This is a genomic window from Methylorubrum sp. POS3, assembly GCF_043352485.1.
Classification (GTDB): Bacteria; Pseudomonadota; Alphaproteobacteria; order Rhizobiales; family Beijerinckiaceae; genus Methylobacterium; species Methylobacterium suomiense.
In genome coordinates this window covers 1,061,118-1,118,788 of the sequence record NZ_JAPRBT010000001.1, presented here as the reverse complement: position 1 = coordinate 1,118,788, position 57,671 = coordinate 1,061,118, and the positions used below count along the sequence as shown (strand labels likewise).

Below are 57,671 nucleotides of genomic sequence, written 5' to 3'. Positions count from 1 at the left end.
CCGGCACGATGCCGAAGACGCGCCCGCGCAGGGCCGTCTCCAGGCCATGCCCGGTGATGAGCCGCAGGGGCTCCAGCGCCACCAGCTTCTGCCACGCCTTGACGGCCAGCACGCCCGGCGCCACCGGGCCGAACAGGGCCACCCCGATCGGCCGGGCGAGGAAAGGCAGCAGCGGCGCGATCGCCAGCAGGCCCGCGGCGGCGAAAGCCGTGACCTTCACGCCGAGCGACAGGCGCCAGTTGGTGAGGGCGAAGGCGAGCGCCCCGATGGCGAGGGCGAAGAGCGGCATCGAACCCGGCGCCGTCAGCAATGCGCCCGCGACCAGCACCGCCACCACCAGGGATTCGGTGTCGCGGCGGCGCGAACGCAGCCACGCCACCGCGGGCCAAGCCAGCAGGGCGAGCAGCACGCCCCCCCGCTCCAGGGCGCTGTCGCCGTTCGGATTGCCCTTGAGCATGGCGTCGCCGACGAGGCCGATCAGGATGGCGACGATCGAGGCCGTGCCGACGCCGAGCGGCAGGAGGTAGAGATTGGCCGAGCGCATCCGGTCGGGAAGCGCCAGATAGGCCAGCAGCGTCATCACGATGGTGGCGATCAGATTGCCGAAACGCTCGCTCGCCGGCCCCGGGAACGGCGTCCAGATCAGGGTGAGGCCGCACCAGAACACCACCAGCAGCCCGGCCAGGAACGAGGGCGCGGTGAGCAGCCGCCGCAGGGACGGCTGGACCGCGCGCTGGCGCCGATCGATGGCGCTCGCGGTGATGAGCAGAACCACGGCGATGGGGGCGAGCACCACGGTGGCGCGCCGCGACACCTGCGCGGCCACCGGCAGGGCGACGAAGAGGCCGAAGAAGCCCATGCGACGCAGAAGAGCCGCCGCGTCGAGGGCGGGATCCACGGTCGTGTTGGGTGAGCGCGCCATGCGTGGGGACCGGGTCCGGCGAAGACGCGCAGCGCGCTCGCCCTGACCCTACCTAGTGCAGCCACGGTTGGGCGGCTGTAGACGTCGTGCAACACACCCGCAGGGAGCCCCCGCGGTGTTCCCGCTCAGACCGGCGTGGTTTCCACCCGTCGGCGGCGGCTGCGACGCGCCATGTGACGGCCGAAATCGGCGGTGACGCGCCAGCCGGCCCAGGCGGCGAAGAAGCCCAGGAGACCGGCCACGATACCGTCGGCGGTGGTCGGCACGGCGGGCCGGTAATCGCCATAGGCGGCCCGCGCGATGCCCAGATCGGGATCGCGCGCGATGACGAAGAGGCGGCCGAGCGGGCTCTGGGCCGAGTCGAGCGCCTGCTTCTGTGCCTCCAGCGTCTTCAACCGCTCGATATCCGCCCGCGCCGCCTCGCCCCGCCGGGCCGCGAAGGCATCGGGGTTCGCGCGCAACCGATCCAGGGCCGCCTCGCGGCTGCTGCCGGTCGCCTGCGCATCGGCATCGAGGGCGGCGATGGAGCGGCGCAGTTCATCGAGGGCCCCGCCGAGGCGCTGGGTGTATTGCTGGGCGAATTCCGGTCCCTGCGCGGCCAGGATCGCGGCGAGCAGGCCGAAGGCGAGGCCGAGGGTACGGACGACGCGGAACACGGGCTCATCTCCTCGGGTCGCGCGTCGATCGACGCATTCCGGCAGTTAGGGCGCACGCCCCCTGCGGGGAGAGCGGGCCGCTCAGCCGCCCGCCGATTCCGGCGTCGCGATCGCGGCGGCGACCGCCGCCTCGTCGATCGCATCCATCGCCCCCGCGACCTTCACGGCGCGGGTCGGTTGACCCGGCGTCAGGATCAGGATCACCGTCTCGAAGCCGGGGCAAGCCGGATCGGCGCAGACGATCTCGCTGACGGTCATCGCCGTGTCCGGGCCGAAGCCGCCGGCCACGCGCGCCCAGCCCTCGACCCGCCGCCGGACCGAGGCGTCGGGCCGCGGACGCCGCCCTCCGAACAGAGCCATGCCGGGTCAAGCCGGGAGGGTCAGCACGCCGGCCTGCCCATCGGCGCAGCCGATGGCGAGGCGCCGACCGGCCGCGTCCCAGGCCAGGGCCGAGACCCCGCCACCCTTCGTGGCCGGACGAACCAGCAGTTCGGCGGCGTCGGTGAATCGCACGAGCAGCACGCAGCCATCCTCGTAGCCGATGGCGAGCACGGGCGATTTCGGGTGGAACGCCACCTGCGAGACCCGGGCCGGACGCACGCCGCATTCCCGCGGGGCCTTGCCGGTCGGCCCCTCCTTGGAGTCGAAGGGCCAGACGATGGCGGCCTCGGCCCCGCTGGTGGCAAGCCATTTCCCGTCCGACGACCAGGACAGCGAGCGGATCTTGGCGGGGTAGCCCGACATCCGCATATGGCCGCGATCGGGCTGGAGGCGCCAGCCGTGCAGGGCGTTCTCCTGCATGGTCGAGACCACGAAGCGGCCGTCCAGCGACCATGTCACGTCGAGATGCGAGCCCTTCCACTCGATGAATTCCGCCGGCGTCTCGAGATTGGGGTACCAGAGGCTGACGCCGTTGTAGTGGGCGACGGCGAGGCGGTAGCCCTTGGGGGCGAAGGCGAGGCCCCGCGCCGTCGAGGGCGCGGTGAAGGTCTTCTCGCGGCCCTTGGCGTCGCGGGCGACGACGGCGCGCCCGCTGGCGAAGGCGATCGCCCCGTCCGGATGGAGCGCCAGGGCGTCGACCCATCCCTTGACCCGTGCCAGCTCTTCCGCGGTGCCCTTCGCATCGGTGGCGACCACGCGTCCATCGTCGCCGCCGCTCACGAGCCGCCGGGCCTCGCCGAGCGCCGACAGGATCGCCCCGTCCGGGTGGGCGGCCACGGCCTCGACCGCGCCGTCGCGCACCAGCAGCACCCGTCCGTCGCCGAGGGCGAGGGCGAGCACCTCGCCGAGCCAGCGCGCGGCGGTGACGTGGGCGTCCGCCGCGATCGGCGCGACGTGCTCGGTGAGCGAGGGGGCGGAGACACTCATCCGGACCAACCTTCCTTCTAGAATCGTGACGGGGCTTGGCCGGAGCCGGGCCGAGCCGAGAGAACGACGAGACAGGCGCCGAGACAGAGCCCCCCGGCCACGCAGGCCGGAATCGCCAGCGCCGCGGCGCCGAGATGCGCGTGGGTGAGCGTACCGGCAACCGCCCCGATGAGCAGAGCGATCCAGACCGCGGCGTCGCCGAACCAGCCCATGCGCGGGGCGCGGCCGGCGAGTGCCAGGGCCGCCTTCTGCCCGAACGAGAACAGGGCGCCCGTGATGAAGGTGGTGCCGGCGCGAAACCCCTGCACATGGGCGAGCACGGCGTTCTGGCCGCCCATGGCAAGCGCCAGGAACAGCGAGGCGGTCCCGATATGGACGTCCTCGATCGCGGTGGCGAGGGCCGCGGTGACCGCGACGGTCTCGAAGGCTAGCACCGCGGGCGTGACCCAGCGGGTAGGTGTGAGCGCCGCCAGCGCCCCGCCGGTCACGGCGCCGGTCAGGAAGGCGACGATCAGCACGGCGGGCAGCACGGCATGGAACAGGTCGCCGCGACCGAGGGCGACCGCGAACTGCGTCGTGTTTCCGCTCATGAACGATGTGTAGAACCCGCCCAGCCGGATGAAGCCCAGCGCGTCGATGAAGCCGGCGAGCATCGTCAGCACGACGCCGAAGCCGAGTTGCCAGCGGCGTGTCACGATTCGAACACGGCTCCGACGGCCGCCCCGTCAAGGTTAACCAACTGGTTACCAATTGCGCGCAAATCGAAGCAATCACGGTGAACGCGGGCCTCCACGGCCCCGTTGGTCCGGCGATCCGCAAGCTCGGCCGTTGCCCGAGCCCGGGTGAGTTGGAGTCCTGCCATGATCCCCTTCGCGTGCACCGCCGCCGCCCTGGCCCCGTCGTTCCCGTTCGCCCCCAGCGCCGGCGCCGGCACGATCCTGGTCGTCGAGGACGAGGCCTTCGTCTGCGAACTCGCCGCCGAGGCCCTGCTCGACGAGGGCTACCGGGTGCTGACCGCCGCCGATGCCGACGAAGCCGAGGCGATTCTGTCGAGCGAGCAGGTGGATCTGCTCTTCACCGATATCGATCTCGCCCGCAACACGAACGGGATCGCCCTGGCTCACCGCGCCCGCCGCTCCCTGCCGCGCCTGCCGGTGGTCTATACTTCGGGCGGACGCGACGGCCTGTCGCCGACCGAGGCCGTCTCCCGCTCCGTGTTCGTGCCCAAGCCCTACCGCACCGCGCAGATCGTGGCCGTGACCAACGACCTGCTGCGCAGCCGCGGCTGACGATCTCTCCTCCGAGCCAACGAGCCCTCCCATGCGCCGCCCCCTCGCCTGCGCCCTCTTCCTGCTCGCACTGACTCCCTCGGCGCAGGCCGCCTGCGCCGTCGAGGATGCCGGGCTGGAGCCGGCCATCGCCGCCAAGAAGGAATTGCAGGAGGCCAAGAACGCCCAGGTGGTGCGTGATCTGCGCACCCTGCGCGACGCCGCCATCGTGCTCGAGTCCTACGGCTTCCCCAAAGAATGCAAGGAACTCGTCGGCATTCTCAAGGAGCTGACCGCCAATCCCGACGGCACGATCAAGCGCAGCAGCGACACCGACGAGGAAAAGGCGGAGGAAATTCAGGAATCCCGCGAGCCCAAGGCCGGTCCGAAGGATCCGCGGGCGCGGTAGGTCCCGCTCAGACGAGGTTGCTGGGGAAGTCGCCCCCGCGGCGGACGATCCCGACCGTCACGCCGCCGTGCCGGGCGATGGCTGCGGCGACCGTCTCCGGCGAGGTCGGTGCCCCCTCGCTCTCGCTGACGACGACGCCGCTCAACGTCACGCCATGCGCCCGCAGCGTCTCGACCGCGGTCAGCGCGTGGCTGATCGCGCCGAGATAGCTTCCCGAGACGAGAAGCGCGGGCAGGTCCAGCGCCTTCAGCCAGTCGAGCCCGGTCGCCGCATCCGTCACCGGGCTCATCACCCCGCCAACGCCCTCGATCAGAACGGTCTTATCGGCCTCCGTCTCACCCAGCCGTGCCCGGCACCAGCCGACGAGGTCGTCGAGGGCGAGGCTGCGCCCCTCGCGCGCCGCGGCGAGATCGGGGGCGAGCGGGGCGGCGAAGCGCCAGGGCGAGCAGGCGTCGACCGCAACGGGGGTGATCGCGATGTCCTGCGCGGCGAGCAGCCGACCAGTGTCGCTCTCGGCGAAGGTGGGGTCGTGCAGGGGAGGCACACCGCTGGCGAGCGGCTTCAGGGCGCGGACGCGGCGCCCTTTCGCGCGGAGTGACCGGACGAGGGCGGCGGTGACGTAGGTTTTTCCAATTTCCGTGCCGGCGCCGGCGATGAACAGGGCGGGCGGAAGCGGCATGGCGGCTCGGGAGGACCTTGACTGACGATCGTCCTACCCCCCCCTCATCCTGAGGTGTCGCGAAGCGGCCTCGAAGGAGGGCTCCAGTTCGCGCTACGATTTCTGGAGCCCTCCTTCGAGGCCTCCGCTTCGCTTCGGCACCTCAGGATGAGGGGATGGGTAGGAGCATGGATGGAGACGGCGGCGCGCCGCTCCACTCCCCAAAATCACTTCTCGACGAAGGCCTTCTCGATCACGTAATGGGCCGCCTCGCCGTGATTGCCTTCCTCGTAGCCGAGGCCGGTCAGCATCTCGCGGGTGTCCTTGATCATCTCCGGCGAGCCGCACAGCATGAAGCGGTCGTTCTCGATCGACATCGGCGGCAGGCCGATATCCTCGAACAGCTTGCCCGAGGTCATCAGGTCGGTGATGCGGCCACGATTGCGGAACGGCTCGCGGGTGACCGTCGGGTAGTAGATCAGCTGATTCGAGATCATCTCGCCGAGGAACTCGTGGTTCGGCAGGGTCTCGGTGATGGTCTCGCCATAGGCCAGTTCCTGCACCTGACGGCAGCCATGGACCAGCACGACCTTCTCGAAGCGCTCGTAGGTCTCCGGGTCCTTGATGATCGACATGAACGGGGCCAGCCCCGTGCCGGTGCCGAGCAGATAGAGGTGCTTGCCGGGCAGGAGATTGTCGAGGACCAGCGTACCGGTCGGCTTCTTGCCGACCATGATCGGGTCGCCGATCTTCAAATGCTGGAGCTTGCTGGTGAGCGGGCCGTTCGGCACCTTGATCGAGAAGAACTCCAGCTCCTCCTCGTAATTGGCCGAGGCCACCGAATAGGCCCGCAGGAGCGGGCGCCCCTCGACCTCGATGCCGATCATCGTGAATTCGCCGTTGCGAAAGCGGAACGAGGGATCGCGGGTGGTGCGGAAGGAAAAGAGGGTGTCGGTCCAATGGTGGACGGAGAGGACGCGCTCCTCGTAGTACTTGCTCATCGGCCGCGGGCTTCCCGAATCTTCAGCGTCGAACGCGGGGTCATCTCGCAGTTGCAGCATCCCCGTCAAGACGCAGGGATGCCACAGACACGGGATTATGCCTTTGTCTGGAACTGTTCTTGAAACGACGCCCGCCTGCCCTCGGCAGGGCGCATCGCACTACGATCCGGTGGTCATGGCGAATGACGTCGAGGGCTCGGCTCCACGCGTACGTCCCATAAGACAATCGGCGCTCTATGAAAGCCCCAATGGGCCTCGACGGCCTTACCGGAAACTCGGATTGTCCGCCCCAATCTACCGAGACCAATTTCTTTCGGGGTGGCATGAAGCTGGACCTCCGTGATTCCAGAGACGTCACCTTCCAGATCATTGGTGCGTCCCTTGTCTGCCACCATGCAGATGGGTTCCGGTAGCACGAGCATCAGTAGATCGAGAGGACGGTCACCATCAGCAATGCTCTCATAGTTGGGTGGCCCTATGATTGTCCGCTTGATCAGACGACCCGATAAACTGATACGACCCTCATACGACAGGCAGATTGCTGGCTTGCCAACTGCACGCGTTTTGCCAACCTCTTCCGCCGCGTCACTCGCGTTCGGGGGGGCGATCACCCCCACGAAAAAAAGGAGTACTGCTGATCGTCTGCCCCACATGATGCCTACATTTGCATACGTTCTTTGTTTGCAATTTTCCACGCATACAATCAGCAGTCAACAAGACGACCGGCCCGTTTAAAGCGGCTTCAATCCCGCCTCGATCTCGGCCCGGCGCGGCTCCAGGAAAGGTGGAAGGGCGAGGCGCTCGCCAAGCGTCTCCATCGGCTCGTCAGTGGCGAAGCCGGGGCCGTCGGTGGCGATCTCGAACAGGATGCCGTTGGGCTCGCGGAAGTAGAGGCTGCGGAAATAGTAGCGGTCCACCGGGCCGCTGGACGGGACCCGGCGCTGCCGGAGCCGATCGGCCCAGGCATCGTAATCCGCATCCGGCACCCGGAAGGCGACATGGTGGACGCAGCCGGCGCCCTGACGGGCGGGCGCTGCGGTATCCTGCAGGAGATGGACCTCCGCCGCCGGGCCGCCCGGCCCGGTCTCGAACACCGTCACCTGCCCTTCGGGCAGTTCGAAGGTGCGGGACCGGCGAAAGCCCATGATCTCGGTCAGCACCGCCGCCGTGCGCTCGGGTTGGGCCACGGCAAGACGGATCGGGCCGAGTCCGCGGATCTGGTGGGCGGCCGGAACCGGGCTTGCCTCCCAGGGATGGGCCTCGCCCGCGCCGCCGTCGTCGATCAGGCTGAGGCGCTGCCCCTCACCATCCTCGAAATCGAGGGTGAGGCGCCCGTCGCGCATCACCGCCGGATGGTGATCCACCCCCTGGCGCCCGAAATGTTCGCGCCACCAATCGAGCGTCCCATCCCCCGAGACGCGGAAGGCGGTGCGCGCGACGCTGTTGGTGCCGCGACGCTCGGGCGGCGCCGGCCAGTCGAAGAAGGTGAGGTCGGAGCCCGGCGAGGCGCGCCCGTCGGCATAGAACAGGTGGTAGGCCGAGACGTCGTCCTGATTGACCGTCTTCTTGACGAGCCTCAGGCCCAACACCCGCGTGTAGAAGGCGAGGTTGTCGGCCGCCTGCGCCGTGACGGCGGTGACGTGGTGGAGTCCGGTGAGTTGCATCGCGTGCCTCGCGGGGAAAGCCGGGAGGCCTCCAGATAGGCAATCGGGCCGGGAGCCCAAGGCATCACCCGTCCTGAACGTGAAACGAAAAGGCCGGCACCGCGTCCCCGCGTGCCGGCCCTAGACGTCCGAAAGCGTGCCGCCTTACATCCCCGTCGGCCGCCCGGCGGCCACCACCAGCATCTTGCCGTCGCCGAGGGTGCGGGCGCCGGCGCGGCGAATATCCGCCTGGGTCACGCTCGCCACGAGGTCGTTGCGGCGGGCGATATAGTCCATGCCGAGCCCCTCGAAGGCGATCTGCACGAGTTGGCCGGCGATCTTGGTCGAGGTGTCGAAGCCCAGGGCGTAGGACCCGGTGAGGTAATCCTTGGCCTTCTGCAGTTCCTCGTCGGAGGGACCGTCGGTGATGAGACGGGAAATCTCGTCGCCGATCACGTCGAGGGCCTCGGTCACCCGCTCGTTCTTGGTCGCGGTGTAGCCCCAGGTCATCGCGACCGCCCGATGCGAGGTCAGCGAGGTGCCGACCGTGTAGGCGAGCCCGCGCTTCTCGCGCACTTCCTGGAACAGACGGGAGGTGAAGGCGCCGCCACCCAGGATGTGATTCAGCACGTAGGCCGGGATGAAGTCCGGATCGCGCCACGCGATGCCCGGCAGGCCGAAGCGGATCACCGATTGCGGCACGTCGAGATCGACGACGATGCGCCGGTCGAGTGCGTGGATGCGGGTCGGCGGCACCGGCTTGAGCGGCCCGGCCTCCGGCAATCCGCCGAAGGCGCGCGCGACCATGGCCGCGATGCCGTCCGCGTCGAAGGCACCGACGGCGGCGACCTTCAGCCCGCCGCGGCCGATCAGGGCCCGGTGCATCGCCACGAGATCGTCGCGGGTGATGGCCGAGACGCTCTCGATCGTTCCCGAGGACGGGCGGCTGTAGGGATGGCCCGGAAAGGCTTCACGGAAGTACCGGCGGGAGGCCATCACGCCGGGGTCGTTCTGCTGATAGCGCAGGCTCGCGATCATCTGCGCCCGCACCCGCTCGATGGCCGGGGCATCGAAACGCGGCTCGGCGAGGGCCATCGCCAGGAGGCGGATCGCCTCGTCGGCATGGGTCAGCAGGGTCTTGAGCGAGCCGCCGATCGAGTCGGGCCCGGTGTGGAAGCTCAGTTCGATCGCCCGGGCCGCGAGCGCTTCCTGGAAGGCGTCGGAATCGAGGTCGCCCGCGCCCTCGTCGAGCAGGCGCCCGAGCATCTGCGCGGTGCCGGACTTGCCCTCCGGATCCTGCGCCGCCCCGCCTTCGAAGGTGAAGGACAGGGCGATCATCGGCACCACGGGCGAGGCGACGTGCCATGCCTCGATGCCGGGGGCGGCCGCCACCGGCAGCGCCTGGGTCGGCGAGGTCGCGGCGCGGGTGCCAGTCTCGGCGAGGTTCATCGGTACGTCCTTGATTCAATATCGAGGGGCGCCACGCTCAGGGCGCCGAGAAAGGGGCGGAGGGCTGCGTCAGGCCAGGGTGACCTCGGGGTCGCGGGCCTTGGTGAGGTAGCCGGTCACCGAGCGGGCGGGCACGAGGTAACGGGCGGCCACCGCCACGAGGCGGTCGCGGGTCACCGCCTCGATGTCGGTCGGCCAGCGACGCACCTCCTCGACGGTCTCGCCGATGGCGAGGGCCGAGCCGTAGATGCGGGCGAGCGAGGATTGCGAATCCGACGAATAGACCGTCTCGGCCACGAGCCGGATCTTGGCCCGCTCGATCGCCTCCGGGTCGAGGGCCTCGGCCGCGCGGCGCAGCACGCGGTCGACATGCTCCTCCAAGGCCTCGAGACTCACGCCCTCGGCGGGCACCGCGTAGACGGCGAAGCGCGTGTCATCCATCGCCGAGCCCATGTACCAAGCGCCCGCATTCACCGCGACGCCGAGTTCGAGCACCAGCTGGCGGTAGAGGAACGAGGTCGCGCCGCCGCCGATCACCTCGGCGAGCAGCTCGAGGGCATGGCCCTCGCCGTCGCGGGCGGTCATGCAGGAGGGGGTGAGGTAGAGCCGCTGCAGGGTCGGCTGCTCGACCTTCGGGTCGGCGACGGCGAGGCGCCGCATCGCCCGCGGCTCCGGCTCGCGCGGACGGTGGCGGATCGGGCGCGCGCCCTGCGGCGTCACCCTGCCGTAGGTGTCCTCGGCGAGGCGCCGGACCTCGTCGGGCGTCACGTCGCCCGCGACGACGAGGATCGCGTTCTCGGGGGTGTAGAAGCGGCGATAGTAATCGATCGCGTGGGTGCGGTTCAGTTCCTCGATCTCGTGCATCCAGCCGATGATCGGGATGCCGTAGGGATGGTGCACGAACAGCGAGGCCGCCATGGCCTCGGAGAGCTGGGCGGACGGATCGGTCTCGACCCGCATGCGGCGCTCCTCCAGCACCACGTCGCGCTCGGGCGCCACCACGGCATCGTCGAGGACGAGGCCGCTCATCCGGTCGGCCTCGAATTCCATCATGGTCGCGAGATGATCGCGGGCGACGCGCTGGAAATAGGCGGTGTAGTCGTAGCTGGTGAAGGCGTTCTCCTGGCCGCCGAGACCCGAAACCGCCTTCGAGAAGGCGCCGGCCGGGTGCCGCTCCGTCCCCTTGAACATCAGGTGCTCGAGGAAGTGGGCGATGCCCGACTGGCCGATCGGATCATCGGCCGAGCCGTTGCGGTACCAGATCATGTGGGTCGCCACCGGGGCGCGGTGATCGGGCACCACCACGACGTCGAGGCCGTTGTCGAGGGCGAAGGCCGAGACCTCCGGTCCGCCCGCCTCGGATCGCCCGAACGGGGCGGCCTCCACCCGACCGGCATGCGCGAAGCCGCGCTGCGGTCCCAGAGGGGTGATGGCCTTCCGGTAGAGATGCATTGTCTGTCCCTGTGCGAGGGCACTTCCGCCCGTCCGCGCTTTCCGTCCCGAATGCCCGGCATTCTCCCGAGAATTGATGCCGGGCGCAAATACCGTACCGCGCGTCGTGTCCGCGCGGCCACTTCCCATCGTTCCGTCGGTGAATCGCCGCCGCACCAGGGCGGGATTCGGTGCCGAAACGGGACGCTCGCCGACAAAGGGGCACGGGCCCCAGCGGCGGCTTCCCTCTCGTCCCGTGCCTCAGTAACGGCCCGGGCTTCTCAGATAGGCACGCGGATCGGCTTCTTCACGATCACTGATCGGGCCACCCACCGGCGTGCCCTGCGGCTTGGCGACCTTGACGGGGGCCTTCCGGTAGCCGTTGGGCGGGTCGGTCAAGGTGTCGCGGTCGGGCTCGGCCACGGACGGCTCGGTCTTCTCGGCCTTGCCGCTGAAGATCTCGAACGGGTTGAGCCAGGTCGAGTCGCGGGTGTCGCCTTGTCCGGGCGTTCCCGCCGGGCCGGTCAGCCCGCCCGCGCCGGCCTTCCGGCCGGCCTCCATCTCGTAGATCGAGAGCGTCTCGTTGTTGTCGTTCATGCGGCCCTGGGCGCCGCGGACGATCGGCTTCTTCGCCTCGATGGCGGCGCGCTCGCGCTGGATCACCTCGGGATCCTTCGGCCAGGCCGGATCGGCCTGACGGGCACGGGGCACCGGCAACCCGGCGGTGAGATCCTGCTGGCCGCCGAGCTTGGGCGGCATGGCGAGGGGTGCACGCTCACGGTAGGTGATGGCGGGGCGCTCGGGCTCGATCAGGCCCATGCCGCTGAGCGCGTCGCGCATCAGCTCGCCCTCGGCCCAGGCCGGTGCGGCGGTCGCGAGACAGACGGACAGTCCCGCACTGGCCAGAAGATACCGGACGGCCGGAGACGCCCAGGCCACAGACACACCGCGCCGACCGCTCATCTCGCCCTCTCCCGCCTTCGGGCCGGCTCTCTGGCGGAGCCGGTCGGCCGGACCGTGTTCCGGACGTTGTGCCCCGATCCCCGGGGACGGGGTGGGCCGGGTTTCGGGCGATCATATGGCAGGGGAGCGCTTTGCCGCACCCGTCCGCCGATCACGGGTTGAAAACCGTTCGGCCGCGCGCCCGACCCGTCAGGAATGGCGGGGCGCGGCCGGGCGCAGGCTGTCGAGGATCAGACCGACGACACCGGCCACGATGGCGGCATCCGCCACGTTGAACACGTACCAGGACCACGTGCCCGCATGCAGGTGGACGAAGTCGAACACGGCCCCGTAGGCCGCCCGGTCGATGGCGTTGCCGAGCGCGCCGCCGACGATGAGCCCGAGGGCGACGGCCAGGAGCTGCGTGGCCGCACGGCTCATCCAGACCGACAGGCCGACCGAGGCCACGAGCGAGAGCGCGACGAGGAGCCAGCGCCCGAGCCCGCCCTCCTGCTGGAACAGGCCGTAGGAGATGCCCCGGTTCCACACAACGACGAGATCGGCGAAGGGGGCGACCCGCCACGGCCCGGTCATCACGAGATCGGTGCCGAAATACAGCCCGAGCTTCGTGGCTTGGTCGAGCAGCAGCGTGACGAGGGCGGCGAGCAGCCCGGCGCGGAACGGGCTCACGCCGCGCCCGCCTCCGGGTGCACCGCATTCGCGTGCGCCGCATCCCACTCGCGCAGGGCCTGGGCGTCGCGGGGCGTCACGTCGGGATAGTCCGGATCGGCGCCGACCGACTCGGTGACGCGCCAGGACCGGGCGCATTTGCGCCCTTCCGCCCGCTCCGGCACCACCGCGACGCCCTTCACGTCGTCGAGGCGGAAGGCCTCGGCCGGCCCCTCGCCCGCACGGACCGTGATGGCGGAGGTGATGCAGACCTCCGCGAAATCGACGCCGTCGAGCGCCCCGAGCAGGTCGGGATCGGACACGTAGACGACGGGCGCCGCCTCCAGGCTCGCGCCGATGCGCTTGGCCGCCCGCTCGATCTCGAGCGCGCCGGTCACGACCCGGCGCACGCGCCGGATCTTCTGCCAGCGCGCGGCGAGCGCGTCGTCGCGCCACGCGGCATCCGTCTGCGGCAGGGTCTGGAGATGGACCGAGCCGTCCTCCGAGGGCGAGCGGTCGAGCCAAGCCTCCTCCGCGGTGAAGGCGAGAACCGGCGCGAGCCAGACCGTGACGCGCGCGAACGCCGCATCGATGACCTGCAGCGACGCCCGCCGGGTCACCGACGAGATCGGGTCGCAGTAGAGCGCATCCTTGCGCACGTCGAAGTAGAAGGCCGAGAGGTCGCCAGTCATGAAGCCGTTGAGCAGGGCCACGATCCGCTTGGTGTCGTAGGTCGCGTAGGCCTCGCGGATCTCTCCGTCGAGCTGGGCCAGGCGGTGCAGGATCAGGCGCTCCAGTTCCGGCATCTCGGCGAACGGGACGTCGTCGCCCGGCACCCGGTGGGCGAGGGAACCGAGCATCCAGCGCAGGGAATTGCGCAGCTTGCGGTAGGTCTCGGCGAAGGTTTTGACGATCTCCGGGCCGATCCGCAGATCGTCCGAGTAATCGGAGGCCGCGACCCACAGGCGCAGGATGTCGGCGCCGGATTCCTTGATGACGGTCTGGGGCGCCACGACGTTACCCTTCGACTTCGACATCTTCTCGCCCTTGGGGTCGAGGACGAAGCCGTGGGTCAGCACCACGTCGTAGGGCGCGTGGCCCTTGGTGCCGCAGGATTCGAGCAGGGAGGACTGGAACCAGCCGCGATGCTGGTCGGAGCCCTCTAGATACATCACCCGGTCGGGCCCGCCATCGACGGCGCGGCGAATGCCGGCAAGGCCCGGAAAGGCCTGCGCGTCGTCGAGGACGAAGGCGTGGGTCGAGCCGGAATCGAACCAGACGTCGAGGACGTCCGTCACCTTCTGGTAGGCGGCCGGATCGTGTTCGGGGGCGAGGAAGCGGGCGGTCGCGTCCTCGGCGAACCACGCATCGGCCCCCTCGGCGGCGAAGGCCTCGGCGATCCGGGCGTTGACCGCCGCGTCGCGCAGCACCTCGCCGCTGTCCTTGTGGACGAACACCGTGATCGGCACGCCCCAGGCGCGCTGGCGCGAGACCACCCAATCGGGCCGGCCGGAGACCATCCCGTTGATGCGGTTCTTGCCCTGGGGCGGGACCCATTGCGTGTCCTCGATCGCCTGGAGGGCGACCTCCCGCAGGGTGCGGTTGCCGAGCGCGTCCACCGGCCGATCCATGGCGATGAACCATTGCGGCGTGTTGCGGAAGATGACCGGCTTCTTCGAGCGCCAGGAATGCGGGTATTGGTGGCGCAGCACGCCGCGGGCCACGAGGGCGCCCGCCTCGGTCAGGGCGGCGATGACCGCCTTGTTGGCATCGCCCTTGTCGCCCTTGTCGTTGAAGACGCGCCGGCTCGTGAAGCCCGGCGCCTCCTTGGTGAGGGCGCCGTCGGCATCGACGGTGTAGGGAATGCGGGTCTCGATGCCGGCCTCGGTGAGGCGACGGCCATTGGCCATCCAGACCTCGAAATCCTCGCGGCCATGGCTCGGCGCCGTGTGGACGAAGCCGGTTCCGGCCTCGTCGGTGACGTGCTCGCCGTCGAGCATCGGCACAGCGAAGCCGTAGCCGGGATCGAAGGAAGCAAGGGGATGCGACAGGGTCAGGCCGGCGAGGCGTTCGGTCGGCGCGTCCGCGACCCGTTCGAAAGCCTCGACGCGGGCGGCCCTGAACACGCCCTCGGCCAGCGCATCGGCGAGCAGGTAGGTGTCGCCGATCCGGGCCCAATTGTCCTCGGCCGCCGCGGTCACCCGGTAGAGGCCGTAGGCGACCTTCTTGGAATAGGCGACGGCGCGGTTGCCGGGGATCGTCCAGGGCGTGGTCGTCCAGATGACGACGCGGGCGCCGGACCATTCCGCCAGAGCCCCGGCGCGGATCGGGAAGGCGACGAAGATCGTGTCGCTGACATGCTCCTCGTACTCGACCTCGGCTTCCGCCAGAGCGGTCTTCTCGACCACGGACCACATCACCGGCTTCGAGCCGCGATAGAGCTGGCCGCTCGCCGCAAATTTCATGAGTTCGGCGGCGATGCGCGCCTCGGCCGGATAGGCCATGGTCGAGTAGGGTCGATCCCAGTCGCCGGTGACGCCCAGGCGCTTGAACTCGTCCCGCTGGACGTTCAGCCATTCCGCGGCGAAGGCCCGGCATTGCTGGCGGAACTCCAGCACCGGCACCTCGTCCTTGTTCTTGCCCTTGGCGCGGTACTGCTCCTCGATCTTCCACTCGATCGGCAGGCCGTGGCAGTCCCAGCCGGGCACGTAATCCGCGTCGTGGCCGAGCGCCCCCTGCGAGCGGACGATCACGTCCTTGAGGATCTTGTTGAGCGCGTGCCCGATATGGATGTTGCCGTTGGCGTAGGGCGGGCCGTCATGGAGCACGAAGCGCGGGCGACCCTTCGCGGCCTCCCGGATCCTCTCGTACAGGCCGATCTTCGCCCAGCGCTCCAGGAGGAGCGGCTCGCGGGCCGGCAGGCCGGCGCGCATGGGGAACTCGGTCTTCGGCAGGAAGAGGGTCTTGGAATAGTCGCGGGCGGCCGCGGCGGCGGCATCGGGCTGGTCGCTCATGGCGGATTCGGCGTCTTCTTCAGGCTCGACGGGCGAGATGGGGCGGGGCGGGCACAGGATCACCCGGCATCCGGCGGCCGCCAGGAGGCGGTGCCTACGCGGAGGCCGGGCCGGTAATTCGCGACGCCGAGGGGATCAAGCCGAACATGGAAGCGCTTCTAGAATGCGCTCCGGCAAAGGGAAAGCCTCCCGATCAGGGCTTCGCTCGGTTGCCGCCCCCAACCGCGCGCCGTCGTCGATCCGTTTCCTGTGATCCTTGCGCGAGCGCCGCATCGGCGTCATAGGCCCGACCCGGTCTCGACCGCTCCTCGGCTGGACCGGGCACGCTTTCCGCGCGCCGCGCGCTGGTCCGGCGCCGGCTCGAACGCTTCCCCTTGATTGCGCTGGCGTTTCGAGGCGAAAGGCCGTGATCGGGGTTCTCGGCGGCGCTGGCGGGTTACAAAGCCGTGGCCGACTACCGCGATGCGATTGAGGGGCGGGATTAAACGGACTAGCGTCGCGTCAAGCCGCCCGGTCGAGGCCGCGCGACACGGTATCGGTGAGGAAACATGGCTCATTCCGCTCACGCCGCACCCCACGGTGCGGGTGCGCCCGCCGCGCACACGCCGTGGTACAAAGTGCTCTACATCCAGGTGCTGATCGCCATCGCGCTCGGCATCTTCGTCGGCTGGCTCGCGCCCGATTGGGGCAAGTCGTTCAAGTGGATGGGCGACGCCTTCATCGCGCTGATCAAGATGATGATCGCGCCGATCATCTTCTGCACCATCGTCCACGGCATCGCCTCGATCGGCGATCTCAAGAAGGTCGGCCGCGTCGGCCTCAAGGCCTTGATCTATTTCGAGGTGGTCTCCTCCGTGGCGCTGCTGGTCGGCATCCTGGTGGGTGAGATCATCCAGCCCGGCGCCGGCTTCGGCGCGGACGTGACGAAGCTCGATGCCAAGGCGGTCGAGGGCTATGCCAGCAAGGCGGCGGCCGATTCCACCGTCGCCCACCTTATGGCCATCATCCCCAAGAGCTTCTTCGACGCCTTCGCCACCGGCGACCTGCTGCAGGTGCTGCTGATCTCGATCCTGACCGGCGTCGTGCTGACCGGCATGGGCAAGAAGGGCGAGAGCATCACCCACGGGATCGACGCGGCGGGGCAGGTGTTCTTCCGCATCATCGGCCTCATCGTGAAGCTCGCCCCGATCGGCGCCTTCGGCGCGATGGCGTTCACGGTGGGCCAGTACGGCATCGGCAAGGTCATCGACCTCGCGTGGCTGGTGGGCACCTTCTACACCACCTCGCTGCTGTTCGTGTTCGTCGTGCTCGGCGGCATCGCGGCGTTCGCCGGCTTCTCGATCCTCAAGTTCCTCGCCTACATCAAGGACGAGCTCCTGATCGTGCTCGGCACCTCGTCCTCCGAGACGGTGCTGCCACACATGATGACCAAGATGAAGCGCCTCGGCGCCTCGGACTCGGTCGTCGGCCTCGTGATCCCGACCGGCTACTCGTTCAATCTCGACGGCACCAACATCTACATGACGCTCACCACCCTGTTCCTGGCGCAGGCGGTGGGCGCCGATCTCTCGATCGGCCAGTACGCGACGATCTTCCTCGTCGCCATGCTGACGTCCAAGGGCGCCTCGGGCGTCACCGGCGCCGGCTTCATCACGCTCGCCGCGACGCTGGCCGCCATTCCGGGCAACCCGGTCCCCGTGGCGGCGATGACGCTGGTGCTCGGCGTCGACAAGTTCATGTCGGAGTGCCGCGCGCTCACCAACCTCATCGGCAACGGCGTCGCGACGGTCGTGGTGTCCCGCTGGGAGGGCGAACTCGACAAGGAGAAGCTCGCCCAGGTGATGGCGCACCCGGTCTCGATCGGCACCGAGATCTCGGACGAGGATCCGGTCGCCCCCGGCGACGCGGCGAATGCACCGGCCCCGAAGGCCGTGGCGGCGCAGTAAGGGCTTGAGGGCGCAAGACATCCGGATCGGGATCGATCTCGGCGGCACCAAGATCGCCGGGATCGCCCTGGGCCCCGACGGGACGACGCGGGCGGAAACGCGCGTGCCGACCCCGCGGGGCGACTACGCCGGCACGCTGGATGCCATCGCCGGCCTCGTCGCGACCCTCGAAGCCGAGGCCGGCACCGAGGGGGCGAGCGTCGGCATCGGCATGCCGGGCGCGGTGTCGCGCCACAACGGCCTGATCAAGAACGCGAATTCGGTCTGGCTCAACGGACGGCCCTTTGCCCAGGACATCGCGGCGCGGCTCGGTCGCCCGGTCCGGGTCGAGAACGATGCCAATTGCCTCGCGGTGTCGGAGGCCGTGGACGGGGCGGGCGCCGGCGAACGCCTCGTCTGGGCGGTGATCCTCGGCACCGGCGTCGGCTCCGGCGTCGCCGTCGATGGGCAGGCGCTCACGGGCCGCAACGCGATCGCCGGGGAATGGGGCCACAATCCGCTGCCCTGGCCCCGCGACGACGAGCGCCCCGGCCCGGCCTGCTATTGCGGGCGACGCGGCTGCCTCGAAACTTGGCTGTCCGGCCCGGGACTCGCCGCCGACCACCTCGCGTGCACCGGTGAGCGGCTGAGCGGCGAACAGATCGTGGCCGCCGCGCTCCAGGGGGAACCGGGCGCCGCCGCCACCCTGGCGCGCTACCTCGACCGTCTCGCCCGCGGCATCGCCCACGTGGTCAACCTGCTCGATCCCGACGTGATCGTGCTGGGCGGCGGCCTGTCGCGCATCGAGAGCGTCGTGGCGGCCCTGCCCGAACGCATCGCGCCCCATGTCTTCTCCGATGCGTTCGACACGCCGGTGCGGGCGAGCCGGCACGGCGACGCCTCCGGCGTCCGGGGGGCTGCCTGGCTGTGGGGACCGGAGTCGTAGGCGACATTCCGGACCGCCGGCTGGGAAAAAATCGGCAGCGTCTTCGCGCGGCGAAGCTGAAGCATGCCCGCGCTCCACACTCAGAGTCTGTTTGACTGGCTCTACGAACGGAAGCTGCTTTGAGTCGGCGACACTCCCATCCCATCCTCTCATCCTTGTAAGTCTCTCCGGCGCGGATCTGCTCAGATCGGGTCTGCGGCGACGGGTAGGACGCCGGCTTATCCTGGGGCCTTGCAGCCCGTACCTCAGCAGGGTTGCCTGCCTGTCCATCCAACGACCCCGGACAGTCGCTCGGGCCACCAGAGCCCGGTTGCGCAAGGGTGGGGCAGGATAGCGCTGGTGTGTGTCGGCATCGACGTGAGCAAGGAGCGGCTGGACGTGCATGTCCTGCCGCAGGGTCAGGCGTTCGCTGTGACGCGGGACGGGCATGGCCTGAGCGACCTGGTGGCGCGGCTTCAGGGCCTGTCACCGGACTTGGTCGCCATCGAGGCGACGGGTGGCTTCGAGACGGTGGCGGCAGCGGCCCTGGCCGGGGCGGGTCTGCCGCTGGTAGTGGTCAACCCGGCCCAGGTCCGGCACTTCGCCCAGGCCTTGGGCCAGCGGGCCAAGACGGCCCCCCTCATCCTGAGCCTGTCGAAGGATTGATGCGGCGGTGATCGCCCGCTTCGCGGCGGCCACCCAGCCGGCCGTACGACCCTTGCCGGACGCGGCCACGCAGATGCTGGCCGATCTCGTCGCGCGCCGTCGGCAGATCGTCGAGATGATCGCCGCCGAGAAGAACCGCGCCCACCGCACCCAGGTACCGCGGATCGCCAAGAGCATCGCCCGCCTGATCAAGGCTTTGGAAAAGGAGTTGGCCAGCGTCGACGGCGAGATCGATGACGGCATCCGCGGCTCGCCGGCTTGGCGGGCGACCGAGGATCTGCTCGCCTCGGTACCGGGGGTCGGGCCGGTCACTGCCCGCACGCTGCTGGCCGAACTGCTCGAACTCGGCCGGCTCGACGCCAAGCGGATCGCCGCGCTGGCCGGACTGGCGCCGTTCGTGCGGCAATCGGGCCAGTGGAAGGGCCGGGCGATGGTGGCGGGTGGGCGCAAGACGGTGCGCACCGCCCTGTTCCTGGCCGCCCTGACCGCTGCGCGTCACAACCCGGTGCTCAAGGCCTTCCGCGACCGGCTCGCCGCCCTCGGCAAGCCCAAACTGGTCGCCGTCGTGGCCGTAGCCCGCAAGCTCCTGACTATCCTCAACGCCATGATCCGGGATCAGAAACCATGGCAGACCGCTTGACCGCCAACACAGTCGCCGAGGTGGCGCTGCGAAGCGGCGCCCTCGAAGGAGGGCTCCAGGGATCGCAGAGACATCTGGAATCCTCCTTCGAGGCCGCTTCGCGGCACCTCAGGATGAAGGGGTTGGGTGGGATGAGCCAGTTGCACGGGCTCTCCGCATCTTCCGCCTGAGTTCCGACCTACGCGAAAAAGTCGCCGAGGAAGAAGTCCACCGCCTGGGTCACCACGCCCGGATCGTAGGCGTGCGGGCCGTCATACTCGACATAGGTGACGTCGTAGCCGGCCTCGCGCAGCAGGCGCACGTGGCGGCGGGCGCTGCGATCGATCCCGATCTGCTCGTCGCGGGTCCCGTGCGACACGAAGATCTTCGGGGCGCCGGCCTGCACCTGCACGGACATGAAGCCGGCCGACGACACGATGACGTGGCTGATCCGGTCGCCGTTGGTGAGGCCGAGGGAGAGCGCGTAGCTGCCTCCGTCGGAATGGCCGGCGAAGGCGAGATGGCGCGGATCGATCAGGAACCGGTCGGCGACCTCCGCCAGCGCCCGGTCGAGCCGTTCGCGATCCGGGCCGTTGCCGGCGATGACGAGATCCCAGGTCGGATGGAGCGATTGCGGCGCGAGCAGCAGGAAGCCCCGCGACCGGGCATGGCCTTCGAGCATCGGCAGGATCTTCTCCGCGTGCCCGCCGCCGCCGTGGAACAGCACCACGAGAGGGGTCGGCAGGCGCGGATCGACGTGCTCGGGCACGGAGAGAACGGCGTCGCGGATGTCGAACAGGCCGAGAGCATGGCGGCCCGGCGGCAGGGCGGGTTTCGAGGGCAGCCGCGGCAGGAAGGCGAGCCGTCCGGTCAGCCGCGGGTCGAGGGGAAGGGTCGGATCGATCGCGGAGGAGGCCATGGGGTGCTTTTCGCGCAAGGCCGGCCAAGCTGCCTGGCGCCCTGCCTTTTCGGGGACGAGGGTGCACCGGATGTCGCGGCGGGCGCTCGGAGGGCGGGTCGGGCCGGAAAACGAAGAAGACCGCGGCGCCTCTCGGCACCGCGGTCCGGTTTACTCAGGGACGGAGGCCCAAAAGTCTCAGGCCGTCTTCTTCTTCAGGGTGCTCTGCGGGTTGAGGCTGCCGATATTGCCGCTCTCGCTGCCGGCGGTCGGATCGATCACGGCATTGATGAGGGTCGGCTTGCCCGAGTCCATGGCTGCGTCCACGGCCCGCTTCAGCTCGTCAGGAGTGGTGACGTTGACGCCGATACCGCCGAAGGCCTCCATCATCTTGTCGTAGCGCGAGTCCTTCACGAACACGGTGGTTCCGGGATCGCGGCCGGTCGGGTCGGTGTCGGTGCCGCGGTAGATGCCGTTGTTGTTGAAGATCACGATGCAGACCGGCAGGTCGTAACGGCAGATGGTCTCCACCTCCATGCCGGAGAAGCCGAAGGCCGAGTCGCCCTCGACCGCCAGAACCGGCTTGCCGGTCTCGACGGCCGCCGCGACGGCGAAGCCCATGCCGATGCCCATCACGCCCCAGGTGCCGACATCCAGGCGCTTGCGCGGCTGATACATGTCGATGATGCCACGGGCGAGATCGAGGGTGTTGGCGCCCTCATTGACGAGGATCGCGTCGGGCCGCTCCTTGATGACGGTGCGCAGCGCGCCGAGCGCCGAATGGAAGCACATCGGCGACGTGTTCTTCATCAGCTTCGGGGCCATCTTGGCGATGTTGGCCTCACGCTTCCCTCGGATGGTCTCGAGCCAGCCCTGCGGCGCGCCCTTCCAGTCCTTGCGGATTCCGTCGAGCAGCGCCTCGACGCAGGAGCCGATATCGCCGACGAGCGGCGCGGCGATCTCGACGTTCGAATCCATCTCGCGAGGCTCGATGTCGATCTGGATGAAGCGCTTGGAGCCCGGCTCGCCCCAGGTCTTGCCCTTGCCGTGCGAGAGCAGCCAGTTCAGGCGGGCGCCCACCAGCACGACGACGTCGGAATCCTTCAGCGCGGTCGAGCGGGCGGCACCGGCGGAGAGCGGGTGGGTGTCGGGCAGGAGGCCCTTGGCCATGCTCATCGGCACGTAGGGGATGCCGGATTCCTCGACGAGCGCGCGCACCGCCTCGTCGGCCTGGGCATAGGCCGCGCCCTTGCCCAGCACGATCAGCGGGCGCTCGGCAGTCTTCAACAGGTCGAGGGCCCGGGCGACGGCGGACGGGGCCGGGAGCTGGGCCGGGGCCGCGTCGATCACCTTGACCAGCGACTTGGCGCCGAGACCGGCATCGATCACCTGCGAGAACAGCTTGGCGGGCAGATCGAGATAGACGCCGCCGGGACGGCCCGAGACGGCGGCCCGGATGGCACGCGCCACGCCGATGCCGATATCGGCGGCGTGCAGCACGCGGAAGGCGGCCTTGCACAGGGGCTTGGCAATGGCGAGCTGGTCCATCTCCTCGTAGTCGCCCTGCTGCAGATCGACGATTTCGCGCTCGGAGGAGCCGGAGATCAGGATCATTGGGAAGCAGTTGGTGGTGGCGTTGGCCAGCGCGGTCAGGCCGTTGAGGAAGCCCGGCGCCGAGACGGTGAGGCAGATGCCCGGCTTCTTGGTGAGGAAGCCGGCGATGGCGGCGGCGTTGCCGGCGTTCTGCTCGTGGCGGAAGGAGATGACGCGCAGGCCCTCGGCCTGGGCGAGGCGGCCCAGATCGGTGATCGGGATGCCGGGGACGTTGTAGATCGTCTCAATGCCGTTGAGCTTGAGCGCGTCGATGACGAGGTGGAAGCCGTCGGTCAGCTCCGCTTCCTCGTGGGGCATGGCGCCCGCGGTGATCGCGTCGATGTTCTGGGCCTGGACGGTCATGCGGCGTTCTCCCTTTTGGCTTGACGTGTTCGTCGCTGATTTTTTGGCGAATTGGGCCGGACGGGACCGCTCGGGGCGGTCCGCGGGTCTCGTCTCATCGGCACCGCGAGGGCCGGAGCCGCTCGTTCCGGCGGCAGGTCTTGTTGCGACAAGCTTGGTATACCAAATACCAATTGGCCGGTCAAACGAAACGCGCGGGGGTTCAGGCCGCGCGTTTCCAAGTGTTCTCGATGATGAGTGACCTGAAGGCGGTCCGACAGCGGCCCGCCGGGATTCAGGCGAGGCGGACGGCGCCGGCCTCCGTGACTTCGCCCGCCTCGGCCTCGGCGGCGAGATAGCGGCGGCGCAAAGGCTTGAGCACGAACATCGCCAGCGCGGCCGCCGTGATGTTGAGCGCAATGATGAGCGCGAAGACCGCCGACCAGCCATAGGCCGCCGAGAGCAGGCTCGCCATCGGCACGAGGAAGGCCGCGGTGCCCTTGGCCGTGTAGAGCAGGCCGGCATTGCTGGCGGCGAACTTCGAACCAAAGGTGTCGCCGCAGGTCGCCGGGAACAGCGAGTAGATCTCGCCGAACACCGCGAAATAGGCCGCGGTGGCGAAGACGAAGACGTAGGGATTGCGGCCGTAGCCGTACATCACCAGGCAGGCGGTCGCCGCGACCGTGAAGGCGATGAACATCGTGTTCTCGCGGCCGATATTGTCGGAAACCCAGCCGAAGAACGGACGGCCGAAGCCGTCGAGGATGCGATCGAGGGAGATCGCGAGCGTCAGAGCGGCCATCTGCAGGCCGAACAGGCTGACCGGCACATCGGCCACCTTGAAGTCGTGGGCGATCGGGCCGATCTGCGCCGCCGCCATGAGGCCGCCGGAGGCCACCATCACGAACATGGCGTACATCACCCAGAAGACGGGGGTGCGCACGGCCTGGCGTGGGGTGCGGTCCACCTTGGTCTGGGGCAGGCGCAGGCTCTTGCGCTTGACCGGGACCGCGACCGACGGCTTGCGCAGGAGGAAGGACAGGGCGATGACGACGAGGCCCTGGCCGATGCCGAAGGTGAGGAAGGCCTGCTCGTAGCCGTGCGCGGCGATCATCTTCGCGATCGGCACGACCGTGACCGCCGCGCCCGCGCCGAAGCCGGCGGCGGTGGCACCGGCGGCCAGACCGCGGCGATCCGGGAACCATTTCAGCGCGTTGCCCACGCAGGTGCCGTAGACCGAGCCGGCGCCGATGCCGCCGATCACCGCCGCCATGTAGAGCAGGAAGAGCGAATCCGCGTAGGCGTTCAGCACCCAGGACAGGGCGATCATGACGCCGCCGAAGCAGACCACGATCTTCGGACCGTAGCGATCGACGAACCACGTCTCGACCGGCACCAGCCACGTCTCGGTGGCGACGAAGATCGTGAAGGCGAGTTGGATCGCGGCGCGACCCCAATGATGCGTCTGGTCGATCGGATCGACGAACAGCGTCCAGCCGTATTGCAGGTTGGCGATCATCGCCATGCAGAGCACGCCGAAGGCGAGCTGCCACCACTTGGCGGACGAGGCGTCCCGCGCCTCCTGCGGTGCCGTCTGGCGTTCCATCCCGGTATTCCTCTTATGGCGTCCGGTGCCCCCGAGGCGGCATCATGCATAATCGCGCTTTGCATACAATATACCAGGAATAAAAAAGCAGGTCGAACGTGCAGACATGCTGTCCCTCATGGGACGGCGCACGCCTCCGCCACCCGTGACGGTCGGTGCAGACCCCTGCGCTTTCTCGGAAAGTCCGGAAGGAGGACGCAGGCCCGCGAGTCCTTGCGACCGTCGGGAACGTCAGACGGCATGCGACGGCCGAGCTTGGTCGTGTCGCGCCGTCGGCGCAGCGGAGACCGTCTGAAACGCAGGATCGGGCAGATGAATCCGGTCAGTTCGGGAGCAACCCCGCCGCGCGATAGCTCTGGATCAACGTGTCGAACAGGTGGATGTCCGAGCGGCTTCGGGCGACGATCTGGGCCCCGGCGACAGCGGCATAGATGGCACGGGCCTGCGACTCGCCGTCGGTCGGTTCGACCAGTCGCGCGGCGACCAGTTGCCCGCACAGCCATGCCGTGTTGACGTCGGCGAAGGCCTGCACTTCCTTCAGCACCGGCTCGGGCAATTCGTCGTATTCCGCAGCCATGAAGCTGCTGAGGCAGATCCGGTTGCTGCGCTCCAGCGAGAGCCGAAAGATCCCGGGATACTTCTTCAGTGCCTCAATAGGGCTCGGAGCGTTAGCCGAAATCGCCTCGAGATCGCGGGCAATGTCTTCCCAATAGCGGCGTGCCACCGCCTCACCGAGGAGAGCCTTGTTGGGGAAGTAGTAATTTATGCTCGCGGCCTTGATGCCGACGGCCCCGGCGAGGTCGCGAAAGTTCAAACCGCCATAGCCGTAAGCCATCGCGGCTTCCCGCGCGGCCGCGAGGATCGCTTCCCTGACATTGCCTTTCAGCGTCGCTGCCATCGCAACCTCCGTCTGCCATATGGCAGACAGGGGTTGACGTCACAAGGCATGGGTCGTAGCCCGCACCTGCCATCTGACAGACAGGTGGAATCTGCGGAAAGCGAGACGACGATGTCCGACAAGCTCAAGCTGTTCACCTCTCCCTCGGCCTTCCCGAATCCGCAGCGCTTGCGGCTCTTCATGCACGAGAAGGGCATCGCCGATCACTTCGACGAGACGATCTACGATATGTCGCCGGTCGGCGAGCAGCGGGGATGGAGACACCTGAAGATGAACCCTTGGGGCGAGACGCCGACCCTCGCGCTCGCCGACGGTTCCTACCTCAGCGAGACCACCGCCATCACCCGATACCTCGACGACACGTTCGAAGGCCGCAAGATCATGGGCGCGACGGCGCATGAGCGCGGCCTGGATCAGATGTGGGACAGCCGGGTGTGGGTGCACATCCTGTATCCCATCGTCACCGCCTTCCATGTCCAGCATCAGGGTTTGGGCCCGAAGCTCGAACTGACCCACAACCCCGCCTGGGGCGAGCATTCGCGCAAGGTGGCTCTGGCGCATGCGGGTCTCGTCGATCGGCATCTCGCCGACGGCCGCGCGTGGCTGCTGGGCGGCGATCAGCCGACATTCTCGGACATCACCCTGGCGACGGCGATCGCGTTCTCGAAGTTCCCCGTCAACGCGATGCCCCTCGACGAGCGCTTCGAGCATCTCGCTGCCTTCTGGCAGCGCTGGCTGACCCGGCCGGCATTCCTCTCGGCCTATGCCGATCGCAGCAGCGGCGTCGCGGAGATCGACAACCGCGCGTGATCGTCCGGTCGTCGATTTCGACGCCCGACCGAACGCGGCGCGGCGGGTCGGGGCGAAGGCACGGCCTACGCCTGCGCGACCCTGCCCGCGTCGCGCACGAAAAAGCGCGCCGGGCGTCTGTCGCCGCGGCGCGCTCCTCAGGTCCGGCCGGCGGGTGCCGGCCGGGAACGTGTCAGTGGGCGGTGGCCGTCTTCACCTCGGCCTCGCCGGCGGCCTGCGCCTTGGTGTAGCCCTGGCGCATCGGCTTGAGGACGAAGATCGCCATCAGGGCCGCCAGGATGTTGAGGGCGGCCGCCGCCAGGAACACCGCGTGCCAGGATCCGGTCATCGTGGTGAGGATGCTGGTATAGGGCACGATCAGCGCCGCGGTGCCCTTGGCCGTGTAGAGCAGGCCCGCATTGGTCGCGGCATATTTCGAGCCGAAGGTATCGCCGCAGGTCGCCGGGAACAGCGAGTAGATCTCACCCCAGGCGAAGAACACGAGGCCGGTCAGGATCACGAACATGAACGGGTCCTGGCCGAACTGGCTCAGCATGTAGATGCCGATGCCCTCGATGCCGAAGGAAAGGAACATCGTGTTCTCGCGGCCGATATGGTCGGAGATCCAGCCGAACAGAGGCCGGGTCACGCCGTTGAGCACCCGATCGATGGTGGCGGCGAAGGTCAGCGCCGGCAGGGTGATGCCGAGGAGGCTCACGGGGGTGTCGGCGATGTGGAAGTCTTTGGCGATGGGGCCGAGCTGAGCGGTCGCCATCAGGCCGCCGGCGGCCATCATGACGAACATCGCGTACATCACCCAGAAGATCGGCGTGCGCACCATCTCGGACGGGGCGTAGTCGCGCCGGCTCTGGCTGACGCGGGCGATTGCGGGCACGTCACCCTTCTTCGGTGCGGACAGGAGGAGCGCCACCGCCATCACCACGAGGCCCTGGCCGAGGCCGAACCAGAAGAAGGCGTGCTCGTAGCTGTAATGGTGAATGACCGCCTGGATCGGCACCACGGTCAGCGCCGAACCCGCGCCGAAGCCCATGGCGGTGAGGCCGGCGGCGAGGCCGCGGCGGTCCGGGAACCATTTGAGCGAGTTGCCGACACAGGTGCCGTAGACCGCGCCCGCGCCGGTTCCGCCGATGGCGGCGCCGACATAGAGCATGAACAGGGAGTCGGCATAGGCGTTGATCACCCAGGCGAGCCCGCAAAGCAGGCCGCCGACGAGGGTGACGATCCGCGGGCCGTACTTGTCGACGAACCAGCCCTCGATCGGCACCAGCCAGGTCTCGGTGACGACGAAGATCGTGAAGGCGACCTGGATCGCGGCGCGGTCCCAGCCGTGCCGCTCCTGGATCGGGTTGACGAAGAACGTCCAGCCGTACTGCATGTTGGCGATCATGCACATGCAGACGACGCCGAGAACGAGCTGAAGCCAGCGGTTCACGGGTGGGGATACGGGTGTCGCTGTGAGGGTGGACATGGACGTCTCTCCAGAGGCATTGCCCGGTTGTCCGGGCTTCTTCGGCCACGGGCCGGCGCAACACGGTCCTCGTGGAGAGGGCATGCGGGCACGGGTGGGTGGCCGGCAAGTTAATTCAGCGAGACGCGGATTAAGCATCAGGCTCAATCGTAGCACCCCGCTGACCGGCACCATAATTCAAAATCCAGAATTGACAACAGGTATTCTGTATACCAGTTTCCCGTCAGGGACGCCGCCAGAGCGCCCGGATCGGAGGAGCGCCGTGTCGGCATCGATGCGCCACGCTGCAGATTGCCCGGATGGAGGGGTGGCCCTCGGCCGGAACGCCCGCATCCGCACCCTTCACCGCGACCGCTCGGTGGCGGAGGCGATGCAGCTGCTCGCCGAGCCGGGCGTCGGCGCCGTGGTCGTGGTCGAGGGCGCGGCGGCGGATGCGCCGGTCACGGGCCTTCTCACCCAGCGCGACATCTTCCGGGCGGTCGCCGCCGAAGGGCCGGATGTCTATGGTCGCAGCGTCTGGCTCATCACCGACCACGATTTCCCCGCCGTCGATATCGGCGCTTCCCCTCAGGAGCGCATGCGCGCCTTCTGCGACCGGCAGGTCGATCACATCGCCCTGATGGAATCCTGCCGCATCAGTGCCATCCTGAGCATCTGGGACTGCGCGGGCGAACCTGCCGGAGCCGCTTCATGACCGACATTGCCTCGCCCCCTGTCCCCCCGCCGCAGCAGGCTCCCGAGATGAAGCACCTGACCGTCGTCGAATGCCCGATCGTCTTCCCCGGCGAGAACGAGTTCGGGATGTCGAGCGTCGACATGCTGCCCCGCCTCGGCATCGCTGCGGGCCTCGAGAGCCGCCATCTCCGCGTGCTCGACGAGCGGATCATCGCGGTCTGCATCTTCAAGAGCACCTTCTGCGCCAAGCTCTTCTTTGACGCCGCCTGGATCGAGCGGGCCGACACGCTGTGGGGCGACCGCTACCAGATCCGCTTCGAGGCGATCGACAACGCCTCGGCGGCCTGACCCCGGCGGCGCGGCGGACCCGCGATGGCCTCCCCCGCGCCCGTGAGTGAGCAGGAGGCCGAGAGCGCCTTCCACGCCTGGAATCCCGGCCTCGAACCCGGCCTGCCGCGGTCGCTGATGCCGCTCGCCACGCTGTTCCGGCCCGAGAACGTTGCGCTGCCGCTCCCCGAGATCCTGGAATTGTCCGATCTCAGCGGCCTGCCCCCGACGCGGCTCGCCCCTTTCCGGGCCGAGCGCCTGGCGGTGCACGAGATCCTGATCCGGGTGATGGCCGACCTGTCGGTGCCGGTCGGCGAGGTCTACGCCGATCTCGGCGTCAATTTCCGCGCCATGGTCGCCACCCTCCTGCGCGAGGGCGTGGCCCCGCGCATGGCGGAGGTGGAGGCCTGTCTCGACACGGTACGGTCGGAGGCCGCCTCGCGCCTGGCCGAGGAATTGTCGATTCTCCTCGACGAGCCGCCGGAACCGCCCCCGCCCCGCCGCCTGCTCGGCCTGCTGCCGCCGAAGCCCAGCCTTCCGCCGCATCCGGGCGATTGGCAGGCCCGGGCGCTCGCCCGGCTCGACGCCCGGCGCGAGACGCCCTGCGAGGCGGACGGGCCGGAGGGCGCGGTGCGGGATGCCCTCCGAACCGTCGTCTCCGCGGTGATCGCCCGGCAGGGAACCTTGATCCGCGATCGCGCCCTGCTCGCGCGCCTGGCCCTGATCCTGGTGGCCAACCGCGAGGGCAGCCGGCGCATCGGCGCCCTGATCGACCCCTGGGTGACGGCGGTGGCGCAGGCCCACGGCTACCGCCGGCTCGCCCCCCAGGCCGAGCCGGTGGTCATGACGGTGAAGGGCGCCTCGGCTTCGGGCAAGAGCACGATCCGCCCCTACCAGCGCGACCTCGCCGGACGGATCGGGGCGGGCTGGTCCGATTTCGCCGTCGTCACGCCGGATGTCTGGCGAAAGTTCCTGCTCGACTACGACAGCCTCGGCCCCCAGCGCCGCTATGCCGGGCCGCTCGCCGGGCACGAGGTCGAGATCGTTGATGCCAAGCTCGACCGGCACATCACCGCCAAGGCGGCGGCGGGCCGCCTCTCGCATCTCCTGATCGACCGCTTCCGCTTCGACAGCTTCTCGACTGAGCCGAACGGCGATGGCACCGGCCAGTTGCTGACGCGGTTCGGGCAGAGCGTCTACCTGCAATTCATGGTCACGCCGCCGGAGGAGACGGTGGAGCGGGCCTGGAAGCGGGGTGAGGAATTCGGGCGCTACAAGGCGGTGGAGGATCTGCTCGCCCACAATGTCGAAGCCTTCACCGGCATGCCGCGGCTGTTCTTCACCTGGGCGCTGCGCCGCGACCGGGCGGTGTTCTACGAGTTCCTCGACAACGGCGTGCCGAAGGGCGCCCGGCCATCGACCATCGCCTTCGGCCAGAACGGCGAGATGACGATCCTCGACGCCAGCGCCCTGATGGCGATCGAGCGCTACCGCCGGATCGACATCGGGGCTCGCGCGCCGGCGCAAGTCTATCGCGGTGCCGGGGCGGAACCGGAGCGCGACGCGGCCTTCCTCCGGGCGATCCTGCGCCGGCTCGCGGTGGTGCGCTTCGCCGAGCACGACAGCGGGCGGGTCTTCGCTCGCTTCGAGCAGGGTCGCCTCGTCGGCCTCGACCGGGCGCGCCTCGCCGCGATGCGCGCCGATCCGGCGGTGGCGCGGGCGCTCGCCGCCGCCGGCATCGCGGAGGGTCCGGAGCATCCCGGCCTGCCGGCCCTCGACGAGCGCCTCGCGCCCGGCGATGTCGCAACCTTGGGTGATTGGGGGCCGCGAAGGACAGCGTCCGGGCGGGCCTGAAACCGGCCTGAATACGCTCCACGCGCGCTCCGGGCTGTCATCGGGGCGGGCCTCCACCACCGGAGGGCGAAGCGTTAACGGCTGCTCGGGTAGAAGCGCCTCCGGATCGCAATGAGGGATGGCGTGGCCGCGTGATGACCGGAGGTATGCGCTCTCGACCGCTGATCGTGTCCTTTGCACGCTTCGTGCTGACGCTGATGGTGCCCCCGGTGGCCGTCGCGATCGTCGCCACCCATTGGTACATGGCGAGCGAGCAGGAGCGCGTGAGCCATACCCTCGCGCTGATCGGCGACGGCATCCGCGACCGGATCGATCACGATCTCGCCCGGATGGAGGCCATCGCCCGGACCCTGGCGGCCTCGCCCGCGATCGACGGCCCGGATCTGCGCGCGTTCCGATCCCAGGCTCTGGCCAGCGTCGGGCCCGACGACACGACCGTGACCCTCGCCGAGCTGGATGGACGCCAGCTCGTCAACACCCGTGCCCCCGACGACACGGCGCTGCCGACCATGGCGCAGCCGGAACTGCTCGCGCAACTCCTGGCGACCCGCCGGCCGGTGATCTCCGGCCGGAGCGTCAGTAGCCTGACCGGGCGTCCGATCGTCGAAGTCGTCGCCCCGGTGATCCGCGACGGCGTGATCGTGAAGACGGTCGCCCTGGTGACGCTCGCCGAGCATTTCGAGGCGCTGATCCGCAACCCTCACATCGCCGCCCCCTACTGGGCGAGCGTCCGCGACCGCGACGGCACCGTCGTGGCTCAGATCGGGCAGAGTGACCCGGCGGATCAGGGCGCGGACCGCGCCACTCCCGCCTCGACCGCGGATGCGGGCACCGGCGGCGTGCTGCGGATCGACGGCACCTCGCGCCTGTCCGAATGGCGCTTCACGGCCGGGGTCGCGCGGGATGCGCTGGAGGCGCCGCTCAAGCGCTCGCTGCTGCTGCTCCTGATCGTCGCCCTGGCCCTGATCGGACTCGGCGGCTGGTTCGCCCTCGGCATGGCCCGCCGCCTCGCCGGGGCCGCCGCCCGGCTCGCCGGAAAGGCCGAAGCGATCGGGCGGGGTGAGATCGTGACGGCCCAGGATTGCGCGATCCGCGAGATCCACGTCATCGAGCATGCCCTGGCCTCGGCCTCGCGCACCCTGTCCGAGCAGCGCGCCACCCTCGACGCCGCGCAGGCGGCTTTGGCCGCGCGGGCCGAATCGACCCAGAACCGCTTCCGGATGCTGGCCGACAATGCCGGCGACATCATCGTCCTGTTCGGCGGCGAGGCCTGTTCGATCGTCGACGTGTCGCCCTCCTTCGAACGGATGCTCGGCTACGACGAGGCGGCCTGCGCCACTCTCACACCCACGGCCGTCGTGCATCCGGAGGATGGCCGGGTCGTGGACGAGATGCGCGCCGCCCTGGCCGAGGGGCAATCCCCGGCCACCGGCCTGTTCCGTGTCCGCCACCGCGACGGCCACTGGCTCTGGCTCGAATGCGTGAGCAGCCGCATCGCCGGGGCGGCACCGGGCGAGCCCCTGGCCATCGCGGTGATGCGGGACGTGACCGCGCGCCTGCAGCAGGCCGACGAACTCCGCATCGCCTGCGACATGGCCGAGCTTGCCAAGGCGAAGGCCGAGAATGCCAGCCGGGCGAAGTCGGAATTCCTGGCGATGGTGAGCCACGAGATCCGTACGCCGCTGGCCACCATCCGCGGCTATACCGAGCTTCTCGGTGCGAGCGGTCCCCTGAGCGGCGACCAGGCACGCTGCCTCTCCCTGGTGAGCGAGGCCACCGGGACGATGCTGACGGCGGTGGACGACATCCTCGATTTCGCCCGGATCGAATCCGGCGATTTCCAGCTCCGGGAAGAGCCGTTCGGGCTCGTCGAGACGATCGAGAGCGTGACGGCCTTCGTCCGGCCCACGGCGGCCGAGAAGGGCCTGACGCTGGGGCTCAGCATCGACCCGACCCTGCCGAAGGCGGTGCGCGGCGATGCGCGGCGCCTGCGCCAAACGCTTCTCAACCTACTCAACGTCAACCTGCGCGAGCGCCAAGGCGGCCTCGTCACCCTCTCGCTCTATGCCCCGCACGGCGAGGAGAACCGGATCAGCTTCGCCGTGACCGGGAGCGGCGGCCATGCCCGCCCGACCGAACGGGACGGTCTCGGCCTCGCCATCGCCGGGCGCCTCATCGCCCGGATGGGCGGGCGGCTGGAGACGATGTCGATCGCGGGGGAATCGTCGAGCTATCGCTTCAGCCTGCGCCTGCCCGTCGCCGAGATCGCTCCGCCCCTCGCCGCGCCGGAGGCCGTCGCCGGGCCGCTCGAACCGACCGCGCCCGCCGCTGAACGGCCGGAGGTCCAAGCGTCGTCCACCACCGCAGCCTCGGTCGTCCTCCCCGCCGCCCGCGCGAACATCGCCGGCGCCCAGATCCTGCTGGTCGAGGACCACTCGATCAACCAGGAGCTGACCTGCCGCCTCCTCGAACAGGATGGTTGCCGGGTCGACGTGGTCGACGACGGCGCGGCCGCCCTGGAGGCGGTGCAGAGACGGGTCTACGACCTCGTCCTGATGGATGTGCAGATGCCCGGCATGGATGGGCTCACGGCCACCCGCCGCATCCGTGCCATGGCCCATCCCTGCCGCCACGTGCCGATCCTGGCCCTCACCGCCAACATCATGCCCGATCAGGTGCAGGCGATCCGGGACTCGGGCATGCACGGCTACATCGCCAAGCCCATCGACCGGGCCCAGATGCGCCGGATGATCGCCGACCACCTGCCGGCGGTGATGATGGCCGAGAAGCCGGTCGAGCGGTCGGCCCAGGCGAGCGAGCCCGGCCCGATCCCGGTCATCGACCGGGCTGCCTATGATCGGCTCGCGGCCTCGCTCGGAGGCGACAGCGCCCGCCGGGCGCTCCGGGGCTTCCTCGCCCTGCTCGACGCCACCTTCGCCGACCCGGCGACCCTTCGGACCGAGGCCGCCACCATCGCCGCCGGGGCGCGCCGCTTCGGCCTCATCGATCTCGCCGCCGCCCTCGACGGGCTCATGGCGGATGATGGCGCGCAGGCCCTGCGCCGGTGCCAGGTGGCCCGCGACCTCGTCGGCCGCGCGATGGACGAGCTCGTCGGCGTGGAGCCCATCGAGGTTTCCGCCCTGATTGCCCATCTCTGACGTCGCTCCGCTCCGACCGCGTCGGAGCGGAAACTCCGGGGCATCGATACCCTGCCCGGCGGACATGCCCAGGAGCGGCGAGGCGAAGGACCGCTTTCCGGCACGGTGCCCGGTTCAGGTCACGGCCTCACGGGGATGGGCGCTGGAGATTCGTCGAGGTGGAGACGCCGCGACGACGCCCCGCCTTGGCGCGCCCGCTCGCCGCTGCTATTCCCCGCCCTGCCATTCCCGACAGCCTTGCCGTGCGCCGCGCGAGCCCCGCTGAGCCGCGCCGTGCCGGAGAGATCCATGACCACCTCGCCCATCGACCTGATCCGCAACTTCTCCATCGTCGCGCATATCGACCACGGTAAGTCGACGCTCGCCGATCGATTGATCCAGACCACCGGCACCGTGGCCCTGCGCGACATGAGCGAGCAGATGCTCGACTCGATGGATATCGAGAAGGAGCGCGGCATCACCATCAAGGCGCAGACCGTTCGCCTCGAATATCCGGCGGAGGACGGCAAGACCTACATCCTCAACCTGATGGATACGCCCGGCCACGTCGACTTCGCCTACGAAGTCTCGCGGTCGCTCGCGGCCTGCGAGGGATCGCTCCTCGTGGTCGATGCCAGCCAAGGCGTCGAGGCGCAGACCCTCGCCAACGTCTATCAGGCGCTCGATGCCGGCCACGAGATCGTGCCGGTCCTCAACAAGGTCGATCTGCCGGCGGCCGAGCCCGACCGAGTGAAGGAGCAGATCGAGGAGGTGATCGGCCTCGACGCCTCGCAGGCGGTGCCGATCTCGGCCAAGACCGGCCTCAACATCGAGGCGGTGCTGGAGGCCATCGTCACCCGGCTGCCGCCGCCCAAGGGGGACCGCAACGCGCCCCTCAAGGCACTGCTGGTGGACAGCTGGTACGACGTCTATCTCGGCGTCGTGGTGCTCGTGCGCATCGTCGACGGCGTGCTCAAGAAGGGCATGACCATCCGCATGATGGGCGCGGACGCCGCCTACGGCGTCGACCGCATCGGCGTGTTCCGCCCCAAGATGTCCGACATCGCCGAACTCGGCCCCGGCGAGGTCGGCTTCCTGACCGGCTCGATCAAGGAAGTGGCCGACACCCGCGTCGGCGACACGATCACCGAGGACAAGCGCCAGACCACGCAGATGCTCGCCGGCTTCAAGGAAGTCCAGGCGGTGGTGTTCTGCGGCCTGTTCCCCGTGGACGCCGCCGACTTCGAATCGCTCCGCGGCGCCATGGGCAAGCTGCGCCTCAACGATGCGTCGTTCTCCTACGAGATGGAGACCTCGGCCGCCCTCGGCTTCGGCTTCCGCTGCGGCTTCCTCGGCCTGTTGCACCTGGAAATCATTCAGGAGCGGCTGGAGCGGGAATTCAACCTCGACCTGATCTCGACGGCCCCGTCGGTGGTCTATCGCCTGCTGATGCGCGACGGCGAGCTTAAGGAGTTGCACAACCCCGCCGACATGCCCGATCCGATGAAGATCGAGACGGTGGAGGAGCCCTGGATCCGCGCCACCATCCTCACGCCCGACGACTACCTCGGCGGCGTGCTGAAGCTCTGCCAGGACCGGCGCGGCATCCAGATCGACCTCAACTACGTCGGCAAGCGGGCCATGGTGGTCTACGATCTGCCGCTCAACGAGGTGGTGTTCGATTTCTACGACCGCCTGAAGTCGATCTCGAAGGGCTACGCCTCGTTCGACTACCACGTCTCCGACTACCGCGAGGGCGACCTCGTGAAGATGTCGATCCTCGTGAACGCCGAGCCGGTCGATGCCCTCTCGATGCTGGTCCACCGCACCCGGGCGGAATCCCGCGGCCGCGCCATGTGCGAGAAGCTCAAGGACCTGATCCCGCGTCACCTGTTCCAGATCCCGGTTCAGGCGGCCATCGGCGGCAAGATCATCGCCCGCGAGACCATCCGGGCGCTGTCCAAGGACGTGACCGCGAAGTGCTACGGCGGCGACATCTCGCGCAAGCGCAAGCTTCTGGACAAGCAGAAGGAAGGCAAGAAGCGCATGCGCCAGTTCGGCCGGGTGGAGATTCCGCAAGAGGCGTTCATCGCCGCGCTGAAGATGGACGATTGATCGGGGGGAGCCCTTCCCCCTTATCTGAGTGCTGGAGCGCAGCGGAGGCTTCGCAGCACCCCAGGATGAGGGTCTGGGGTGGAAGACACGAAGAGCGACGCGTCCCGAGAACGTCGCCCGACACCCTCGTTTCGGCTCCACCTCACGATGGCCATGCAGGTGTCGCAAACCGGCAACGCAGAGCGGCCGACGACGCGCTGTCTGCGACAGCCTGTTTTGACGCTCTGGCAGCTCTGAGCCGCACTCCGTAAGACTCCCGCGTCGCCCTCCCCGTGAGGCCTCGCCCCGTGTTCCGAAGTTCGGCTCCTGCTCTCCTCGTCGCCGCCCTCGTCACCGGTCCGGCCCTGGCGCAACCGACCGGCAAACCCGTCTACGAGGGTGCGGGCGGCGATCCGCGCATCTCGGTTTCCCAGCCGGAATCCACGAGCCAAGCCTCCGGGGGCTACGTGCGCTCGATCGAGCCCTCGCTCGGACCCTTCGGCGATCCGCTCGGCCTGCGGCCGGTGCTCAAGGAAAAGGGCATCGAGTACAGCCTGACCTACATCGCCGAGACCCTCGGCAACGCCTTCGGCGGCATCCGCCAGGGGGCGATCGTGCAGGACCGCCTGAACCTGCGGCTCAACCTCGACCTACAGAAACTCGCCGGCTGGGATGGGGCGACGGTGCATGCCAATGCCTATTTCATCCACGGCACCGGCCTGTCGCGCTACTATGTCGGCAACCTGCTGACCACGAGCGTGATCGAGGCGCTCCCTTCCTCGCGCCTCTATGTGCTGTGGCTCGACCAGCAGCTCTTCGACGGCAAGCTCGGCCTCCGCATCGGCCAGCAGGCCGCCGACACCGAGTTCTTCGTCAGCCAGACCGCGACGCTCTTCGTGAATGCGACCTTCGGCTGGCCGGCGATCACCGGGCTCGACCTGCCGAGCGGCGGCCCGGCCTATCCGCTGGCGGCGCCCGCGATCCGCGCCAAATACGTGCCGGGCAACGGCTTCTCGCTCCAGGCCGGGCTCTATGACGGCGATCCGGCCGGGGCCAACCGGCCCGGGGACGACCCGGAAGCCCAGCGCCTCGACCGCACCGGCACCAATTTCCGCACGCGCGACCCGGCCTTGATCGTCGCGGAGGCGACCTACGCCTTCAACACCGAGGACGGCGCCAAGGGCCTGCCCGGCGACATCACGCTCGGCGGCTGGCAGCATTTCGGGCGCTTCGATTCCCTGCGTTTCGACAATACCGGCCTGCCGCTCGCCGACCCGAACTCGACCGGCATCGGCCGCCCCCTGCGCGGCAATGCCGGGATCTACGCCGTCTACGATCAGACCCTCTTCCGGGAAACCGGCAAGGATGACGAGGGATTGGGTTTCTTCGTGCGCGCGGCGTGGTCGCCGACCCGCTCTAGCCTGATCTCGGCCTATGTCGATACCGGCTTGGCCTATAAGGGCCTGTTCCCCGGTCGCGACAACGACACGATCGGCATCAGCCTCGCCCATGCCCGGATCTCCGACGACGCGCGCCGGTCCGACACCGACGCCATCGTCTTCAGCGGCATGCCGATGCCACGGCGGCGGGCCGAGACGGTGATCGAGGCAACCTATCAGGCGGTCGTGGTCCCGGGTTTCACCCTGCAGCCGGACGTGCAGCTGATTCTGCATCCGGGCGGCGGCATCGCCAATCCGCGCGACCCGCAGGGGGGGCGCCTGCGCAATGCCGGTGTCTTCGGGCTGCGTGCGACGGTTCAATACTGATCGTCAACGGTCCGAAAACGCTTCATATGTCCTGATATCCGTCCTGCGGTGGCTCGGTCGATCGCACGACGCGAAAGGCGTCGTCATGCGCCCGTCAAGTCGCCACGGTAACGGCGCAATTCGAGAGCTTCGGTCGCGCACAACCGAATGGCCGAGCGAATCGGCTACCCCAAGGCGGATCAGCCGGGAATGATGGGTCGATGAGCGGATCGCACGGGGAAGAGAACCTGACGGCCGAGAGCTTGACGCCGAAGCGCATGGGCTGGCCGGCGCAGATCGTCGTGGCGCTCGTGCTCTGCGCGGGCGCGGGAGCCGCAATCTGGTACGGTCGTCCGAAGGAGGTCGACGCGGCGGTGCCGACGCCCGCCGCCGTCACCGCCGGGGCCAATGCGGACGGGCGGTTCGTCCTGAATCCCACCCAGCTCGCCACCGTCACCACCGCGCCGGTCGAGCAGCGCCTGTTCTTCGAGGACATCGCCACCGAGGGGAAGATCGGCGTCGACGAATACCGGGCCACCCCGGTCTTCTCGCCCTATCCGGGCCGGGTGATCTCGATCTTCGCCCGCTCCGGCGAGCGCGTGCGCCAGGGCGACAAGCTGTTCTCGCTCCAAGCCAACGAGATGGTCCAGGCACAGAACGACTACCTGGCCGCCCTCAACGTGCTCAACAAGGCGCGCTCGCAGCTCTCTTACGCGACCAACACCGAGAAGCGGCTGCACGACCTCTACGATTCGCGCGTCACGACGTTGCGCGAGCTCCAGACCGCGCAGAACGATCTCGCCACAGCGCAGAACGACGCCAAGACGGCCGAAGTCGGCCTGGAGGCGGTGCGCAACCGTCTGCGCATCCTGGGCCTTCGCGACGACGACATGACGGCGCTCCAGACCAAGGGCGCGATCAACCCCGAGACGACGATCAACGCGCCGCTGTCGGGCACCATCATCCAGCGCAAGATCGGCCCGGGCCAGTACGTCAACACCGGCGGCTCCGATCCGTCCTACATCATCGGCGACCTGTCGAAGGTCTGGATCATCGCGCAATTGCGCGAGACCGACGCGGCCAAGGTCGATCTCGGCGAGCGCATCCGCTTCAAGGTGCTGGCCTATCCCAACCAGACCTTCGAAAGCCGGATCAACTTCATCTCGTCCTCGGTCGATCCGAACAGCCGACGCATCTACATGCGGGCCGAGGTGGACAACAGCAAGGGCCTGCTGAAGCCCGAGATGTATGCCAGCGTCCACATCATCAACGAGCGCGAGAACGTCTCCCGCGCGATTCCCCGTCATTCGGTGATCTTCGAGGGCGACAAGGCGCGGGTCTGGGTGCTGAAGGCCGACAACGCGGTCGAGAGCCGCGCGATCAAGACGGGCCTCGTCGACGGCAACGACATCGAGGTGACGGACGGGCTCTCGGTCGGCGAACGGGTGATCTCGAAGGGCTCGCTCTTCATCGACGGAATGGTCGATCCCGGCTGAGAGCGGACACGATGGGACGATTCCGGTGCCGCGCGAGCGGCCCCACGGTGCGAAGAGCGCCGCGCGAGGCGGCCCTCGGCATCAGCCGAGACATCCGGCGGAGCGAGAGCCTGAGCCCGCGGAGGCGGGCGCCGGCGATTGAGGCCAGAATCTAAAAGATTGCCCGACCTCGCGGAGCGAGGTTCGGGCATAAGCTTCGGAAACCAACGGCATGAACGGCATCGTCGCCCTGGCGCTCCGGCAGCGCCCCCTCGTGGTCCTGTTCTTCCTGCTCTTCGTGGTCGGGGGCGTCGCCGCCTTCCAGAGCCTCAACATCGAGGCCTATCCCGACCCCACGCCGCCCCTCGTCGATGTCGTGACCCAGACCGACGGCCTCTCCGCCGAGGAGATGGAGCGCTACGTCACCATCCCGATCGAGCTCATCACCTCGGGGATGCCGAACCTGAAGCAGGTGCGCACGATCTCGCTCTACGGCTTGTCCGACGTGAAGCTGCAATTCGGCTTCGAGTTCGACTACCTCCAGGCCGAGCAACAGGTGCTGAACCGTCTTCAGCAGCTCGATCCGCTGCCCGCGGGCGCCAAGCCCACCATCTCGCCGATGAGCCCGATCGGCGAGATCTTCCGCTACAAGCTCACCGCGCCGCCCGGCTACAGCGTGCTCGACCTGCGCACGCTCCAGGAATGGACGCTGAAGAAGCGCTTCCGCTCGGTGCCGGGGGTGATCGACGCCATCGGCTGGGGCGGCAAGACCAAGACCATCGAGATGTCGGTCGATCTCGATCGGTTGATGGCCTACGGCCTGACCCTGTCGGGCGTGGTGAAGACCCTCAACGACAGCAACCTCAATGTCGGCGGCAACCGCGTCGCCATCGGCGGCCAGTCGGCGGTGGTGCGCGCCGTCGGTCTCATTCGCGACATCGACGACATCAACGGCACGGTGCTGGCTCAGGTCGGCGGCGCGCCGGTGCTGGTCAAGGATGTCGCCACCGTCACCATCGGCCATCAGCCCCGGCTCGGCATCGCCGGCATGAACGACGAGGACGACATCGTCCAGGGCATCGTCCTGATGCGCCGCGGCGAGAAGAGCACGCCGTCGATCGAGGCCGTGAAGGCCGAGGTCGCCGAGATCGAAGCCGCGGGCCTGCTGCCGCCCGGCGTCAAGATCGAGCGCATCTACGACCGCGCCGACCTGATCGCGGTGACGACGCACACCGTGCTGCACAACATGGTGGTCGGCATCCTGCTGATCCTGGCGATCCAGTGGCTGTTCCTCGGCAACCTCCGCTCGGCCTTGATCGTCGTCGCCACCATCCCCTTCGCCCTGTTCTTCGCCGTCATCATCCTCGTGGCGCGCGACGAATCCGCCAATCTCCTTTCGGTCGGCGCGCTCGATTTCGGCCTGATCGTCGACGGCACCGTCATCATGGTCGAGGCGATCTTCCGGCGCCTCTCCGGCCACGGCATCCCCGGCTATCCCCCGCAGGGGCTGGGCGAGAAGGACGGGCGCATCGCGCTGGCCGCCAGCGACGTCTCCCGCTCGATCTTCTTCGCGGCCGCCATCATCGTCACCGGCTTCCTGCCGCTCTTCACGCTCACCGGCGTGGAGGGCCACATCTTCGGGCCGATGGCGACGACCTACGCCTACGCGCTGCTGGGCGGCCTCATCGCCACCTTCACGGTCACGCCCGCGCTCGCCTCCTACCTGCTGCCCGCCCATGTGAAGGAGACCGAGACGCTGCTCGTGCGCGTGCTCGACCGGCTCTATCGCCCGGCGGTGCGCGCCGCCCTCGGCGCCCGCCTCGTCACGGTCGCGATCGTGGCGCTCATCGCGGTGGGGGTCGGCGTCGCCGCCCGCAATCTGGGCTCGGAGTTCCTGCCCAAGCTCGAGGAGGGCAATCTCTGGGTCCGCGCGACCATGCCGGCGACGATCTCGCTGCGCGAGAGCAACGGCTACGTCAACGAGATGCGCAAGATCATCGCCCAGATCCCGGAGGTCGAGCGCGTCGTCTCCCAGCACGGGCGCCCCGACGACGGCACGGATGCCGCCGGATTCTTCAACGCCGAGTTCTTCGCCCCGATGAAGCCGCTGGAGCAGTGGCGCCCCGGCATCGACAAGGACAAGCTCACCGAGGAGATGCTGCAGAAGCTGCAGGCCGCCTTCCCCGGCGTCGAGTTCAACCTGTCGCAATACCTCCAGGACAACGTCGCCGAGGCGGTCTCGGGCATCAAGGGTGAGAACTCGTTCAAGCTGTTCGGGCCCGATCTGCGGAAGCTGACCGAGACGGCCAAGCAGGTCGAGAAGGTGCTGGCCTCGATCCACGGTGTCGAGGATCTGGCGGTGTTCAAGTCCCTCGGCCAGCCGACCATCGAGATCGATGTCGACCGGGTGCGGGCCGCCCGTTACGGCCTGACGCCGGGCGACATCAACACCACGGTGCGCACCGCCATCGGCGGCGATTCGGCGGGCGATCTCTACGATCCGGGCTCCGAGCGCCACTATCCGATCGTCGTGCGCCTCGCCCCGCAATACCGGCAGAGCATCGAGGCGATCGCCAACCTCCGCATCGCCGGCCAGAATCCCGGCGGCGGACCGCCGGTGCAACTGCCCCTGAGTGCGGTGGCGAGCGTGCAGCTCGTCTCCGGCCCCGCCTACATCTATCGCGAGGGCCAGGAGCGCTACCTGCCGGTCAAGTTCTCCGTCCGCGGGCGCGATCTCGGCAGCACCATCGAGGAGGCGCAGCGCCGGGTCTCCGCCGAGGTGCCGCTGCCGCCGGGCTACCGGCTGGAGCTGGTGGGCGAGTTCAACAACATGAAGGGCGCCATCGCCCGGCTCTCGGTGACCGTGCCGGTGGCGATCGGGCTGATCGCGATCCTGCTGTTCATGAACTTCTCGTCCGTGATCGACTCGCTGCTCGCGCTCAGCGTGATTCCGATGGCCATGGCCGGCGGCATCGTCGCCCTCAGCGTCACCGGCACCTCGTTCAGCGTCTCGGCGGCGATCGGCTTCATCGCGTTGCTGGGCATCGCGGTGATGGACGGCATCATCGTGCTCACCCACTATAACGGGCTCATCGCGGCGGGGGTCGAGCGCGTGCCGGCGATGCTGCGCACCTGCTACACGCAGATGCGGCCCGTCGTGATGACCTGCGTGGTGGCCGGCGTCGGCCTCCTGCCCGCTGCCTTCTCGCAGGGCGTCGGCTCCCAGGTCCAGAAGCCGCTGGCGCTGGTGGTGGTCGGCGGCATGTGCCTCGCGCCGCTGCTGATCCTGCTGGTGCTGCCGGTGCTGATCCTGACCTTCTCCCGGCGCCAGCCGGGCCGTCCGGTGGCAGCGGAGCGCGCACCGATGCAGGCGCCCTCCCCTGCTTCGGCGCATTGAGGTCAGAGGGAAAGCTGCGGGAGGCGTCTCGGAGCCGCTGCGGCTGCCTTTCCGAGGTCAGATCCGTGCGATGCTGCGCCAACTCCAATCCCCCACCCTCATCCTGACGTACCCGCAACACGCGGGCCCCTCAGGATGAGCGGATGGATGGGATGAGCCTGTCCGACAGGCTTTCAACCCTCTGCCAGTACCTTGTCGCGCGCAGCGGAGACGAGGAACGCGCTGCGGGTGAGCCCGCGTTTGCCCGCCGCCTCGTCGATCATGGCGAGGGCTGCCGCATCGAGCGAGAGGTTGACCCGCACGGCGCGACCAGCGTCGAGGAACAGCGGCACGCTCGCCATGACGGCGCCCTCAACCATCTCGGACTCCATCGGATCGGCCAGGATCGCATCGGCGGAGCGCGCAGGGGTCGGCGCGAGGCCGGCCGCGACGCGGTCGATCATCCATTCCCGCAGAGCCTCCGCCCCGTTGCTCAAAGCCTCGTCCACGGTCTCGCCCATGGCGGTGCAGCCGGGACAATCGGGAAAGGCGACGCCGTAGGCGCCCGCCTCCCCGTCGATCAGTGCGATATAGCGGGCCATCGCTCCCTCCTCAGAGCCAACCGGCAGCCTTGGCGATAGTGCGGGCGACACCCGGCGACAGGACGCGGTGGCGCGGCACCATGATCTTGATGCCAGGCTTGGCGGCATGGGCGAACTTTTCGTGCTTGGTTCCGCCCTCGCTCACCCAGCCCTCCGCCATCAAGCGGTCGATGATGGCCCTGAAGCTGGTCTCAACCTTCGGCATGGCCGTCTCGTGTGTATTTAAATCTACACGCCAAATCGGCCAATCCACAATCTCCCGTCGGTCGCCTTGCTCAGGCTTGCCGCCGCGTCGACCCCCGCAACACCGCCCGTCCGCTCAGCACCACCTTGCGCACCGGCTGGTCCGGGCTCTCGATGCGCTCGAACAGCAGGCGCATCGCCTGGGCGCCGATCTCCGCGACCGGCTGCTCGATCACGGTGAGGCCGGGCTCGACGAGGTCGGTCCAGGGCTCGTTGTCGAAACCGGCCAGGGCGAGGTCCTGCGGCACGGCGAGGCCGCGGGCGCGGGCGGCGCGGACGGCACCCATCAGGATCAGGCCGTTCGACAGGATCAGCGCCTCCGGCCGGTCGGACTGGCCGAGCCAGCGGGTGGCTTCCGCCTCGGCGGCGGCGGCATTGGGGGCGACCGAACGGACGAGCGGCGCGAGGCGGTGACGGCTCATGGCCGCCTCGTAACCGGCCTGACGCTCGCGCGCGGTGGAACTGGTCGAGCCGAACAGGCCGCCGATCCGCGAGAAGCCCTGGGCCGCGAGGTGATCGACCAGAGCCGCCGCCGCAGCGACATTGTCGAGCACGACGCTGTCATGGGCACCGGGCAGGCCCGAGCGGTCGATGAACACGGTGGGGAAGCCGAGACTCTCGGAGGTCAGCGCGTCGGCCGTCGCCTTGGTGGGAGCGAAGATCACGCCGGTGACGCGCTCCTCCTCCATCAGGCGGAGATACAGGGCTTCGCGGGCCGGATCCTCGTCGGTGTTGCACAGGATCAGCCGCATGCCCGCCGCGTAGGCCGCATCCTCCACGGCCCGGCTCACCGCCGTGAAGAACGGGTTGCGGATGTCAGCCACGATCAGGCCGATCGTCTGCGCCGATTTCGAGCGCAGCCGCCGGGCCGAGAGGTTCGGCCGGTAGCCGGTAGCACGCACCGCCGCCTCGACCTGCTCGCGCACCGCATCGCTGACCGGGCCGCGGCCGAGCGCCCGTGACACGGTCGCCGTCGAGACGCCCGCCGCGCGGGCCACATCGCGGATACCGACGGTCATCCGCGGGAAAACGTTTTCAGATGCATACCGACGTTCTGCCACCCCGTGACTGGCGCAGCAAGCGGTCCCCCTGCACTTTCATGCTGAGTACGCTTGACACAGCTTGTGAAAACGTTTTCATTCGGCACAACAACGCCGACGGCCTCCGTGCCGCCCGGTGCGACAGGGAGGAGAGCACGCCATGCTCGCACCGACGCCGCACTTTCCGAGCCTCCGCACAAGCCCGCGGTTACTCGTCCGCCTGGGCGCCGCGCCTGCCGACAAGGAAGCGGCGATCCGCGAGGCGGCCGCGCTGTTGACGGCCGCCGGCTGCATCGAAGCGCCCTATGGCGAGAGCATGCTGCGCCGCGAGGGCGTATCGAACACCTATCTCGGCCACGGCGTCGTCATTCCGCACGGCATGGTCGACGACCGTCATCTCGTGCGGGAGAGCGGGCTGGCCGTCCTGCAGGTGCCCGGCGGCATCGCATGGCACGACGGGCACATCGCCCATCTCATCGTCGCCATCGCGGCGCAGTCCGACGCCCACATCACCGTGCTGCGCCGCCTCACCCGCCTGATCCAGGACGAGGACCGGCTGGAACGCCTGCGCTCCACCGCGAGCGAAGCGGAGATCGCGACGGCCCTGACCGAGGATTCGGCGGCGCCCGCCAGCACGGGCCCGGCCACCGACCTGCGCCAGCGCTTCGACTGGACGGTCGATTATCCGACCGGCCTGCATGCCCGGCCCGCCTCTCACTGGGTCGAGACGGCGCGGGCCTGCCCGGCCCGCATCCAAGTCCGTCACGGCGATCAGGTGGCCGATGCCAAGAACCTGATCGCGCTCCTCCAACTGGGCCTGCGTTGCGGCGACGAGGTGACGATCTCGGCGGAAGGCGACGACGAGGCCGGGGCCCTCGCCAGGATCTGCGCCGCGGTGACCGGCCTGAGTGCGGGCGAGAAGGCGGCGGCGCAGCGCGCGGCGGAGGCCGCGGCCAAGGCCGCCGCCCCGGTGGCCGGCTGGAACCCGTCGGATCGGCCGCAGACCCTGGCCGGCATCGGGGCGAGCCCCGGCCTCACCATCGGGCCGGTTCACGTGCTCGCCGCCGCCGAGATCGTGGTGCCGGACGCGCCCGAGCCCCTGACCTCCGGCGCGGACCGTCTGCACCGGGCGCTCGCCGTCACCCGCGGCCAGCTCGAGGCGCTCACCGACGACACCGCCCGCCGCCTCGGCAAGGCGGATGCCGGCATCATCTCCGCGCAGGCGGAGCTGATCGCGGACACCGACCTCATCACGCTCGCCTGCCAGCTCATGGTCGAGGGCCACGGTGTGGCGTTTGCCTGGAATGAAGCCGTGGAGCGGATGGCGGACCGGCTCGCGGCTCTGGGCAACCCCGTGCTCGCCGCCCGCGCCGCGGATCTCCGCGATGTCGGCCGCCGGGTGCTCGCGCAGATCGACCCGGCCCTGACGAGCGGCCACGACCTGCCGGACGTGCCCTGCATCCTGATCGCTCCCGACCTCGCCCCTTCCGACACCGCCGGACTCGACCCGACCCGCGTCATCGGGCTGGCCACCGCCCAGGGCGGACCGACCTCGCATACCGCGATCCTGGCGCGGACGCTGGGCATCCCGGCGATGGTGGCCGGCGGCCCCGGCCTGCTCGCGGTCGAGAACCGCACCCGCGCGATCCTCGACGGCACCACCGGCCGCCTCTACCTCGATCCGAGCGAGGCCGACATCGCCGCGGCCGAGGCGTGGCGGACCCGGCAACGCGAACAGGCCGAGGCCGAGGCGCGGGAGCGGGCCAAGCCCGCCGAGACCCGCGACGGCCACCGCATCGCCATCGGCGGCAACGTCAACAATCCGGATCAGGTGCCGCTCGCCCTCGATCAGGGTGCCGAGGGCGTCGGCCTGATGCGCACCGAGTTCCTGTTCCTGGAGCGCGGCGACACGCCCTCGGAGGACGACCAGTACGAGACCTACGCGGCCATGCTGAAGGCGCTTGCCGGGCGCCCGCTGATCGTGCGCACCCTCGATATCGGCGGCGACAAGCAGGTCGCCCACCTGCACCTGCCGAAGGAGGAAAACCCCTTCCTCGGCGTGCGGGGCGCCCGCCTCCTGCTGCGCCGGCCCGATCTGATGGAGCCGCAATTGCGCGCCCTCTACCGCGCCGCCAAAGACCACGTGCCCGCCGATGCACCGACGGGCAAGGACGCGCCGCTCTCCATCATGATGCCGATGATCACCTCGGTGCCCGAGGTGCTGAAGCTCCGCGAGATCTGCGAGCGCATCCGCGGCGAGGTCGGCGCGCCGCCGGTGCCCCTCGGCATCATGATCGAAGTCCCCGCCGCCGCGATCCAGGCCGACGCACTGGCGCGGCACTGCGACTTCTTCTCGATCGGCACCAACGACCTGACACAATACGCTCTGGCCATCGATCGGCAGAACACCGACCTCGCCCCGGAGGCGGATTCGCTCCATCCGGCGGTGCTGCGGCTCATCCACATGACCTGCGAGGGCGCGGCGCGGCACGGACGCTATGTCGGTGTCTGCGGCGGCATTGCGGGCGATCCGTTCGGAGCCTGCCTCCTGGCCGGGCTCGGGGTCGACGAATTGTCGATGACGCCCCGCGATCTGCCCGGCGTGAAGGCGCGGCTGCGGGCCTCCGACATGGCCGCGTTGAAGGCGCTCGCCCTGCGCGCCTGCGAGCAGGAGGACGCGGCCTCTGTCCGCGCCCTCGACGCCTCCCTCGCGCCGGGAGCCTGAGCCATGGCGATTGCCACCCTCACCCTCAACCCGGCGATCGATCAGACCGTTACCCTCGACGCCCTGAAGCCCGGATCGGTCCACCGCGCCCGCTCGGTCTGGTCGGATGCCGGGGGCAAGGGCGTCAACGTCGCCTGCTGCCTCGCCGATTGGGGCCTGCCCGTCGCCGCGACCGGCATCCTCGGTCAGGACAACGCCGCTCCCTTCACCCAGACTCTTTCGGCCAAAGGCATCGACGACCGCTTCGTCTGGATTCCGGGCGAGACGCGCACCAACCTCAAACTGTTGGACGCCGGCACGGGCGATACCACCGACATCAACCTGCCGGGTCTCGATATCGGCCCTTCCACGCTCGAGGCGGTGCGGGCCGTTCTCCTGGATCTTGCCCGCGACGGCAGCCTCGTGGTGCTGGCCGGCAGTCTGCCGCGCTCGCTGCCCCCCGAGACCTATGCCCGGCTGACGGGCGAAGTGCGGGCCCGCGGCGCCCGCGTGGTGCTCGACGCCTCCGGCCCAGCCCTGGCCGCGGCTCTGGCCGCCGGCCCGGGCGCCCTCCCCTACGCCATCAAACCGAACCGGCACGAGCTCGAGGAATGGGCCGGCCGCCCGCTCGGCGAGCCCGCCGCCCTGCTCGACGCGGCCCGACGGCTTCAGGCTTCGGGCATTGCGCTGGTCTGCGTGTCGCTGGGCGAGGCGGGCGCCCTGTTCGTCTCAGGCGAGGGCGCGCTGCATGCCTTCCCCCCGGCGACACGGGTGGCGAGCACCGTCGGCGCGGGCGACGCCCTGGTCGCCGGCCTCGTCGCCGGCCTCCACGACGCCCTGCCGCTGCCCGACCTCGCCCGCCGGGCCCTGGCCTTCGCCGCGGGCAAGCTCAGCCGCACGGGGGCCAACCTCCCGGGGCGCGAGACCGTGGACGGCATCGCCCGGGAGATCCGGGTCGACCCTCTCGACTGAACAAGGCCGCCCTCAGGGGCGCGATGGACCCGGCGGTCGGCGAACGCCCCGCACGAACGACAGGCGACAGGAGGAACCCATGGCACAGCTCTTGGCCGTGGTGGGAGGCGGTGACCTCTCCACCCACGCCGTTCTCGCGGCCGAAGCCCTGCGCAAGGCGGCGGGGCGGCGCAACGCGCCGCTGGCGCTGGAGATCCGCGGCAAGGGCGGGGGCAACCCGATCCCCGAGGCGACGATCGCGCAGGCCAGGGCCGTGCTCCTCGTCGGCGAGGGCGATCTCGGCGAGGGGCGGTTCGGCGCGCTGACCCGTGCGCGGGCCGCCATCGACGACGTGCTCACCGACGTGAACGCCGTGCTGGACCGGCTCCTCGCCGGAGCATCCGCGGCGCCGGGCGCGGCGGCGGTCGCCGCCCCCAAAAGAATCGTCGCGATCACCTCCTGCCCCACCGGCATCGCCCACACCTTCATGGCGGCGGAGGGGCTTCAATCCTCCGCCAAGGCCCTCGGCCACGACATCCGCGTCGAGACGCAGGGCTCGGTCGGCGCCCGCGATGCCCTGACCCCCACGGAAATCGCGGCCGCCGATGTGGTCATCATCGCGGCCGATACCGGTGTCGACCGCGCGCGATTTGCCGGCAAACGGCTCTACGCCACGAACACCAAGGCGGCGATCCGGGACGGCAAGGGCCTGATCGCCACCGCGCTGGCCGAAGCGCAGCTTCAGGATACGGGCGCTGCCGCCGAAGCCACCGGCCCGGCCCGCCCGGCCGCCGCCGAGAAGAAGGCCGGCGCCTACAAGCACCTGATGACCGGCGTCTCCTTCATGCTGCCCTTCGTGGTGGCGGGCGGCCTGCTGATCGCGCTGGCCTTCGCCTTCGGCGGCATCGACGCGATGAAGCCGGAGAATGCCGGCACGCTCGGCTACGCGCTCGGGGAAATCGGCGCCAAGGCGGCCTTCGCCCTGATCGTCCCGGCGCTGGCCGGTTACATCGCCTACTCGATCGCCGACCGGCCCGGCATCGCGCCTGGCATGATCGGCGGCATGCTCGCGGCCAATCTTCAGGCGGGCTTTCTGGGGGGCATCGCGGCGGGCTTCATCGCCGGCACCGTCACCGCCTTCCTCAACAAGCAGATCCGCCTGCACCGGAACCTCGAAGGGCTGAAGCCCGTCCTGATCCTGCCGCTCCTCGCCACCACGATCACCGGCCTGTTGATGGTCTACGTCGTCGGTGTGCCGGTGGCCGCCGTGCTCGCCGCGCTCACCGACTGGCTCAAGGGCATGCAGGGGGCGAGTGCCCTCGTGCTCGGCCTCGTCCTCGGCGGCATGATGGCGGTCGATATGGGCGGACCGATCAACAAAGCGGCCTACGCCTCCTCCGCCGCGCTGCTCTCATCCGGCGTCGACGCCCCGATGGCCGCGGTGATGCTCGGCGGCATGACCCCACCGCTCGGGATTGCGCTGGCCACCCGCCTGTTCCCCAACCGCTTCACGAAGCCGGAGCGCGAGGCCGGCGGCGCGGCCGCCGTACTGGGCGCAGCCTTCATCACCGAAGGCGCCATTCCGTTCGCCGCCGCCGACCCGCTGCGGGTGATCCCCTCCATGGTCGCCGGTTCGGCGGTGGCGGGCGCCATCGCGCTCACCTCCGGCGTGACCCTGAAGGTGCCCCATGGGGGCCTGTTCGTCCTGCCGATCCCGAACGCGGTCACGAACCTGCCCGGCGCCCTCATCGCCCTCGTCGCCGGCACGCTGGTGACGGGATTGCTGGTGGGCCTCCTCAAGAAACGGGCGGCGTAAACATCTCCCACCGAGGGAAGGCGAGGTGAAACCGGCCCGTTGAGGGGCGGCACCGTCCAGGCGCCTCCCTCAACCCCGCCCGGAACGGTGAGCGGCCTATCCGCCGCGATCGTGGACGCGGCAACCGGAGCCGTTGGCCCTCACGCCCGAGACAGCTTGGGACGTCCGGCGAAGGTGACACGTACCGCGCCCATCGCCCGCTATCATCAGAGCATCCGGCACAGATCGGGAACTCTTACACATCAACGCAAGAACTCGCTTACGTGAGGGGGACGACATGAAGGCGGTGACAGCAGCTTGGGCCATGCTCGGCCTCGGCGCCGTGCTCGGGGGACCGGCTCACGCTCAGGAGGCTGCGCCCGCGCCCAACGACCCGTCACCCGCCCTCGCCGTCGCCTCCGTCGCCGGTCCCGCCGCCCTGCGTCGCCCGGCGCTCCGCCGCGTCGTGCGCCGGGCTCCCCCCCGCCGCACCTTCGGCGACGATGGCAGCGCGGCGGCCGCCGCCGACGTGCTCGGCCAGAGCGCGACGCCCCCGACGCTGCCGCCGGGCACGTTCGATCTCGGCAATGGCCTGTCGTTTCTCTTGAACTACACCGGCCAAGGTGCGGCCAATCCGGTCGGCGGTATCCGTCAGGGCACGGCCTGGGCGGGCCAATTGTTCTTCGGCATCGACGCCGATCTCAACCGCTTGGCCGGGCTCGACGGTGCCTCCGTCCACATCGCGGTCACCAATCGCCACGGCCGCAGCCTGGCCCAGGACCTGATCGGCAACAACACCAGCGTCCAAGAGATCTATGGCGGTGGCCAGACCACCCGCCTCACGCTGCTGTCCTACCAGCAGAAGCTGTTCGACAACCGCCTCGACATCGAGGTCGGGCGTTTGGTCGCCAACATCAACTTCCTGAACTCGCCGATCTACTGCAATTTTCAGACAAACTCGGCCTGCGGCAACCCGACCTTCGTGTTCAAGACCTCGAACTTCACCTTCTGGCCGGTGTCGAGCTGGGGTGGACACGCCAAGGCATGGCTGACCGACAAGGTGTTCTTCCATGTCGGGGCCTACGAGGTGAACCCGCTGCACCAGCAGCCCGGCGACAACGGCCTCGACTTCTCGACCAAGGGGGCCACGGGCGCGATCGTGCCGTTCGAACTGGGCTACACGACGACGTTCGCCAACGATGTGCTGCCGCGCAATTACGGCGTCGGCGGCTGGATCGACCGCTCCGACTATCCCGACCCCGTGCGCGACGTGACCGGCGGTCGCGCGGTGCTGACCGGGCTCGATCCGCGCACCCGGTTCGGGCGCTCCGGTGTGTATGCCCGCTTCGACCAGATGGTCTGGCGCCCCGACCCGACCGCCATTCAGGGCTTGACCCTGTTCGGCGTCGCCATGACGGGCACCGGGGGCCGGCTCGTCGAGGATTATTTCTTGGAGATCGGCGCCTTGCAGACCGGCACCTTCGCCGGGCGGCCCTACGACACCGTCGGCTTCGTCATCAATACGCAGAAGTTTTCGCCGCTGGCGCTCTCGAACATCTACGCCGCCCAGGCCTCGCTCGGCGTGGCGCGAAACATCCCCGAGCACCAGATCATGATGGAGCTGAATTACGGGATCCAGGTCACGCCGGCGATCCGGCTGACGCCGAATCTGCAATACATCGTCAACCCGGATCAGACCCGCTTCCCGTACCGCACCCGGAACATTCCCGACGCGCTGGTCGTCGGCGCCAAGCTCTCGGTGGATCTGTTCACGCTGGCCGGCCTCGCCCAGGGCCCCGGGAGCCGGTGAGCACCACGAAAAACGGCGCGCCGATCGAGGGCGCGCCGGTTGAGGTGACTCGCGGTCTCAGGAACGAGTGCGGGAACAGTATGCAATATACCAGTAGGCGTCCACCGCCCGGAGTAACATTCGGAACGATTTCTCACGTTTCCGTGTTCGCCTGCCCCACCCGGCACGCCGCCGTGAGCCGGTGGAGCGCCGCTGCCGTGGCATCCTCCGCGGCCTGCTCGACCGCGCGGTAGGCCGACACGATCTCGGTGCCGAGATCGGAGAGGCGCGCACCACCCCCGGCCCGGCCGCCGGCCTGGGACTCGACCACCGCCGCGCCGAAGCCGCGATTCATCGCCTCCACCAGCATCCAGGCGCGGCGGTAGGACATCCCCAGCGCCCGCGCTCCGCCGGAGATCGAGCCATGCTCGGCGATGGCCTCGAGGAGCCGCACCTTGCCCGGCCCGAGCCGGTGATCCGGCCCGAGATCGATGCGGATACTCAGCCGTGCCACGACCCGTCCCGCGGCACTTACTTCTTCGCCAGGGCGTCGGCGAAGGCGACGATGCGGTTGCGGGCATAGGTCGGCACGCCCGCGCTGATCGAGGAGCCGGTGTTGAACGAGGAATTGCCCATCAGCACCTGCACCGGCAGCAGGTTCTTGAGCACCGGGACACGGGCATATTCCTGCTTGCGGTCGAGCACGTCGGCCTTGATGGCCAGAGCCATGTAGGTCGTCACCACGGTCGCGTTCGGATCGTTCGGGACCGGTTGCAGCACCGCCAGGAACTTGCCGAAGCGCAGGATCTGGTTGACCCAGAAGATCGTCTGTTCGAGCCCGCCCGCCACCGGCGTCTCGATCCGGGTGAGTGCGGTCAGCCCCGCCGCCTCGGCCGGCGGCAGCACCCGCAATTCGCTCTGGAAAGAGACGAACTCGGCGATCTTCTTGGACGAGCCGAGTTCGAGCTTGTTGGCGAGCTTCACCCCCAGGGGCAGCTTACCCTCCAGATCGTAGCGCGACTCGATGCAGCTGCCGCCCCCGCCGCACCAGGGCCGGTCCGGGCGCTTGGCGAAGCTGGCGGCCGGATCCTTGGTCGGCGTGGCGTCCGCCGGCTCCAGGCGCTTGTGCCGGATCACCGGGTCCATCCTGGCGAGGAAGTCGAGATTGGCGAAGGCCGAGAGGTCGATGGCGGAGGCCGGCTTGGCCACCACGAAGCGGCCCTCCGCCACGTAGACCTTGAGGGTCTCGTGGCGCTGCTTGGTCACGCCGTTGACCGTCTGGACGTAGTCCGGCTCGCTGTAATTGGGCCAGGGCGACAGCGCGGCGGCCTCCGCGGGGCGGGCCTTCCGCCATGCCTCGAAGGCGATGAGGCCGTTCTCGGGATTGGTGGACGCCGTTTCGCGGGAATCGCGGAACAGCACCGTGCCGGGCTTGAGGGTCGTGGCATCGGCGGGGCTGAGCGCCGCCACATCCTTCACCCGCTCGGAGATCGCGGCGGGCATCGGGACGCCGGTTGCCGCTCCCTTGGCCGCCTCCTGCGCGTGGGCCGGGCCTGCCAGGGCGAAGGCGAAGAGCAGGGTTGCCGGGAAATGCCTGGACACAACGGACCTCGGGAAGACGATGGGAGGCGGGACCGGGCCCGCGTCAGTAGCGCGGGTCGTCGCCGAACAAGTAGTCGGGATCGCGGCGGCGCTGGCGGGGGCGCGGCTCGTCCTCGAAGGGCGAGCCGAACGGCGAGGGATTGGCCTGCCCGTAGCGGTCGCGGCCGGGCCAGGGGCGCTCCTCCTCGCGCCGGTCGCGGCGCAGGCCCCAGGGATCGTCGGTGCGCCGATCGGGATATTGGGGATCGGCGGAGCGCGACTCGCGGCCATAGGGGTCGTAGGCGTCACGCCGGCCCTCGCCCATCATGTTGCCGAGGATGTCGCCGGCCACGTCCGCCCCGTCCTCCGAATTGCCGAAATCGCCGTCCTCCGCATCGGGGCGCATGGCGTAGAGCGTCTCGCGGGGCACCAGGGCATATTGCGTGTCGGCGACGCGCCCGTCCTTGAGCCGGAAATGCTCGATAAAGCCGCCGCCCGCGACCCGCTGGCCGCTGCGGGGCTCGATCGGCAGATCGGCGATGAGGGCCTTCGCCTCCGGAGAGGGCGGGGCCAGCGGCGTGCGCGCCACGCCGTTCGCCCAGGCGGCCTGGAAGATCGCCCTAGCGATCGGCACGGCCACATGCCCGCCGGTCTGGCCACGGCCCAGCGTCTTGCGCACGCCGTCGGCGTTGTCGTAGCCGGCCCACACCACCACGGTGATCTCGTTGGAGAAGCCGGCGAACCATGCGTCGTTCTCGTTCTCCGAGGTGCCGGTCTTGCCTGCCACATAGGCGGAGACGCCCGACAGGGCAGCCGCCGTGCCGTGCTGCGTCACGCCCTGCAGCATGGTCTTGAGCTGATAGAACGCGACCCGGTCGGCCGAGCCGATCCGCACCGGCGCCTTGGGGGGACGGGCGTAGACCGGCTTGCCGTCGCGCTCGATCGATTCGAGCGCGTAGGCTGAAGGCCGCGCGCCCTCGTTGGCGATGGCCGCGTAGAAGCTCGCCAGATCGATCATCCGCACCGGCTGGGCGCCGAGGACGAACGGATAGTAGCGCTCGCATTCGGCGTAGAGCTGCGCTTCGAGCGCGATGTCGCAGACCCGCTGCAGGCTCTGCGGCGCGTTCTTAGCGATGCCGCCTTCCAGCAGGCGTGCGGTGACGAGGTTCTTCGAGAATTCGAGGCCGCGCCGGATCGTCGTCGCCCCCGAGCCCCCGCCGTCGTAATTCTTCGGCGACCACGAGGCGCCGATGCCGCCGATGGGCGGCAGCGTCACGGGCGCGTCCATCACCAGGGTGTTGGGCTGCATCCCGGCATTCAGCGCGGCGAGATAGGTCAGCGGCTTCAGGGTGGATCCCGGCTGGCGGACGGTCTGCGTCACCCGGTTGAGCTGGCTCAGGGGATAGGAGAAGCCCCCGGTCATCGCCAGGATCTTTCCGGTGCGATTCTCCAGCACGATGGCCGCGCCCTGGACCGAGGGACGCACCCGAAGGTCGGCGCGCAGGCTGCCCTTGCCCTCTCGCAGGCGCACCCGCACCGCGTCGTAGAGCTGAAGCCTTCCGCGGGCGGGACCGGGGTCGAGGCTCGCGACCCGGCCGTCCGCCAAGCCGACCTTGATGCCGTTCTTGCCGGTCTGGAGCACCACGGCGAGCGGCCAGCGCAGATCGTAGAGGGGGGCCCGCGTCGATTCCAGCGCCCGCTGCCACGCGGGCTTGACGGCGGGCGCCTTCGCCACCGGCAGGGCCTTGGCCCCCTTCACGCCCTTGGGCAGCGGCACGGCGGGCGCCGTCTCCGGCGCGGGCTCGGCCACCGGCGCGGCGGCCTCGAAGCGCTTGACGGCGTCGGCAAGGTTCAGCTCCGGCCCCTCGTAGCGGGCGCGGCCGGTGCCGCGCTCATAGGTCGAGAGTCCTTCCTGAATCGCGCCCTCGACCGCACTCTGGAGCCCGGCATTGACCGTGGCATGGACCGTGTAGGAGGCGTTCGTCAGCGATTCTAGCCCGGCGAAGGTGCGGGATTCCCGCGCCAGATGATCGACCAGGTAGAAGCCGGACTCGCGTCGCGCCGTGTCCGGCGGCTTGATGCCGAGGTCGCTCCTCAGCGCCGCGTTCATCTGATCCTCGGTGATCGCGCCGTCCTCCTTCATGCGGGTCAGCACGTAGGCGCGGCGCTCGCGGGCGCGGTCCGGGTACTTGTCGGGGCTGTAGTAGTTCGGCCCCTTGGGCAGGCCGGCGAGCAGGGCCGCCTCCGGAACGGTCAATTGCCCCACCGATTTCCCGAACCACGAGCGGGCGGCCATCTCGATGCCGTAGGCGCCGCGTCCGAGGTAGATCCCGTTGAGATAGAGACCGAGGATCTTGGGCTTGGTCTGAAGGCGCTCCAGGCGCGAGGCCACGATCATCTCGCGGATCTTGCGCTCGTAGGTGACGTCGTCGCCCACCGAGAGGTTCTTGACCACCTGCTGCGTGATGGTGGAGCCGCCGGCCGGGCGCCCCGGCGAGGCGAGATTGCCGACGAAGGCGCGGATCACGCCGCGCTCGTCGATGCCGTGATGGGTGTAGAAGCGCTTGTCCTCGGCGGCGACGAAGGCTTGTCGGACGAGGTCCGGCACGCCCTCGATCGGCACGACGAGGCGCCGTCCGTTCGGCTCGAAGGTCTCCGAATAGGGCTTGCCGGCCGCATCCAGGATCACGCTGGCGCTGGCGAGCTTGATGTCGCGCAGGGCCTCGGCCGAGGGCAGGTCCTTCACGGCGTTGTTGTAGAAGGCGATCACCGCCCCCGCCTCGAACGGGGAATTGGCCGGGCTCTCGCCCTTGCAGAACTGCTTGTAGCTCGTGTTCAGCTCGTTGATGTCGAGCCCGTGCAGGATCTTGGGCGCATTGTCGCCCGCGACTGCGCTCGGATCCTCCATGGCGGTGGTGATCAGTTCATCGAGGTTGATGTCCTCGATGTCGAAGCTCTTGCGCATATGCGCGCAGCCGTCGCGCAGGATGCGGACCACCTCCGGCCCGTCGGTCGCCGGGTCGAACTGCGTGCGCACGGCGTCGGGCCGCGTCGTGACTTGGCTCAGCGTCAGCGCGGTCGCGAACAGCTTGATCAGGATGGCGTTCATCGAGCCTGCGCGGGAACCCGGGGCGATTGGGCCTCAACGCCCGAAACGCCGATCATGCGGCGCACAACGCGGCTGATTTATGATGAAACGCAGCCTGTCCCCTCCCCTTGTGGGGAGAGGTCAGGGTGGGGGTGCCGCCGGCGGCACCGCGGAGCGTCCCGCGCCCGTCACCGCCCCCGCAGCAGGGGGCGGCGTGAGAGCCGGAGCGCTTACGGCGCCATGTCCGGCACGGCCTTCACCACGCCGCCCGTGGTCTCGGGGGCGGCGTTGACCGGAACGGTGACGGCGGCCGGCTTCGGCGGCGGGGTGAGCTGCAGGTGCTCGCTGGTATAGGCGAGTTCCTCGTAGGCCTTCTGCGGATCGGCATTGAGCTTGGTGCCGTAGCTCGGGACGATCTTGCGGATCTTCTCCTGCCACTCGGCGCTCTTCACCCGATCGGCAAAGACCTTCTCCAGCACGGTCAGCATGATCGGCGCGGCGGTCGAGGCGCCGGGCGAGGCGCCCAGCAGCGCCGCGATGGTGCCGTCTTTGGCCGCGACGACCTCGGTGCCGAGCTTCAGAACGCCGCCCTTCTCCGGATCGCGCTTGATGATCTGCACCCGCTGGCCGGCCTGGACGAGGCGCCACTCGTCCTTCTTGGCGTTGGGGAAATACTCGCGCAGGGCCTGATAGCGGTCCTCGTCGGAGAGCATCACCTGACCGGCGAGATACTCGATCAGCGGATACTGATCGACGCCGACCCGCACCATCGGCCAGACATTGCTGGTGGTGGTGGAGGTCAGCAGATCGAAGTACGAGCCCTCCTTCAGGAACTTGGTCGAGAAGGTCGCGAACGGCCCGAACAGGATCACGCGCTTGCCGCCGAGCACGCGGGTGTCGAGATGGGGCACCGACATCGGCGGCGAGCCGACCGAGGCCTTGCCGTAGGCCTTGGCGAGATGGCGCATGGCCACGCTCGGGTTCTCGTTCACGAGGAACGAACCGCCGACGGGGAAGCCGCCGTAATCGGCCGCCTCCGGGATGCCCGAGGCCTGGAGCAGGTGCAGCGCGCCGCCGCCCGCGCCGATGAACACGAACCTGGCGTCGACGACTTGGCGCGAACCGTCCTTCAGGTTTTTGGAGGTGATGCGCCAGGTGTTGTCCTTGTTGCGCTCGATGCTCTCCACCTCCGTGGAGGTGCGCAACGAGAAATTCGGGCGGCTTGCCAGCGAGGCGACGTATTGGCGGGTGATCTCGCCCCACTCGACGTCGGTGCCGACCGGCGTCCAGGTCGCGGCGATCGTCTGCTTCGGATCCCGGCCCTCCATCATGAGGGGGACCCACTTGTTCAGCTGTTCGGGATCGGTCGAATATTCCATCCCGGCAAAGAGCGGGCTCGCCTTGAGCGCCTCGTGCCGCTTCTTCAGATAGGCGATGTTCTCGTCGCCCCAGACGAAGCTCATATGCGGGGTCGAGTTGATGAAGGATCGCGGGTTCTTCAGCACGCCCTGCTGGACCTGCCACGCGAGGAACTGGCGCGTGACCTGGAAGGCCTCGTTGATCTCGACCGCCTTCTCGATCTTCACGTTCCCCTTCGAATCCTCGGGGGTGTAGTTCAGTTCGGCGAGCGCCGAGTGACCGGTGCCGGCATTGTTCCAGCCGTTGGAGCTCTCCAGCGCCACGCCGTCGAGCCGCTCGACCATCTCCATCGACCAGCCGGGCTCGAGTTCGCGCAGCCACACGCCGAGCGTCGCGCTCATGATGCCGCCGCCGATCAGCAGCACGTCGACCTTGCGGGCCTCGCCCGCAGCGAAGAGCGGGCCGCCGGGGAGAGCGGTCGCCGCCGCGCCCGCGAGCGCGCCGCCGATGAGCTGCCGACGGTTCATCGGCATGGAACGATCATGCATGGAAGTGCCTCCAACGTGCAGTCTGCGGTGTCGACGCCCGTTATTTTTCATTTTATTTTGTGGGCGACTCAAAAATTATTTGCACTCGTTCCGCTAACCTGCGGACAG

The 57,671-nt window shown here is 69.2% G+C and carries 42 protein-coding genes and 1 pseudogene (1 of these 43 only partly in view); 18 read left to right on the top strand and 25 right to left on the bottom strand.

Features of this window, described 5'->3' with window-relative positions; translation table 11 throughout:
• The 5 genes from OWC43_RS05210 to OWC43_RS05190 form a co-directional block, all read right to left on the bottom strand.
• Positions 1–922: the 5' portion of a peptide ABC transporter permease gene (locus tag OWC43_RS05210; protein WP_137827562.1), read on the bottom strand. Its footprint begins 311 nt before the window's first position; the window shows 922 of its 1,233 coding nt (coding positions 1–922); it begins with the start codon at positions 920–922; its stop codon lies off the left edge, out of view.
• A gap of 125 nt (positions 923–1,047) precedes the next feature.
• The gene (locus tag OWC43_RS05205) at positions 1,048–1,578 is read right to left on the bottom strand and encodes a DUF2937 family protein (protein WP_393955947.1); all 531 of its coding nucleotides are present in this window, start codon (positions 1,576–1,578) and stop codon (positions 1,048–1,050) included.
• Positions 1,579–1,659: 81 nt separating this feature from the next.
• Entirely contained in the window at positions 1,660–1,938 is a 279-nt protein-coding gene (locus OWC43_RS05200) for a hypothetical protein (RefSeq protein WP_238307921.1), read from the bottom strand.
• A 6-nt stretch (positions 1,939–1,944) separates the two neighbouring features.
• Positions 1,945–2,946 carry a WD40 repeat domain-containing protein gene (locus tag OWC43_RS05195; protein WP_393955946.1) on the bottom strand — a complete coding sequence of 334 codons (1,002 nt, stop codon included), beginning with the start codon at positions 2,944–2,946 and terminating at the stop codon, positions 1,945–1,947.
• A gap of 17 nt (positions 2,947–2,963) precedes the next feature.
• Complete coding sequence (locus OWC43_RS05190) at positions 2,964–3,641, bottom strand: YoaK family protein (RefSeq protein ID WP_393955945.1); 678 nt, start codon at positions 3,639–3,641, stop codon at positions 2,964–2,966.
• Positions 3,642–3,806: 165 nt separating this feature from the next.
• Between OWC43_RS05190 and OWC43_RS05185 the strand changes: the two genes are divergently transcribed.
• Both OWC43_RS05185 and OWC43_RS05180 read left to right on the top strand, forming a co-directional pair.
• Positions 3,807–4,235 (top strand): response regulator, encoded by a 429-nt coding sequence (locus OWC43_RS05185; protein ID WP_393955944.1) that lies wholly within the window; start codon positions 3,807–3,809, stop codon positions 4,233–4,235.
• A 31-nt stretch (positions 4,236–4,266) separates the two neighbouring features.
• Positions 4,267–4,623 (top strand): photosystem reaction center subunit H, encoded by a 357-nt coding sequence (locus tag OWC43_RS05180; protein WP_137827568.1) that lies wholly within the window; start codon positions 4,267–4,269, stop codon positions 4,621–4,623.
• A gap of 7 nt (positions 4,624–4,630) precedes the next feature.
• On the opposite strand, the gene bioD is transcribed toward OWC43_RS05180, so the two are convergent.
• From bioD to ileS, 8 genes are all read right to left on the bottom strand, one after another.
• On the bottom strand, positions 4,631–5,302 hold the full coding sequence (gene bioD, locus OWC43_RS05175; protein WP_393955943.1) for a dethiobiotin synthase: 672 nt from the start codon (positions 5,300–5,302) through the stop codon (positions 4,631–4,633).
• A 206-nt stretch (positions 5,303–5,508) separates the two neighbouring features.
• Entirely contained in the window at positions 5,509–6,282 is a 774-nt protein-coding gene (locus OWC43_RS05170) for a ferredoxin--NADP reductase (RefSeq protein WP_137827570.1), read from the bottom strand.
• A gap of 731 nt (positions 6,283–7,013) precedes the next feature.
• Positions 7,014–7,946 carry a ring-cleaving dioxygenase gene (locus OWC43_RS05165; RefSeq protein ID WP_137827571.1) on the bottom strand — a complete coding sequence of 311 codons (933 nt, stop codon included), beginning with the start codon at positions 7,944–7,946 and terminating at the stop codon, positions 7,014–7,016.
• Positions 7,947–8,090: 144 nt separating this feature from the next.
• The gene (locus OWC43_RS05160; protein ID WP_137827572.1) at positions 8,091–9,374 is read right to left on the bottom strand and encodes a pitrilysin family protein; all 1,284 of its coding nucleotides are present in this window, start codon (positions 9,372–9,374) and stop codon (positions 8,091–8,093) included.
• 69 nt (positions 9,375–9,443) lie between these two features.
• On the bottom strand, positions 9,444–10,826 hold the full coding sequence (locus tag OWC43_RS05155) for a pitrilysin family protein (RefSeq protein ID WP_238307925.1): 1,383 nt from the start codon (positions 10,824–10,826) through the stop codon (positions 9,444–9,446).
• 240 nt (positions 10,827–11,066) lie between these two features.
• Positions 11,067–11,768, bottom strand: coding sequence for a hypothetical protein (locus OWC43_RS05150; protein WP_137827574.1), 702 nt, complete (start codon positions 11,766–11,768; stop codon positions 11,067–11,069).
• Positions 11,769–11,957: 189 nt separating this feature from the next.
• On the bottom strand, positions 11,958–12,437 hold the full coding sequence (lspA, locus tag OWC43_RS05145) for a signal peptidase II (RefSeq protein ID WP_393955942.1): 480 nt from the start codon (positions 12,435–12,437) through the stop codon (positions 11,958–11,960).
• Positions 12,434–15,430, bottom strand: a complete 2,997-nt coding sequence (gene ileS / locus OWC43_RS05140) for an isoleucine--tRNA ligase (protein WP_393955941.1) — start codon at positions 15,428–15,430, stop codon at positions 12,434–12,436. Before ileS ends, lspA begins: the two co-directional genes overlap by 4 nt.
• Before the next feature lie 548 nt (positions 15,431–15,978).
• On the opposite strand from ileS, the gene OWC43_RS05135 reads away from it, so the two are divergent.
• The 3 genes and pseudogenes from OWC43_RS05135 (at position 15,979) to OWC43_RS05125 (ending at position 19,586) form a co-directional block, all read left to right on the top strand.
• Positions 15,979–17,376, top strand: coding sequence for a dicarboxylate/amino acid:cation symporter (locus OWC43_RS05135; RefSeq protein ID WP_137827577.1), 1,398 nt, complete (start codon positions 15,979–15,981; stop codon positions 17,374–17,376).
• Positions 17,342–18,301, top strand: a complete 960-nt coding sequence (locus OWC43_RS05130) for an ROK family protein (protein ID WP_393955940.1) — start codon at positions 17,342–17,344, stop codon at positions 18,299–18,301. The genes OWC43_RS05135 and OWC43_RS05130 overlap by 35 nt, the downstream gene beginning before the upstream one ends.
• Positions 18,302–18,631: 330 nt before the next feature.
• Positions 18,632–19,586: pseudogene (locus OWC43_RS05125) on the top strand (IS110 family transposase).
• Positions 19,587–19,764: 178 nt separating this feature from the next.
• Here OWC43_RS05125 and OWC43_RS05120 read toward each other — a convergent pair.
• From OWC43_RS05120 to OWC43_RS05105, 4 genes are all read right to left on the bottom strand, one after another.
• Positions 19,765–20,484 (bottom strand): alpha/beta hydrolase, encoded by a 720-nt coding sequence (locus tag OWC43_RS05120; RefSeq protein ID WP_137827579.1) that lies wholly within the window; start codon positions 20,482–20,484, stop codon positions 19,765–19,767.
• A 177-nt stretch (positions 20,485–20,661) separates the two neighbouring features.
• Positions 20,662–22,419, bottom strand: coding sequence for an oxalyl-CoA decarboxylase (gene oxc / locus OWC43_RS05115; RefSeq protein ID WP_137827580.1), 1,758 nt, complete (start codon positions 22,417–22,419; stop codon positions 20,662–20,664).
• Positions 22,420–22,693: 274 nt separating this feature from the next.
• Positions 22,694–24,004 carry an oxalate/formate MFS antiporter gene (oxlT, locus tag OWC43_RS05110; protein WP_393955939.1) on the bottom strand — a complete coding sequence of 437 codons (1,311 nt, stop codon included), beginning with the start codon at positions 24,002–24,004 and terminating at the stop codon, positions 22,694–22,696.
• A 322-nt stretch (positions 24,005–24,326) separates the two neighbouring features.
• Positions 24,327–24,902 (bottom strand): TetR/AcrR family transcriptional regulator, encoded by a 576-nt coding sequence (locus OWC43_RS05105; protein ID WP_393955938.1) that lies wholly within the window; start codon positions 24,900–24,902, stop codon positions 24,327–24,329.
• A 111-nt stretch (positions 24,903–25,013) separates the two neighbouring features.
• On the opposite strand from OWC43_RS05105, the gene OWC43_RS05100 reads away from it, so the two are divergent.
• Positions 25,014–25,712, top strand: a complete 699-nt coding sequence (locus OWC43_RS05100; protein WP_393955937.1) for a glutathione S-transferase family protein — start codon at positions 25,014–25,016, stop codon at positions 25,710–25,712.
• A 172-nt stretch (positions 25,713–25,884) separates the two neighbouring features.
• On the opposite strand, the gene oxlT (OWC43_RS05095) is transcribed toward OWC43_RS05100, so the two are convergent.
• On the bottom strand, positions 25,885–27,180 hold the full coding sequence (gene oxlT, locus OWC43_RS05095) for an oxalate/formate MFS antiporter (protein ID WP_393955936.1): 1,296 nt from the start codon (positions 27,178–27,180) through the stop codon (positions 25,885–25,887).
• A gap of 307 nt (positions 27,181–27,487) precedes the next feature.
• Here oxlT (OWC43_RS05095) and OWC43_RS05090 point away from each other — a divergent pair, with 307 nt between their 5' ends.
• From OWC43_RS05090 to OWC43_RS05055, 8 genes are all read left to right on the top strand, one after another.
• On the top strand, positions 27,488–27,874 hold the full coding sequence (locus tag OWC43_RS05090) for a CBS domain-containing protein (protein ID WP_238307927.1): 387 nt from the start codon (positions 27,488–27,490) through the stop codon (positions 27,872–27,874).
• A gap of 47 nt (positions 27,875–27,921) precedes the next feature.
• Positions 27,922–28,203: a hypothetical protein gene (locus OWC43_RS05085; RefSeq protein ID WP_137827613.1), complete on the top strand. Its 282-nt coding sequence runs from the start codon at positions 27,922–27,924 to the stop codon at positions 28,201–28,203.
• Positions 28,204–28,227: 24 nt separating this feature from the next.
• Positions 28,228–30,036 carry a hypothetical protein gene (locus OWC43_RS05080; protein ID WP_393955935.1) on the top strand — a complete coding sequence of 603 codons (1,809 nt, stop codon included), beginning with the start codon at positions 28,228–28,230 and terminating at the stop codon, positions 30,034–30,036.
• 167 nt (positions 30,037–30,203) lie between these two features.
• On the top strand, positions 30,204–33,194 hold the full coding sequence (locus OWC43_RS05075; protein ID WP_393955934.1) for a response regulator: 2,991 nt from the start codon (positions 30,204–30,206) through the stop codon (positions 33,192–33,194).
• A gap of 288 nt (positions 33,195–33,482) precedes the next feature.
• A complete protein-coding gene (gene lepA, locus OWC43_RS05070) occupies positions 33,483–35,288 on the top strand; it encodes a translation elongation factor 4 (RefSeq protein WP_137827587.1) in 1,806 nt (601 codons plus the stop codon).
• Positions 35,289–35,575: 287 nt separating this feature from the next.
• The gene (locus OWC43_RS05065) at positions 35,576–37,033 is read left to right on the top strand and encodes a carbohydrate porin (protein WP_393955933.1); all 1,458 of its coding nucleotides are present in this window, start codon (positions 35,576–35,578) and stop codon (positions 37,031–37,033) included.
• Positions 37,034–37,233: 200 nt separating this feature from the next.
• Entirely contained in the window at positions 37,234–38,508 is a 1,275-nt protein-coding gene (locus OWC43_RS05060; RefSeq protein WP_393955932.1) for an efflux RND transporter periplasmic adaptor subunit, read from the top strand.
• 211 nt (positions 38,509–38,719) lie between these two features.
• A complete protein-coding gene (locus OWC43_RS05055; RefSeq protein ID WP_393955931.1) occupies positions 38,720–41,884 on the top strand; it encodes an efflux RND transporter permease subunit in 3,165 nt (1,054 codons plus the stop codon).
• A 173-nt stretch (positions 41,885–42,057) separates the two neighbouring features.
• Here the strand turns inward: OWC43_RS05055 and OWC43_RS05050 are convergent, their stop codons facing one another.
• The 3 genes from OWC43_RS05050 to OWC43_RS05040 form a co-directional block, all read right to left on the bottom strand.
• Entirely contained in the window at positions 42,058–42,465 is a 408-nt protein-coding gene (locus OWC43_RS05050) for a type II toxin-antitoxin system HicB family antitoxin (RefSeq protein ID WP_393955930.1), read from the bottom strand.
• Between the two features lie 10 nt (positions 42,466–42,475).
• Complete coding sequence (locus tag OWC43_RS05045; RefSeq protein WP_393955929.1) at positions 42,476–42,670, bottom strand: hypothetical protein; 195 nt, start codon at positions 42,668–42,670, stop codon at positions 42,476–42,478.
• A gap of 70 nt (positions 42,671–42,740) precedes the next feature.
• Positions 42,741–43,727, bottom strand: a complete 987-nt coding sequence (locus OWC43_RS05040; protein ID WP_393955928.1) for a LacI family DNA-binding transcriptional regulator — start codon at positions 43,725–43,727, stop codon at positions 42,741–42,743.
• 181 nt (positions 43,728–43,908) lie between these two features.
• Here OWC43_RS05040 and ptsP point away from each other — a divergent pair, with 181 nt between their 5' ends.
• From ptsP to OWC43_RS05020, 4 genes are all read left to right on the top strand, one after another.
• Positions 43,909–46,473 carry a phosphoenolpyruvate--protein phosphotransferase gene (gene ptsP, locus OWC43_RS05035; RefSeq protein ID WP_393955927.1) on the top strand — a complete coding sequence of 855 codons (2,565 nt, stop codon included), beginning with the start codon at positions 43,909–43,911 and terminating at the stop codon, positions 46,471–46,473.
• A 3-nt stretch (positions 46,474–46,476) separates the two neighbouring features.
• Positions 46,477–47,424, top strand: coding sequence for a 1-phosphofructokinase (gene pfkB / locus OWC43_RS05030; RefSeq protein WP_393955926.1), 948 nt, complete (start codon positions 46,477–46,479; stop codon positions 47,422–47,424).
• A 79-nt stretch (positions 47,425–47,503) separates the two neighbouring features.
• The gene (locus OWC43_RS05025) at positions 47,504–49,219 is read left to right on the top strand and encodes a fructose-specific PTS transporter subunit EIIC (protein ID WP_393955925.1); all 1,716 of its coding nucleotides are present in this window, start codon (positions 47,504–47,506) and stop codon (positions 49,217–49,219) included.
• Between the two features lie 277 nt (positions 49,220–49,496).
• Positions 49,497–51,008: a carbohydrate porin gene (locus OWC43_RS05020; RefSeq protein WP_393955924.1), complete on the top strand. Its 1,512-nt coding sequence runs from the start codon at positions 49,497–49,499 to the stop codon at positions 51,006–51,008.
• A gap of 133 nt (positions 51,009–51,141) precedes the next feature.
• On the opposite strand, the gene OWC43_RS05015 is transcribed toward OWC43_RS05020, so the two are convergent.
• The 4 genes from OWC43_RS05015 to mqo form a co-directional block, all read right to left on the bottom strand.
• Positions 51,142–51,501, bottom strand: a complete 360-nt coding sequence (locus tag OWC43_RS05015) for a winged helix-turn-helix domain-containing protein (RefSeq protein WP_393955923.1) — start codon at positions 51,499–51,501, stop codon at positions 51,142–51,144.
• A 17-nt stretch (positions 51,502–51,518) separates the two neighbouring features.
• Positions 51,519–52,589: a hypothetical protein gene (locus OWC43_RS05010; RefSeq protein WP_393955922.1), complete on the bottom strand. Its 1,071-nt coding sequence runs from the start codon at positions 52,587–52,589 to the stop codon at positions 51,519–51,521.
• A gap of 43 nt (positions 52,590–52,632) precedes the next feature.
• Positions 52,633–55,677, bottom strand: a complete 3,045-nt coding sequence (locus OWC43_RS05005; RefSeq protein WP_393955921.1) for a penicillin-binding protein 1A — start codon at positions 55,675–55,677, stop codon at positions 52,633–52,635.
• A 209-nt stretch (positions 55,678–55,886) separates the two neighbouring features.
• Positions 55,887–57,548, bottom strand: a complete 1,662-nt coding sequence (mqo, locus tag OWC43_RS05000) for a malate dehydrogenase (quinone) (RefSeq protein ID WP_393958496.1) — start codon at positions 57,546–57,548, stop codon at positions 55,887–55,889.
• Between the last annotated feature and the right edge of the window lie 123 nt (positions 57,549–57,671).

What these genes read in the sequence shown, in the direction of transcription:
- OWC43_RS05200 (WP_238307921.1), bottom strand. Translation starts at nt 1,938, where the DNA reads ATGGCTCTGTTCGGAGGGCGGCGTCCGCGGCCCGACGCCTCGGTCCGG.
- OWC43_RS05195 (WP_393955946.1), bottom strand. Translation starts at nt 2,946, where the DNA reads ATGAGTGTCTCCGCCCCCTCGCTCACCGAGCACGTCGCGCCGATCGCG.
- OWC43_RS05185 (WP_393955944.1), top strand. Translation starts at nt 3,807, where the DNA reads ATGATCCCCTTCGCGTGCACCGCCGCCGCCCTGGCCCCGTCGTTCCCG.
- OWC43_RS05180 (WP_137827568.1), top strand. Translation starts at nt 4,267, where the DNA reads ATGCGCCGCCCCCTCGCCTGCGCCCTCTTCCTGCTCGCACTGACTCCC.
- bioD (WP_393955943.1), bottom strand. Translation starts at nt 5,302, where the DNA reads ATGCCGCTTCCGCCCGCCCTGTTCATCGCCGGCGCCGGCACGGAAATT.
- OWC43_RS05170 (WP_137827570.1), bottom strand. Translation starts at nt 6,282, where the DNA reads ATGAGCAAGTACTACGAGGAGCGCGTCCTCTCCGTCCACCATTGGACC.
- OWC43_RS05165 (WP_137827571.1), bottom strand. Translation starts at nt 7,946, where the DNA reads ATGCAACTCACCGGACTCCACCACGTCACCGCCGTCACGGCGCAGGCG.
- OWC43_RS05160 (WP_137827572.1), bottom strand. Translation starts at nt 9,374, where the DNA reads ATGAACCTCGCCGAGACTGGCACCCGCGCCGCGACCTCGCCGACCCAG.
- OWC43_RS05155 (WP_238307925.1), bottom strand. Translation starts at nt 10,826, where the DNA reads ATGCATCTCTACCGGAAGGCCATCACCCCTCTGGGACCGCAGCGCGGC.
- OWC43_RS05150 (WP_137827574.1), bottom strand. Translation starts at nt 11,768, where the DNA reads ATGAGCGGTCGGCGCGGTGTGTCTGTGGCCTGGGCGTCTCCGGCCGTC.
- ileS (WP_393955941.1), bottom strand. Translation starts at nt 15,430, where the DNA reads ATGAGCGACCAGCCCGATGCCGCCGCCGCGGCCGCCCGCGACTATTCC.
- OWC43_RS05135 (WP_137827577.1), top strand. Translation starts at nt 15,979, where the DNA reads ATGGCTCATTCCGCTCACGCCGCACCCCACGGTGCGGGTGCGCCCGCC.
- OWC43_RS05130 (WP_393955940.1), top strand. Translation starts at nt 17,342, where the DNA reads ATGCACCGGCCCCGAAGGCCGTGGCGGCGCAGTAAGGGCTTGAGGGCG.
- OWC43_RS05120 (WP_137827579.1), bottom strand. Translation starts at nt 20,484, where the DNA reads ATGGCCTCCTCCGCGATCGATCCGACCCTTCCCCTCGACCCGCGGCTG.
- oxc (WP_137827580.1), bottom strand. Translation starts at nt 22,419, where the DNA reads ATGACCGTCCAGGCCCAGAACATCGACGCGATCACCGCGGGCGCCATG.
- oxlT (WP_393955939.1), bottom strand. Translation starts at nt 24,004, where the DNA reads ATGGAACGCCAGACGGCACCGCAGGAGGCGCGGGACGCCTCGTCCGCC.
- OWC43_RS05105 (WP_393955938.1), bottom strand. Translation starts at nt 24,902, where the DNA reads ATGGCAGCGACGCTGAAAGGCAATGTCAGGGAAGCGATCCTCGCGGCC.
- OWC43_RS05100 (WP_393955937.1), top strand. Translation starts at nt 25,014, where the DNA reads ATGTCCGACAAGCTCAAGCTGTTCACCTCTCCCTCGGCCTTCCCGAAT.
- oxlT (WP_393955936.1), bottom strand. Translation starts at nt 27,180, where the DNA reads ATGTCCACCCTCACAGCGACACCCGTATCCCCACCCGTGAACCGCTGG.
- OWC43_RS05085 (WP_137827613.1), top strand. Translation starts at nt 27,922, where the DNA reads ATGAAGCACCTGACCGTCGTCGAATGCCCGATCGTCTTCCCCGGCGAG.
- OWC43_RS05080 (WP_393955935.1), top strand. Translation starts at nt 28,228, where the DNA reads ATGGCCTCCCCCGCGCCCGTGAGTGAGCAGGAGGCCGAGAGCGCCTTC.
- lepA (WP_137827587.1), top strand. Translation starts at nt 33,483, where the DNA reads ATGACCACCTCGCCCATCGACCTGATCCGCAACTTCTCCATCGTCGCG.
- OWC43_RS05060 (WP_393955932.1), top strand. Translation starts at nt 37,234, where the DNA reads ATGAGCGGATCGCACGGGGAAGAGAACCTGACGGCCGAGAGCTTGACG.
- OWC43_RS05055 (WP_393955931.1), top strand. Translation starts at nt 38,720, where the DNA reads ATGAACGGCATCGTCGCCCTGGCGCTCCGGCAGCGCCCCCTCGTGGTC.
- OWC43_RS05050 (WP_393955930.1), bottom strand. Translation starts at nt 42,465, where the DNA reads ATGGCCCGCTATATCGCACTGATCGACGGGGAGGCGGGCGCCTACGGC.
- OWC43_RS05045 (WP_393955929.1), bottom strand. Translation starts at nt 42,670, where the DNA reads ATGCCGAAGGTTGAGACCAGCTTCAGGGCCATCATCGACCGCTTGATG.
- OWC43_RS05040 (WP_393955928.1), bottom strand. Translation starts at nt 43,727, where the DNA reads ATGACCGTCGGTATCCGCGATGTGGCCCGCGCGGCGGGCGTCTCGACG.
- ptsP (WP_393955927.1), top strand. Translation starts at nt 43,909, where the DNA reads ATGCTCGCACCGACGCCGCACTTTCCGAGCCTCCGCACAAGCCCGCGG.
- pfkB (WP_393955926.1), top strand. Translation starts at nt 46,477, where the DNA reads ATGGCGATTGCCACCCTCACCCTCAACCCGGCGATCGATCAGACCGTT.
- OWC43_RS05025 (WP_393955925.1), top strand. Translation starts at nt 47,504, where the DNA reads ATGGCACAGCTCTTGGCCGTGGTGGGAGGCGGTGACCTCTCCACCCAC.
- OWC43_RS05020 (WP_393955924.1), top strand. Translation starts at nt 49,497, where the DNA reads ATGAAGGCGGTGACAGCAGCTTGGGCCATGCTCGGCCTCGGCGCCGTG.
- OWC43_RS05005 (WP_393955921.1), bottom strand. Translation starts at nt 55,677, where the DNA reads ATGAACGCCATCCTGATCAAGCTGTTCGCGACCGCGCTGACGCTGAGC.
- mqo (WP_393958496.1), bottom strand. Translation starts at nt 57,548, where the DNA reads ATGCCGATGAACCGTCGGCAGCTCATCGGCGGCGCGCTCGCGGGCGCG.